Raw genomic sequence first — 56,428 nt, forward strand, 5'->3', positions numbered from 1 at the left:
CAATATTGCTCGTGCGCTCAGTTCTTCCGTTGATTTCCCGCATGCCGATTACGAATTGCTGCAACTGTCAGGAGCATGGACTCGTGAACGGGACATCGTTCGCAGACCGCTTGCTTCCGGCCTGCAAGGCATCGAGAGTCGTCGCGGCTCAAGCAGTCACCAGCAGAACCCGTTCATTGCACTGATGACACCGGGTACAGACGAGGATCAGGGTGAAGTCTACGGGTTCAGTCTTGTATATAGCGGCAGCTTTACTGCACAGGCAGAAGTGGACCAGTTCCACACCACTCGTGTATCGCTGGGAATCAATCCGTTTGAGTTCAGCTGGAAGCTGGATTCGCAGGAGTCATTCCAGACACCTGAGACGGTCATGGTTTATTCGGATGCAGGTCTGGATGGCATGTCCCAGTCGTATCATGAATTGTACCGGGAGAGACTGGCACGCGGACAATTCCGCAATGCAGAGCGTCCGGTTCTGGTCAACAACTGGGAAGCGACCTATTTCGGCTTCAATGCAGATAAAATTGAGCAGATCGCCCAGGCGGGGAAGAAGCTTGGCATTGAACTGTTCGTACTGGATGATGGATGGTTTGGACATCGAGACAGTGATAACTCCTCACTCGGTGACTGGATTGTGGACAAGAACAAACTGCCACAAGGCCTGGATGATTTGGCCAACCGGGTAACCAGTCTGGACATGCAGTTCGGATTATGGTTCGAGCCGGAGATGATTTCGCCAGACAGCGAATTGTACCGTGCTCATCCGGACTGGTGTCTGCATGTGCCGGATCGCCGCCGGACGGAAGGGCGCCAACAATTGGTACTCGATTACTCCCGTCAGGATGTGCGTGATGAGATTGTACGCATGCTAAGCGATGTGCTTGGATCTGCGCCGATCACTTATGTGAAATGGGACATGAACCGGAATATGACGGAGATAGGTTCTGCATTGCTGCCAGCAGACAGACAGCGCGAGACTGCGCATCGCTACATGCTCGGGCTGTATGATGTTATGGAACGAATCACTTCAGCGTTCCCGAACATCCTGTTCGAGAGCTGTTCAGGTGGTGGTGGCCGCTTCGATCCAGGCATGCTGTATTACATGCCACAGACGTGGACCAGCGATAATACGGACGCGATATCCCGTTTGCGTATTCAGTATGGTACAAGCCTGGTATATCCGGTAAGTTCAATGGGGTCACATATTTCAGCTGTACCTAATCACCAGGTCAATCGAATTACTTCTCTAGAAATTCGTGGACATGTCGCGATGTCGGGTAACTTTGGATACGAGTTGGATTTGACTCGTTTCACAGAGGAAGAGAATGCCATTGTAAAGGCGCAGGTTGAGCTGTACAAAGAAATTCGGGGAACCATCCAATACGGAACGTTCCGGCGCTTGCTAAGTCCGTTTGAGGGAAATGAAACGGCCTGGATGTTTATTGCACCAGATGGCAGAGAAGCTGTTGTATTCTACTTCCGTGTGCTGTCTGAACCGAATGCACCGCTCCAACGTCTGAAGCTGAAGGGCCTGGACCCTGATGCGGATTACCGCCTGAAAGGTGGCTCCGAGACGTTTACCGGGGATGCGCTGATGTATGGTGGGATCTCTGTAGGCCGTGCATCGGGAGACTATCTGAGTGAAATGTTCCGCTTCGAACGGGTATAATAAACTGGCGTGATTGCAGTGTTTATCAGGGGAGACCGGAAGACGTCGGGGAGACGTTTTTCGGTTTTTTTCTAATGGCTGAGAGGAAGATTTGATACGTAATCTCAATTGTAAGAACTTGTAACCTGGACGAATGCTGGAAATCTGAACGGGATTTTGTGATAATATAGGGGAGAGGAATCTGCATGATGCAGGTTCGATACTGTGATTACAGCAGCAAAGCTGCCCTGAACAAGCTTCAACTGAACGATTCAGGAAGGAAAGAGGGATTTATTTGTCTGAACAGGAAACGGTTCTGGAACCCAATGAAGAAACAATAAAGGCAGAACGCCATGAACGAATCATCAAACAGGTAGCCAAGGAACTGTCACTGTCCTTGAAGCAGGTCCGCACTACGTCGGAGCTTCTGGACGAAGGCAATACGATTCCATTTATCGCCCGCTACCGTAAAGAAATGACTGGAGAGCTGGATGAGAACCAGCTGCGGCTCATTGAAGAGCGCATCGTTTACTTGCGCAATCTGGAAGACCGCAAAGTGGAAGTCATCCGTATTATAGAGGAACAAGGCAAGCTGACCGGAGAACTGAAACAGTCTATCACGCAGGCAGTTAAGCTGCAGGAAGTAGAGGACTTGTACCGTCCGTTTCGTCAGAAGCGGAAAACCCGTGCCAGTGTAGCGAAGGAAAAAGGTCTTGAACCACTCGCTGTCTGGATCTGGGGTCAACCGAAGCAAGGCAATGTCATGGAGGAAGCTGCGCGTTATATCAATGCTGAACTTGGGGTAGAAGATGCAGAGGTCGCACTTCAGGGAGCCAAAGACATTTTGGCTGAGAATATTGCAGATGATGCTGCTATTCGTGCGTGGATTCGTCGTTATACGCTCGATCATGGCATGCTGACTTCGGAAGCGAAGGATGCTGAGCAGGAATCTGTATATGAGAACTACTATGATTATCGTGAATTAGCCAAAAAAATGCCTCCTCACCGTATTCTTGCCATTAACCGCGGTGAACGTGAAAACATTTTGAAAGTGGGCCTGGACGTGCAGCCTGAACCGGCTCACCGCCATATGGAAGGACAAATCATTAAGGGTGCATCTGCGGTACAGGACGTTTTGCGTGATGTCATTGAAGATGCTTACAAACGATTGATTGCCCCTTCAATTGAGCGTGAGGTTCGTGCAGAGCTGACCGAAAAAGGCGAAAACCAAGCGATTTCCGTATTCTCCGCTAATCTTCGTAATCTGCTGCTTCAGCCGCCGATTCATGGCAAACGTGTGCTTGGTGTCGATCCTGCCTATCGTACCGGTTGTAAACTGGCTGTGGTCGATGATACGGGCAAGCTGCTGGAAGTGGCTGTTACGTACCCAACGCCACCGCACAACAAGAAGCGTGAAGCTGCCGAGGTTTTCCATCGGATGATCAAGCAATATGACATCGGGTTGATTGTCATCGGCAATGGTACCGGATCCCGTGAAACAGAACAGTTTGTTGCCGAGATTATTCAGGAGAACGGGGACGAAAGTCTCGTGTATCTGATCGTCAATGAAGCTGGAGCGAGTGTATATTCTGCATCCAAGCTGGCCCAGGAAGAATTCCCGGATCTGGACGTTGCTGAACGGAGTGCTGCTTCGATTGCCCGCCGGGTGCAAGACCCGCTGGCTGAGCTGGTTAAGATTGACCCTAAAGCCATTGGTGTAGGCCAATACCAGCACGACGTATCCCAAAAAATATTGGAAGAAAGCTTGAAGGCTGTTGTGGAATCCGCAGTTAACCATGTGGGCGTGGATGTGAACACGGCTTCGCCTTCACTGCTGTCCTATGTGGCGGGTGTAAATGCCACCATTGCCAAAAATATTGTGAAATACCGCGAAGAGAACGGCCGGTTCACGAATCGTCGCCAGTTGCAGAAGGTGCCGCGTCTGGGTGCCAAAACCTATGAGCAATGCGTAGGCTTTATGCGGATTGGCGAAGGCGAGAACCCGCTGGATCGCACACCGATTCACCCTGAATCGTATAAGGTCGTAGACCAGCTCTTTAAGGAGCTTCAGGTTGCGCTGGACAAGCTGGGCAGCAAGGAACTGTCTGTTCTCCTGTCGGAGCAACAACCGGAACAGCTGGCTGTGAAGCTGGATGTGGGTGTGCCTACACTGCGTGACATTCTGGACAGCTTGCAGCGTCCGGGTCGTGACCCGCGTGAGGAAATGCCGCTACCGATCTTCCGCACAGATGTGCTCAAAATTGAGGATCTGGTGGAAGGCATGGAGCTGCAAGGTACGGTTCGTAATGTGATCGACTTTGGTGCTTTTGTTGATATCGGCATCAAGAGTGACGGGCTTGTCCACATCTCACAGCTGAGTAACGGTTACGTCAAACATCCGATGGATGTTGTATCTGTCGGAGATAATGTAACGGTTTGGGTGATGAACGTGGATACCAAAAAAGGCCGTGTCGGCCTCACGATGAAGAAACCTGCCTCTTCTAAGCAGTCTTCCTAATCCAGACACAATGATCGGAGAACAGCCTTCCCTGTTATGGGAGGGCTGTTTGTTGTCAGCTATAATAGTACTGTTGCCCGTACTGTATTCTTCGAAGGGATTTTATGAAAGAAGTGAGAGCTTGAAGTGGACGGAGAGAGTGGCGTCAGGTTCTTAGAGTTCGCTGTCCGCGCTGCGCGGGGTGCCACTTGTCGGTTTGTTTCGGTAAAAGAACCAGCATTCGTTCAGCAGCTTGATCTGTCTGCTATCCTTTTTGTGAAATGCACGCATCAGTTGATTGCAAAGCCATTGAGGCAAGGGTATCTCCTCCTCTTGCATAATTCATCTGTACGTTAGCATATGTGGCAATAGCCTGGACTGTGCGGATTAACCCGTCATGAACACGGAAAATTCAATATCTATATGGCTATATAAGGGGCAGGGCCCATGAATGTAAGGTTGAAAAATTGAAAAAAAGCGCAACCTCCACTTTTAGGAGATGCGCTTTTGGTTCCATCTTCATTAATAATAAGTCCAAAAGTAGATTAGAATGATTCCATCTCTTCTTCATACCATTGCTCTAATTGTGCCTGAAGCGCCCGGATTTCAGTGAGCAGAGAAATCAAAGGATATTCACTCTCTTTTAGTGCTGAGAAGCTTTGTTCAAGCGCATTGATATAATCAAGGCCTCCGATGATGGAGAGTTGCTCGTCCAGGAGATCAAGATTGTCACATTCGGCGATTGCCCAAGGCAGAACAGGTACATCTGCTGCGGTAAGTTTGTCAATTTCTTTGTGAAGGCGCAGGTTGAGCGCACTGAGTTGATAAGCGTAATCGGCAGGCATTTCCACAAACTGCAATTGTTGTTCCTGCTGCAGGATGACGTAGCGCATTGTAGGCATAACGAGTAATAATCTCCCCTCATACATTCTACTTGACAGTGTAGCTCACGAAACGGTTAAAATTCAAGTATTATGGCGGAAAAACAAATGGCCCAAGGGGTGTGAAAGGAGGACAAACTGATGGAAAATGAGGAGTTGCAGCAATGGATTGAGCAGGTATCACTGGATCATTTCGGGGTTCCGTTCACTCACGAGGCGCTGTTTAACCGTCGTCTGACCACAACGGGTGGGCGTTACATGCTCAAGAGTCATCGAATTGAGATTAACCCTCATCAGCTCGAAGCCTATGGGCGGGAAGAGGTTGAGAAAATTATCAAGCATGAACTGTGTCACTATCATCTGCATATTCGTGGACGCGGCTACAAACACCGTGATCCTGAATTCAAGGCCTTATTGCAGAAGGTGGGTGGTTCGCGATTCTGCCAGTCCCTTCCGGATGGAAAGGGCAGAAAGCCATTACCGTATCGCTATAAGTTGGTGTGCAAGAGCTGCGGCACGGAATATTTGCGTAAACGCAAAGTTGATCCGAAGAGGTATCGCTGTGGTCGATGTGCGGGCAAGTTGGGGATTCATACCATCTGAGGTGAACGAATTTGGCAGCACCACTCGTTACCACAGAGCCATGTGTACTGTGCTCTAGGTGACTATTAATAAGTGTATCAAAAGCTTATTAAGAAAGTCACCGAAGGCATGTTGACTTGGAATATTAATCATGATAAATTTAGGTTATTCAAGATTATTATTCCCTGATAGCTCAGTTGGTAGAGCACTCGACTGTTAATCGAGTTGTCACAGGTTCGAGCCCTGTTCGGGGAGCCATTCTTGGAGAGATACCCAAGTGGCTATAAGGGGACCCTCTGCTAAGGGGTTAGACTGCGTAAGCGGTGCGAGGGTTCGAATCCCTCTCTCTCCGTTCTGATTTACTTCTCTGTATAAGGGATGAGAACCCTAAAGGTTCGTCGGAGCATACGCTTCGTAAGCAATACATCGCAGTCTCGAATGAAGTGAGAGTATCCCTCTCTCTCCGTTCTGAATAAAACAAAACATAATCCCCCTCCTCAGTAACCTTTAACGGATACTGAGGAGGGGGATTTTTGTGTATCATTATTTTTCCAAGTACACAAGTACAGGAAAGAATGTTCTTTTTCCACCTATAATGAAATGCCCAGTACCTCATGAAGACCTTTCCTGCCAGCTTCCGTGACTTCCACCGAACGGCTACCTGTCTTCTGGCGAGTCCAGCCCAGTTCAGACAAGCGGCGTCCCAGTTCGTCTCCCAGTACTCCGGAGATATGGTGACGACGTTCACTCCAATCCAAACATTTGCGAGCAACAGCACGGCGTGATCCGGCTTTCCCTTCAAGCATAATGCCAAAAGAAGTGAACCATTGAATCCCTTTCTCTGTAATGTGGTAATCCTTGGCCTGCTCATCCTCAGGTTCTTCGAGATAACCTTTCCCCAATAAAGCTTCGCACAATGTTATCCCCAATTTTCCAGCCAGATGCCCATAACAGGTTCGAGCAAAGCTAAGATGCTGAAGCTGGTTGGACTGTTTGAGGGATCTCACTTGTACAGGTGCAGCGATACTACCCATCGTCTCAATCAGAAAAGCTACCTCTTTGCCTGCGAGACGATAGTATCGATGTCGTCCTTGCTGTTCAACGACGAGCAGCCCGCCTTCGACCAGCTTGGCGAGATGACTGCTTGCTGTTTGAGGAGTAACACCTGCCATGTATGCAAGTTCGCCGGCAGGAAGGGCACGACCATCCAACAAAGCTTCCAAAAAAACAGCACGACTGGGATCAGCAATTAATGATGCAATCACAGAAATATTCGGATATGTATTCATACTTCGATGATACCTTAACTATTGGTGTATTACAATTCAATCATGCATGAATTACAGTCCAAGAGATGGAAGGGATGGATTGCAGAATGGAGGAAGAAGTAATGTATACCAATGATAAAACGCAAGAAGAGTATAAACTGGAGAACCATAGGAACTTGAACAGAGAGCTGATGCAGCACGAGGTGATAACTCCAAGTATTTTGTACTATGGCACACCGGTAATGCTGCTGAGCACCTTAAATGAAGATGGAACGACAAACCTGTCTCCTCTTTCTTCATCATGGGCACTGGGTGACTGCCTGGTACTTGGAGTCGGTATTCAGGGCAAAGCCTTTGAGAACTTGAGTCGTCATCCCGAATGTGTGATTAATCTGCCGGATGCATCCATGTGGGAGCAGGTTGAGGGACTGGGGCGTTATACCGGAATATATCCCGTTCCGGGGGAGAAAAGGATGATGGGGTTTGAGTTTTGTGATGATAAATTTGCCGTCTCTGGGCTGACACCCCAAAGTTCAATTCGAGTCGAGCCGGATAAAATAGCGGAGTGTCCCCTCCAGATTGAAGCCGCGGTACAACACATTCGTATTCCCGAACATACACCATTCATGGCGATTGTGGAAGTAAAGGCGTTGAAGGTACATGTACATACCCGCCTGATATCAGGTTTGAACAAGATTAACCCGGAGAAGTGGAATCCTTTAATTTATAATTTCCGACATTATTATGGACTTGGAGAAAGGCATGGGGAGAGTTTTCGGGCAGAGAAGTGATGTATATGGTCTGTATAGCATAGACAACCAATAAGTGATCCAGAATATATGAAGTGGTGCCGGTTGGGGTGCCGCTTCTTTCTATCTATATTGAGGCTACATTGAGATTTCATGCGGGTAATCAAAACATTCGGTTATTTTATTAGGCAGGGATTGGGTAAATAGTAAAGAAAGATACATGTAAGCATATACATAAGAGAGGTGATGAACATGGAAATGGAATACTTAATGCGTGTACTCATAGCTGGCATATGCGGCGTGTTGATCGGATATGAGCGCAAGAACCGAATGAAGGAAGCGGGCATACGTACACACTTTGTAGTTGCAGTGGGTGCAGCATTGATGATGATTGTATCTAAGTATGGCTTTCAGGATCAGGCAGGGTGGGCAAATCTCTCGCTTGATCCCTCCAGGATTGCCGCACAGGTGGTCAGTGGGGTTGGCTTCATTGGAGCCGGGATGATCTTCACACAGCGCCACACGGTTCGGGGATTGACGACAGCGGCGGGAATTTGGGCGACCGCAGGGATGGGACTGGCTGTGGGTTCAGGATTGTATTGGACAGGGGCGGGGGTAACGCTGCTTATTGTTGTGGCCCAGATGCTGCTGCATCGGCCGACACGCTGGCTGGTGTCCGCGAGAACAGAGACGCTGACCATTCGTCTGCTAAAGGAAGGAGACACCCTCAAGAACGTTTTGGCTCTGCTGGGACAGGAGAAAATTTCGGTGGTCGGATTCAAAACCGAACAGCAAATAAGCACAGACTCCGGGGAGGAGACTGTACTTGAATTCACTCTGCAACTGCCTGGATCATATCGGGCCGAGCAATTAATTGTTTTATTACAGGATGTGCCTCATGTTCGATCTGTTGATATGAGGTGAGCCTTGGCTATTGCTAGGTCGCAATGACGAATCATCACGGCAATCCATTACTGACCGCTTTCAATGACAGTCTCCGGCCGGGAAACAGGCTTTCCTTCAAGAACACAATGAATGGCATGTGCGACACCATGCTCCACGTTGGTCAAAGAGATAGCCTGGGCAAGTGCCTTAATCTCTGGTTCAGCATTGCCCATGGCAATACCGAGTCCTGCCATTTTCAGCATGGATACATCGTTGAAGTTATCACCAATGGCTGCTGTATCTTCCATGGGGATGTTCAGATGAGCTGCCAGTTTGCTTAAGGCGTTGCCTTTGGATACATCAGGATGCTGCATTTCGAAGTTGTGTTCAGAGGACACCACCATGGCTACGTCGGAGCGAGAGGCAAAATATTCGCGTCCCTGCTGCAATTGAGTTGGATCCAATGAGAAGGCCATAATATTGTAAATGTAAGCTTCGGAAGGGATCTCCTGATGGGAGTTTACACGGTGATAGTCTTTCTTGTCATAGTGCTTCTTAACAGCTCGAATAAGGCGTTCAATATCCTCTCCGGGACTCGAACCCAGAATGCGGTCCATTTCAGCGAGCATCGCCTCATGGCTGCTTATAGGAGCGTAAATACCCTGTTGTGTGGAGGCCTCGTAGTAGCAATGATGATCTTCCAGCCACTGCATGACGGATGCGGCCGTTTCACGCTCAAGTGGAAGATGGAATAGGCGTTCACCGTTGGCATCATGGATGGTAGCTCCGTTGGAGCCAATAACTGGCGTGTTAATTCCACCTTCGCTGCTTATAGTTAATACGTCGGAATAGACCCGTCCTGTAGCAATCGTAATCTTCAGTCCTTCTTGTTGCGCCTTATGGATTGCAGCTGCGTTCTCCGGGCTGATCTGACTGTCTCTGTTCAATAGGGTTCCATCTAGATCGGTAGCAAATAATTTCATATGTTACAACTCCTTTTCAATTGTAGGTTCAGGAATGAGAATCTCGACTTGTTGTTCGGCTAGAAAAGTTCGCCATTCTTGGGAAGGCCATTGGTCTGTAATTAACATGTCAACGAATGACCAGTCCGCAAAACGATAACCATATCGCTTATCAAACTTGGAATGGTCAGCGAGTACAATGACCTGTTTTGCAGCCTGCATCATTTTGTGTTTGATCTTTCCTTCTTCTTCAGAGGCACTGAACCCATCCATCGTAATTCCTCCAATGCCGATAAAGGCTTTGTCTACATAATAATGGGAAAGAGTTTCAATCACTGAAGTTCCATAGACATAACGTTGCTCCTTATCGACTGTTCCGCCCAGCAAACGAATCTCGACAGCGGTATGATTGGAGAGAAGATCAGCTGAATAAATGGAATTGGTGATGACGGTACAGGACTTGCCATTTAGATTTTCGGCACAAGTCTGCACAGTAGTGGAAGAATCCAGAATAATGTGTTCGCCTTGGCGGACGATCGCGGCCGCTAGCTTGCCAATAGCTCTTTTTTCGTCGGAAATGTGGAGCAAACGATCTTTATAAGATCGGCGCTCATCTGGTGGAACGGGGAGAATTGCACCGCCGCGCGTTCGGATAATGGCATCCTGTTCTTCGAGCTTAATCAGATCCCTTCGTGCTGTGTCCCGGGAAACGTCAAAGAGGGATACAATATCATCAGCCGAAATGCGATTGTGTTTACGCAAATGTTCAATAATCAGCTGCATTCGTTCTTCCTGAAACAAACATGCCGCCTCCTTATACGTAGCTGACCGTGTATATAACTGATAGGTTAATTATAAGTACTAATAATGATATTTGCAATATTATAAGTGAATGTAAGTGTACTTAAGTTTTTTGATACTAATTTTACAAATTGCGATGATTACGGTGATAAATTTGTGAAAGACATTTTAGGCGTGTGCATGCTCTTGACCTCATGGAGAAAGAGGGGAGAGGAGTGCATACAAAAGTTTTTAAAAAAAAGTGTTGCACATTTAAGTTGGCCTATGATATACTCATTCTTGTCGCCAAGAAAGACAACTTGTTTACAAGGCCCGTTGGTCAAGGGGTTAAGACACCTCCCTTTCACGGAGGTAACAGGGGTTCGAATCCCCTACGGGTCATTATCTTCACCACCTCAGGGATGTACAATCCTGATGAGGAATCCTCAAAAAGTCATAGCTCCTAAGCAAAAGAGTTACGCATGGCACATCCGGTGAAGTTACAGCAAGAGCCATTAGCTCAGTTGGTAGAGCACCTGACTTTTAATCAGGGTGTCGAAGGTTCGAGCCCTTCATGGCTCACCATTTTTATAATTGAATATGCGGTCGTGGTGGAATGGCAGACACGCTATCTTGAGGGGGTAGTGGGTGTATACCCGTGGAGGTTCGAGTCCTCTCGACCGCATCACAGCAACAAACGTATAAGATAGACTCTCATGATTATTCATGGGAGTCTATCTTTGTGTTATGAGAAAATACCAGAACGTATTCCTGGGATTAAAAGGCTGAGGATTCAGGAAGGTTGTGGTATAATTTAGGTACATGTATTGATTATTACGGTTGGAAGGCGGTTCTGTATGCAGTCGATCTATGAGCGAATTGAACACCTGATTGCCAAACGAGGAATGACCAAGAAGGCTTTCTGCCAACAGCTGAAGATCAGCACGGGCAATCTGGGTGACTGGAAACGCGGTAAATCTATTCCGAGTACGAATAAACTAATTGAGATTGCTTCGTTTTTTGATGTGAGCCTTGACTGGCTCATGATTGGACGTCCATCCAAGGAGGCGATGGTACGGGAAAAACGGGAGGATTATTTTTTTGACGTGTTGCGGCAATTGAATTGCCAAGAAGGCGAATTATCGACTGTGGAACAGTCTTTTATCAGTGAATATATTGAATTTACCCGTTATCGCAAATCCAAGGAAAGCAGAGATTCAGGTGATTTTCGTTACAAGGGAGAAGATAAGCCCAAAGGAGACGAGCTGTTGTAGTGCAAGTTAGTGAAAGCTGCAACTTGACCGAATTACCTGGGTATATAAAAAACCTCTGAACACATCCGAAACCCGTCGGAGAGTTGTTCAGAGGTTTTTTTGAACTTGTTGCATTAGTCTGTTAGACGTATAGCTTTCACTTACGGAATATGAGGTTAGGTTTACCCAAAAGATCGGAGCGAAGGGCGTTCCAGATCTCAAGGCATTGCTCCTGAAGTTCCCAGGCAGCCATTCCAAGCAAACGAACACCGATCCCGCCTGAAGTGAGCAAGCTGGCCCCGGCAAGCATACGACCATCTGGGGGAAGAATTGACCGTACGGACTCCAATTGTGCTGCGCCCAATCCAGGGGCAATCATCCATAAAGCCGCAGTATGGGTGTAGTCTAACATTGCTGCGGATGATTTTGGATCGTCCGCTTCTGGTTCGAACCCGAAGCGATCCCATACGGCCAACTGCTTCCCTTGCCAGACTTCTGTCAGACTGCGATATCGCTTGAACTGAAAGGCCTCTCCCCGATGAATCCGTCCAGCGGACCAGATATCAGCATACGCAAGTATTGCTTGTTCACCCAACTCGAAGGTCGTGGTGAGTGAGGATGAGCTACCTTTAAACGGAATAACGCATTCAGGGAAGTACTCCAGCACCGCTCCTTGTTCCAGCCGAAAATGGTGGTTCACAGATGACGGAACAGTGGGTGTGGGATGAAGCCTCGTGGCTGATGTGCTGCTTAACATTAAGTGAGTGTTCTGCCCCAATTGCCATTCGGATCGATATTGATCACCGTTCAGCACGCCTGGAGAGACGTCTGAAGTGTATACACATAATTCATCTCCGCCACCCGGGGGTCGAAAGGATCGGCTGAACCGGAGAGGGGCGCTGTAATATCGATCGGTCATGACGGTGCGCCCACCTTGGAGGGCGAATGTGGCCCGAAGCTCGCTGCGGCGTATCACGGCATCTCCAGTACTGCGGTTCAGTCCATATTCAACTCCATGTACAGAGGGAGATGAACTAGTGGCTGTGAGTCGTTCCGTGCTCATGGGTGTGTGTATGCAGATGCGCAGCGGAAGCATCGTCATCCATATATTGATGTTCAAGCCAATGGACGATTTCGGATACCCCTTCACCGCTCATCAGGTTCGACATCACATAAGGCCGTCCCTCGCGTACCCGTTCGGTATCATCCTTCATTACTTGCAGACTTGCGCCAACATAAGGGGCGAGGTCCGTCTTATTAATCAGCAGCAGGTCAGAACGTGTAATGCCCGGACCACCTTTACGAGGCAGTTTTTCCCCTTGGGCTACATCAATAATGTAAATGAATACGTCCGCCAGTTCGGGACTGAATGCGGCAGAGAGGTTGTCGCCGCCGCTTTCGATAAAGATCAACTGTAGGTCCGGGAAGCGTTCAATCAACTCATCAACGGCTTCGAAATTCATTGAGGCATCCTCACGAATAGCGGTATGCGGGCATCCCCCTGTTTCTACACCGATAATACGTTCTGGTGCGAGTGCATTCTGACGCAGTAAAATCTCGGCATCTTCCTTTGTGTATATATCATTAGTAATAACGGCCAGGCTGTAGCGTGTACGAAGTGCCTTGGACAGCTTCTCCACTAGGGCTGTCTTTCCTGAACCTACTGGCCCACCGATTCCGATTCGCATCGGGCGACTCCGATCAAATACCTTACGTTCCCATTCCGCATGATGCGTATGATTAGCTCCTCCACACATAACAAATTCCTCCTTGGTTTTGAATTAATGTAATAGTTAGGACATGAACAGACGAGCTGGCAGGCTCTCGTGCCGCATAGCGTAGATTTCCTGGGCAATACCGAAGCTGTGCATATCTTCCGGGTCTTCGTCCCGAATTTGAGACCATTCAGAATTGATATCATTCAAAAGTTTTTGAATAAGCATCTGTGCTTCGGTTTGCCCGATGGGCAGAAGACGCAGAGCGCTATTAACATAAGCATTAACTGAGGTATACAAATGTCCAGTGACGGCTTCATCCAGACCAATTTCCAGCTGATAATTGATGTAGCCGTGAATCGTTGTGATGCCGCAAAAGGCTCCGTGTTCCTGTACGGCTTCGTCGATTAGGGGAAAGTCCATCCACGGGTAAAGTGATCTCGCAAGCTTAAGCAATCGCTTCCCCATCTTGTGGCCGCTTTCCCGCAGTTCCCTGGGGGTTCGCTGCGCGTGTACACGTTTATCGTAAAGGGCTAGAAGGGCGGCATCCTGTTGTTTAATGGCCTGGTAGACGCCTTTGATGGCAAGACCATCGAGCCGTACGAGGCTGGAATGGAGCTGGCCGCGAATGAACTGTTCGAGCTGGGGAGTAGTCCGTATTCTACCGTCATGAGTGTATGCCTCCAGACCGAACGAGTGGGAGAACCCGCCGATGGGCAGGGCCGAATCCAGCAGTTGAACATAACGGAGCAACTTCGTGCCGCTGTGCATCATTATGCGTGGCCTCCTTTGTCAAAACATGAAATAGCGTTGTGCCATCGGTAATTCGTCCGCGGGCTCACAGGTGAGAAGTTCACCATCGGCCCGTACCTCGTAGGTTTCGGGATCGACTTCAATGATGGGTGTAACGTCGTTATGAATCATGTCCTTTTTGCTCACCGAACGGCAGCCTTTGACAGGCTCCACGCGCTTGTTCAAACCTAGTGCATCCTTGATTCCTGCATCTGCTGCGGCTTGGGAGACAAAGGTGATCGACCCTTTGGTGAGTGCGCCACCGTAAGCGCCGAACATCGGTCTGCCGAATACGGGCTGCGGCGTAGGGATCGATGCGTTGGGGTCACCCATCTGAGCGAAGGTGATCATACCGCCCTTGATGACCATCTCGGGCTTTACCCCGAAATAGGCCGGATTCCAGACGATCAGGTCTGCGAGCTTGCCAACCTCCACGGAACCAACGAGATGGCCTATGCCGTGAGCGATAGCTGGATTGATCGTATATTTGGCGACATACCTTTTGATCCGATCGTTATCGGAGGGTGAGCCTGAGGTCAGTTCAAGCTTGCCTCGCTGCTTTTTCATCTTGTCAGCGGTCTGCCAGGTGCGAATAATGACTTCGCCAACCCGGCCCATCGCCTGTGAATCGGAACTGATGATGCTGAATACACCAAGATCATGCAAAATGTCTTCCGCCGCGATCGTTTCGGGACGAATCCGCGAATCAGCAAAGGCAACGTCTTCGGGGATCGAAGGGTCCAGATGGTGACAAACCATCAGCATATCGAGATGTTCTTCTACGGTATTGCGTGTGTAAGGACGTGTTGGGTTGGTTGAAGAGGGGATGACGTAAGACTCTCCGGCAGCACGGATAATATCTGGCGCGTGTCCGCCGCCAGCACCTTCCGTATGATAGGTGTGGATTGTGCGTCCGTTAATGGCCGCCAGTGTATTTTCGAGAAATCCGGTCTCGTTCAGCGTATCGGTATGAATGGCTACCTGAACATCATGTTCTCCGGCTGCGGTCAGACAGGCATCGATAGCACTTGGTGTTGTGCCCCAATCTTCGTGCAGTTTCAGTCCAATGACCCCGGCTTCAATCTGTTCAATTAATGGAGCGGTGCTGGAACTATTGCCTTTGCCGAGATAACCGATATTCATGGGGAATGCCTCTGCGGACTCCAGCATACGGTGGATATGCCAGGCTCCGGGTGTACAGGTGGTGGCTTTGGTGCCGGTTGCAGGTCCTGTACCACCACCGATCATGGTTGTTACACCTGAAGATAATGCCGTTTGAATCTGTTGTGGACAAATAAAATGAATATGGGTATCAATGCCTCCTGCGGTCACAATCATGCCTTCCCCGGCAATGATTTCGGTCGATGCGCCAATAACCAGCGCGGGATCGACTCCGTCCATCGTATCCGGGTTACCGGATTTTCCGATTGCGCAGATGTGGCCGTCGCGAATACCGATATCTGCTTTTACAATCCCCCAATGATCAATGATGACGGCGTTGGTAATGACGGTATCGGGTGTCCCATCACTGCGAAGGGCTGATGTGGACTGACCCATCCCGTCACGAATAACCTTGCCGCCGCCGAATTTGCTTTCATCTCCGTAAACTGCATAATCATGCTCAATCTCTGCCCATAGTTCCGTATCCGCCAGTCTGACAGCATCCCCGGTTGTAGGTCCGAACATGGACGCGTATTGTTCGCGGCTCATTCGTTTCATAGAGGTTCCCCTCCGTTCTGCACAGGGGGTGCGAATGTCTTCAGAAATGTTTCCAGTTTCTGTGGATCAGGTGGCTGATCGGCTGATCCTTCGGTTAGTCCGTTAAATCCATAAATCTGACGTTTGCCGCCAAATGTGGTAAGTTCGACCGGTTTTTCCTCACCGGGTTCAAAACGAACAGCGGTGCCTGCCGGAATATGCAGGCGGTGTCCGAAAGCGGAAGCGCGATCAAAGTCCAGCGCAGCATTGACTTCATAGAAGTGAACGTGAGAACCAACCTGAACCGGACGGTCGCCGCGGTTCAGTACAATCAGACGCACGGTTAAGCGATCGGGATGACAGATGATCTCATCATCCTGTTTTAAGCGATATTCACCTGGGATCATGGAGTTCTCCTGCCTTTCTCAGCGTATAGGTTCATGGACAGTGACCAGTTTTGTTCCGTCAGGAAAAGTGGCTTCCACCTGTACCTCAGGAATCATATCGGGTACACCTTCCATGCAGTCTTCGCGTGTCAGGATCGTGCCGCCGTATCTCATCAACTCTGCAACACTCATGCCATCGCGTGCACGTTCCATGAGCTCGGAGGTCAACAATGCGATAGCTTCGGGAACATTCAGTTTCAGTCCGCGTCCTCTGCGTTCGCGGGCAAGGTTAGCAGCCACGGTAATCAGGAGTTTTTCTTTTTCCTGCTCAGTCCAGTGCAAGGTAATCCGACCTTTCCCTTAGATAGTCTATGTCGTCATGGATCATGTTATATGTTAAATATACTCACACAGGGTGGACCCTTTGTCAATATGGTTCCAATTATATTAGCAGCATGCATGAAACGAGTATGCATAAAATAAAATTGTGTAAGCATTATTGACACGGTGAGTATAAGACTCCATAATTTGGATCAACGAACATTTCGGACATATATGACCTTAATGTTCGTCAATAGACTAAAAAAAGGGAGTGTAGGCTATTGAAGAAGAGGTCGGTCAAGTTATGGAGTGTTTTGCTCGGTGCAGTCATTGCGTTGACAGGATGTGTGGAGGGTGGAACGCCACCTGAGGCATCGGGTTCCGGTGGGGCGGGAGAGCCAGCTTCATCCGGAGATACGATTAAAGTAGGTGTTCTTCACTCCCTGAGTGGAACGATGGCAATCAGTGAAGTGTCGGTTAAGGATGCGGAGATGCTTGCCATTGAAGAGATCAATGCAGCGGGCGGAGTTCTGGGTAAACAGATCGAGCCTGTGGTCGAGGATGGCGCTTCCGATTGGCCTACATTTGCAGAGAAAGCTGGGAAGCTGCTGCAGCAGGATAAAGTAGCCGCTGTGTTTGGCGGATGGACCTCTGCGAGCAGGAAGGCGATGCTTCCGGTGTTTGAGCAGAACAAAGGTCTGTTGTTCTACCCGGTGCAATATGAGGGATTGGAATCATCACCCAACATTTTTTATACAGGAGCGACAACGAATCAGCAGATCGTTCCATCCGTAACCTGGTTGCTCGAGAACAGGGGCAAGAAGTTTTACCTGCTGGGTTCGGATTATGTTTTCCCGAAAACCGCCAATCAGGTTATTAAAGCTCAGCTTGCAGCTGAGGGCGGTGAAGTAGTGGGGGAGGAATATACACCGCTGGGACATACGGATTACAGTACAATTATCAGCAAAATCAAGGCTGCCAAGCCGGATATTGTATACAACACGCTGAACGGAGACAGCAATGTCGCCTTTTTCAAACAATTAAAGGATGCCGGGATCTCTTCGGAACAGTTGACAACTCTGTCAGTGAGTGTGGCGGAGGAAGAAATTCGGGGGATTGGTGCTGATGTATTGAAAGGGCATTTGGCCTCCTGGAACTATTATCAGACAACAGATACACCTGAAAATAAAACATTTGTAGAGAAATATAAAGAAAAATACGGAGCTGACCGGGTGACGGCCGATCCGATTGAAGCGGGATATGTGGCCGTTTATCTGTGGAAAGCAGCCGTGGAAAAAGCCGGATCAACCGATGTTGAAAAGGTGAAGGAGGCCGCCAAAGGTCTGGAATTCGATGCACCGGAAGGAAAAGTGACGGTGGATGGAGAGAACCAGCATATCTACAAAACGGTGCGGATTGGCGAAGTGCAGGAAGATGGACAGTTCAAGGAATTGTGGAACTCCGGCGCACCCGTCAAACCTGATCCATATCTGAAAACGTACGAGTGGGGCGCTTCCCTCAGTGCCAAATAGCGCAGGCTTTTCACGCCAAAATTGCTGAATAACAGATGAGGGTGAGACAACACACCCTCATACAACATTACGGTAAAGCGTTGATGTGAAACGTTGATGATGTCTTCTATAAAATTAGATGTTCACAGCATGGGAGGGAAAAGTGATGGATATGTTTGTCCTGCAAATGTTCAATGGGTTAAGCATCAGTTCCATCCTGTTGCTGATTACATTGGGACTCGCGGTTACATTTGGGTTGATGAATGTCATTAACATGGCGCATGGTGAATTGATCATGATCGGCGCTTACGCTACGTATGTGACGCAAAATCTGTTCATTTCGTATGCTCCGCAAGCGTGGTTCGATGTCTACTTTATTGTGGCTCTGCCTATCGCCTTTGGTGTGGCGGCTCTTATAGGCTGGTTGCTGGAAGTGGTGCTGATCAGGCATCTGTATGGGAGGCCGCTCGACAGTCTGCTTGCTACATGGGGTGTAGGCATGATGCTGCAACAATTGGCCCGAACGATATTTGGGGCACCGAATGTAGGGGTATCCAGTCCTGCTTGGCTCAACGGAGGTTTGGCCGTCGCGGACGGTATTGTGTTTCCGTATAAACGTCTTTTCATTATCGTGCTGGTTGTGATTGTGTTGCTCTGCATGTATTTATACATCTATCGGACTTCTTCCGGGAGACGGATGAGGGCCGTGATGCAGAATCGAAGCATGGCGGGCTGTCTTGGGATTTCCACCAGGCGAGTGGATGGCATGACCTTTGCGATTGGTTCAGGCATTGCCGGCATCGCTGGATGTGCGCTGACACTTATCGGCCCGATTGGTCCTTCGCTGGGCACGTATTATATCGTGGATGCATTCATGGTGGTTGTACTGGGCGGTGTGGGGAAACTGGTGGGAACTGTGTGTGGTGCACTCGGCATTGGCATGTTCAACACGTTATTTGAAACGTATACCTCAGCCTCCATCGGCAAGGTGCTGGTGTTTGTCTGTATTGTAGCTTTTCTGCAATGGAAGCCACGTGGGCTCGTTGCCATACGGACCCGGAGTCTCGATTAATGCGAAGAAGGGGGTTATATGATGTCGGCACTTCTCAAGACGGGTAGTCTGAAAATGAAGATCATCTGGGCGGTTGTCCTGATTATGATGTGTCTGGCTCCACTCATTTCCACGGAGTTCCGGCTTAGTTTGTTGGCGAAATTCCTGGCCCTGGCCATTCTGGCGATCGGTCTGGATCTGATCTGGGGATATGGAGGAGTGCTTAGTCTGGGGCATGGCGTTTTCTTCGGACTTGGTGGGTACGCCATGGCGATGTATCTGAAGCTGCAGGCGAGCGGTTCAACACTTCCTGACTTTATGGGATGGAGTGGTCTTAGCGGTCTGCCGTGGTTCTGGGAACCGTTCAGGTCATTCCCGATGGCACTATTGCTGGGCATTGCTCTTCCGGCATTGCTGGCCTTTGCCCTAGGGTGGTTCACGTTCCGTAACCGGATCACCGGTGTGTATTTTACAATTCTGACCCAAGCATTAGTCCTCATTACAGTAACGTTATTTGTGGGCAAACAGGAATGGACGGGAGGGACTAACGGTATAACGGGATATAACGCGATCTTTGGTTTTACCCTTCATTCGGCAGGGACAACGATTGCTCTTTACTATATAACGCTTGCTGTTCTGGTGATTGCTTATCTGCTGTGTCGCCGGGTTGTGAACAGCAGGTTCGGTCAGGTGCTTGAAGCTGCGCGGGATGGGGAGAATCGGGTTCGCTTTCTAGGCTATGACCCGGCAGGGTTCAAAACGCTGGCCTTTGCCCTTTCCGGAGCACTGGCGGGAATCGCTGGTATGTTATTTGTGCTCCAGGTAGGGATCATCTCGCCTTCCATGATGGGAATCGTGCCTTCAATTGAAATGGTGTTATGGGTTGCCTTGGGCGGTCGTGGAACGCTGATTGGTGCGGTAATCGGAGCGGTGGTGCTGAACGCAGCCAAAACGGGCATCAGTGAAGCTTATCCCGAAGGTTGGTTGTTTGTCATTGGTGGGCTCTTTGTAACCGTGGTCTTGTTCATGCCGAATGGGCTTGTTGGTGTATACCGTCATGTGGTGCGCTTGCTGAAACGGAGAGGAGAGGTTGTGCATGTTCCAGTCAGTCAGGAAAAACCAAAAGTCTACTGACGTTCCGGTAGTCCTGGTCGCCGACGACATTACGGTGGCATTTGGCGGTTTTGTTGCGGTCAAAGGCATGAATCTGAAGCTGCATGAACATGATCTGCATTTTCTAATCGGCCCCAATGGTGCGGGGAAAACAACGATGCTGGATGTGATTTGCGGCAAAACCAAGCCCTTGTCCGGTACAGTGAAGATGGCTGATGGCACGGATTTGACACGTCTGAAGGAGTACCAGATTGTTCGAAAAGGGATAGGGCGCAAGTTCCAGGCGCCATCCATCTTTGCTGGTCTGACCGTGCAGGAGAACCTGACGCTGGCTGCGGAGACCCGTCGTTCTCCTTTACAGGCTCTAGGTATTCAACGGTATTCAAAAATAAGTCCGGCCATGGAGCGGATTACGCTCCAGATTGGTCTGCAGGATCGTGTGGATGCGCGTGCGGGGGCACTATCACATGGGGAAAAGCAGTGGCTTGAGATTGGCATGCTGCTCCTGCAGGAACCCCGTGTATTGCTGCTGGATGAGCCGGCAGCGGGGATGACGGACGAAGAAACACATAAGACGGGCAGACTACTGCAGGAGATTGCGCGAGAAAGGTCTGTTGTGGTAGTGGAGCATGATATGGAATTCGTTCGCGAGTATGCAGCCAAAGTGACGGTGATGCATGAAGGCAAGCTTCTAAAGGAAGGTACGATGGCGGAAGTGCAGGAAGATCCAAGAGTGGCTGAAGTGTACCTGGGCAAAAGGAGGGATGACCATGTTGTCGCTGCAACGAATTGAGTCCGGTTATGGGGAAAGCAATGTGCTGCGCGGTGTGAATCTGGATGTCGAGCCTGGTCAGGTGGTATGCCTGATGGGGCGTAATGGTGTGGGGAAAACCACCTTAATGAAGACGTTGATGGGCCTTCTTAAAACGCGCAAAGGAAGTATTCAGTGGAAAGGTCAGGAATTATCCACCCACGATCCGGCCAAGCGGGCCAGGTCGGGGATTGGATATGTGCCACAGGGTCGAGAAATCTTCCCCCAGCTAACAGTGAAGGAAAATCTGCTACTGGGTCTGGAGACAAGTGCAGTGGGGGAAAAGACGTTCCCCGAAGATGTGCTGGCGATGTTTCCGGTGCTTGCCACGATGTATGGGCGGCAGGGTGGTGATCTGAGTGGCGGGCAGCAACAGCAGTTGGCATTTGCCCGCGCGCTGGCTTCACGGCCTGGACTATTGCTTCTGGATGAGCCGACAGAAGGCATTCAGCCTTCTATCGTAGAAGATATCCGGCAGGTCATTTTGAAAATTAAGGAAAAGGGTGAAATCTCCGTATTGCTGGTGGAACAAAGTATTGATTTTGTTCGCGGTGCTGCAGATTATATCTATGTAATGGACAAAGGGGCGATTGCACTGCAAGGAACACCGCGAGAGCTGGACATGTCGCAGTTTGAGCACCATCTGTCTGTGTAGTTAAGGATCTTGGTGTAGGGTGAGTTCAGGGACGCTTGTCCAGAATGTTGGAGTACTTTGGATAGAGTCTTCGGATGCAATCTGGGCAGATATCATGGGTAAATTCGGCATGAGTGTGCTTCTCCAAATAACTCTCAACAGAGTTCCAACTGTCCTGTTCATCCTTGATTTGTTTGCAGACAGCGCAGATGGGAAGTAGTCCACGCAAAGTACGCACTTCAGACAGGGCCTTCTTCAATTGGCGTTCTGTCTGTTTCTGTTCGGTAACATCCGTGTGTGCAATCAATGCGAGATCAGACAGCAGGGATGGGTCGGCCTGAATCAATGGGGTGAGTTCCAGTCGGAACCACCGCTGTTCGTTGTGGACAGTTTGGACGGAGATGTCGTATGTATAACTGTCTTTAAAAGGTGCGGTCATGCTTTTTAACTCCTGAACGATCTTTGTATTCTTTGCTTTCTCCTCGCATGATGCCCACTCCTCTACAAGATGTAGGTAATGGGGTGGTTTAGATGCTGTTCTGGAGGGACCTGTTATGCTTGGTTTGGGAAGCAGCCGCCCGAGTCCGTGTTGCCAAGCGGTGTTGCAGCTTCGGATGATCCAGTTGTGGTCAACGATGATAAGCTGGTGCTGTATGGACTGGAACGATAATCTCTCCAGATCGGATATTAAGTATCTCATGAAATGAGCTCCTCCTTGGCAGAAATTTTATCTTAAATCATCAGGTATTTCCAAAATGTCAGCGACCTGGTTCCTGAACCGGGTTGCTTTGCGTGTGCCGTGAATGAGATTGGACAGGCGGTATGGCGGAATGTCATACTGTTCACAAAATGTCTTTTGGTCGACCTGGAGTTCGGTTAGACGTCGTTTAATGGCCCATCCGAAAGGAGTCACAGGTTTCTTTCTGTTCAAAAGGGTTCACCCCTCGTTGGAATGTAGTGTTCAGCTGGTTATTCTCGGTGTAAAATATATAGATATGCGAGCTGTATGTTTCATTATATACGTATTTGCGTCATCTAACAATTAAAAAAGACGGAAATAAGTGTATTTTAATATGTTAAATGGCGTAAATGCGTTAAATAGACAAAATAATTGACATAAAAAACACGCCAACAATGGGGTTGCGGCGTGTTTTTTATATTTTTACAGTGTGAGGAGGCGAGTTAGGAAGGGAAAAGGGCTAGATTAGGCTCTATAGGCGTGAAGCCCTGCTCCAAGCATGTGAAAGCTTGGGAACGACGTTTTCATGGACATTGAGGTTGGTTGTACCAGTCCATCGGCAGCGGTGGCGCTGACGGTATGCCATTCATGCTCCAGATCTGCGGCCAGGCGAACCAGCAGGTCCTGGATTGTATCGGTATGAAGAGGAATCACTTTGGAGGCTTCGGTTATGCAGGCACTCATGGCTGAATGCAGATAACCAAGGACCGCCTCCTCGACAGGGATTTCGAGGTGGTGGTTAATCCAGGCGTGAACGGTGGAGAGGCAGCCGACGGATTCATACTTAGCCAGGGTTTGTTCGAGGTGGCTAAAATCAATCCAGGGGTGGAGTGCACGAGCCAGTTTAATCAGTCGTTTGCCCATTGTGGAGGCGTGTTCTCTAAGATTAACTGGTGTCCGCTGGACGTGGACGAGCTTGTCGATGAGTGCTGTACGCCATGCGTCATTATGATCTGCGGCGGTGTATATGCCTTTAATCGCCATGCCTTCCAGACGCGCGATGCTGGGGTGCAATTGGCAGCGCATGAATGATTCGAGATCTTCGGCGTTACGAATGGTACCTTCAGCGATATGGGCATCCATTCCGAAGGAATGAGTGAAGCCTCCAACCTGGATAGAGGAATCAAGCAGTTTGACGTAATCGAGCAGCTTATTCCCACGGTTCACAATCTTTCGCCTCCTACGTTCGTTAAATGTTATGTTAAATAACATTTATACTCCTTTTTAGTTCGCTTTATGTTTGTAAATCCGAATTATATGATATATATATTCACATAAATATCCGCTTTTTGTCAACATATTCTTGTTTTTTTAAATATTAAATCTATTTAATGTTATTTTATATAACTTCATTAGTTATGTTATGCTGAGGAGATGTAAAGGATGGCAATACAAATTAAGTAGAGTGATCAGCCTAATTGGATATACAAAGGAGATCAAATTTAATCATATGCACTTCGTAGGAGAAAATGACGAGATTATACGATTTATGGAAGGAAAAATGCAGTTAAAATGATTTTAATAAAAATACTTTACTTTTAAACATGAACCGGGTATAATCAATTCTGTTGCCGATTATTTACGACATGCGGTCGTGGTGGAATGGCAGACACGCTATCTTGAGGGGGTAGTGGGTGTATACCCGTGGAGGTTCGAGTCCTCTCGACCGCATCATAAGAATGATTAGGAAGAAGCTTCCCGTATGGGGAGCTTCTTTTTTTGTGTTTTTTTACAATCAAGATGAGTCCAGACAAAAAAAGGTCACCCGTTTCCCCTGAATGCATGCTCATTCTGTCTGCCGGGGTCGGATGGCCTTCACTTGTTATTTAAGCAATTCTTTGATGTCCGCTTCAATTTTATCAGGTGTTGTTTTGGGAGCATACCGTTTCAGAACACGTCCGTTCTGGTCCACAAGAAATTTGGTAAAGTTCCATTTGATGGCTTTGGAGCCGAGTACGCCCGGTGCTTCTTTGGTAAGGTGTTGGAATAGAGGGTGAGCGCTTGAACCATTCACATCGATTTTCTCGAACATCGGGAAGCTGACACCATAGTTCATCTGACAGAACTCGGCAATATCATCAGAGGAGCCTTTTTCCTGTGCAAACTGGTTGCTTGGAAAACCAAGAACTTCAAATGGGGAGTCTTTGAACTTGTCCTGAAGCTCTTGCAGACCTTTAAATTGAGGTGTGAGGCCGCATTGGCTTGCTGTATTCACGATAAGCAGTACTTTGTCACGATAGTTGGACATTTCAACTTCCTGACCGCGAAGGGTGTTTACTTTGTAGTCGTAGACTGACATGAAAATCGCCTCCATTTCATATTCTTCTTTCTTCTATTATATTGATTGCAATTAAATATTGCAAAATTAATATTGCTTTTTTAACTCAATTTGAACCTGTCGTGTATGATCTGTGACTGATTTAATGCCTAATTTTCGCTAAAGAGAGAATTAGAGAGCTTTGATGAGATGGGTAGAGAATAGAGTCGTTGTAAGCGCTATTATTGATGGGAAATGGCAAAAATCCGTCGATTCGGTGATCTGCGCAGACTTTACACCAATATGGCACGGGTGTATGATTCATATCGTAATTCCAATTTAAATTAAATTTTACATGAAAAACGAAACAAACGATAATATCGCTCTGATTAATGATTATAAAAGAACGATGTTTTAATCGCTGAGTTTCCATTCATTCATGGGTGGGAAACGGGGGAACCAACAGGATGAACTGTCCAGGACAGTAGGCATCCATGGGGTGAATTTTCCGGTGACAGCCGGAAATAGGGCGACTCTCGCGCCCGAATCCGTCAGCTAACCTCGTAAGCGTTAAAGGGAGAGGCAACAAGCCGTACGCTGGTTCATAGTGTCTTTTTGCTATGGATTATTGAAGAAGCGTCCGGGAGGCCTTGGTCCCCCACGCTTCTTTTTTGTTGTCTTTTCACGCCAAGGGAGGAACGAATGATGGATAAAGAGATGATCTTAGTGACTGCTCCAAATGAAGCAGGACGTAAATTTATCAAATTGCTGATGTACAAAAAAATGCCGTTTGCCGTTCTGACCAACAGTGCAGGGGAAGAGCGCAGGCTCCGGAGAATCGGTGTGGAGCATGTTATTCGCATGAACACGGCTGCAGCTCAGAAATGGTTTTTGCCGCAAGGCAGTGTCGGCAATGTTTTTATTTTTGAAAATAGCCTAAACCTGACCTGTCGATATTTGCAGATTTGCCGCTCCTGGACGTCCAAGTCCTTGTGTGTCATTACGGAACAAAGCCATCCCAAAGGGATCTATCGGGGAATGGGCGCAGACCGTATTGTATATTCCTTGAATGGGGAAGTTGGGTTTCTGCTTAATGGCTAGTGGTTAGTACTATTCCTGTGATTGATCCAGTGTCAGCTGCCTGTTATAATTGAAATCATAAATAAATGGAATCTTGAGGAGACTCATGCATGATGGTGGGTCTTCTTTTTTATGGTTTGGGAAATAGGGAAATTTCCTGTGGCTAACGAGGAGGAATAGGCGTGCCGGATGTACGTGGAATACAATGGTTGTTCTTTGATGTGGGGGATACGCTCGTGGACGAATGGGAGCCGGTAGATGATATTATCGGTCAATTCGTTCGTGAAGCTTGTGCGCTTGGTTATCAGGTGGAGATGCAGACGGTGCGAGATATATTTGCCGCCTCCTACCGAAATTACGAGCAATGGCCGATGAAATTGGCTATTCGTACCCTTATCAGCGACGAGGGGCACCGGGAACAGATACAGGAGAAGCTGAAGTTCCGCAAAGAGCTTGAGCGCCCCTTCGCGTCAGCCGACGCTGTTCTCCAGACGTTGTCGCAGCACTATAAGATTGGTATCATTGCCAATCAGAGCCCAGGGACGGAAAATCGGCTGGATAGCTACGGCTTGCGCAAGTATGTGGATGTGCTGGCCTGTTCGGCTGAAGAAGGAGTGTCCAAGCCTGATCCTGAATTGTATGCTGTAGCATTGAAACAGGCTGGATGTAAACCCGAGGAAGCGGTCATGATCGGCGACAGGATTGATAATGATATTATTCCGGCTAAGAAGCTGGGTATGCACACGATCCGGATTTTGCAGGGTTATGGCAGGTTCCAGCCGGAGCTTGCAGATGCAGAGCGTCCAGACTGGACTGTTGAATCGCTGGAGGAACTCCTTCCATTGTTAATGGTAACTCAAAGTTCAGATAACTAAATAAGAGCAGTATGTAAGATCTAATAGGTATGGATCAGGTGGCTGCTCAAACATATAAAAGGCTGATCATCTCAAGGTAGACGTTACTTGAGTTGATCAGCCTTTTTGAGTTAGACAAAATTCCGTGTAGTTCCGTTTAAACTAGAATAACAGAATGGTCTGGATAATCAGATACACATTCAGGACAACGATAACTCCAGCAATGATCCAGGAGATGATTTTGAGCCACAGCTTGTTGGCAAAAGCCCCCATGCTTTTTTTGTCACTCGTAAACATCACCAGTGGAATGACGGCAAAGGGTAGCTGTAAAGACAGCACAACCTGGCTCAGAATCAGCAGTTCCTCTGTTCCGTGCTCTCCGGCAATGGCTGTTACGATAACTGCCGGAATGATTGCAATCAGACGTGTAACCAGTCGACGAAGCCATGCTGGGATACGAATGTTCAGGAAGCCTTCCATTACAATCTGTCCGGACAACGTGCCGGTGAGTGTAGAGTTCTGGCCGGAAGCCAGCAGGGCTACACCGAAGAGGATGCTGGCGATGGTAGTACCCAGCAGAGGTGTCAACAGGTGGTAAGCATCCGTAATTTCCGCGACCTGAGTCATACCTGCACTATGGAACACGGCAGCAGACACAATCAGAATAGCAGCATTGATGAAAAGGGCCAGCGTTAAAGCAATGGTTGAATCCATGGTGGAATACCGGATCGCTTCTTTTTTACCCTGAGGTGTCTGTTCAATCTGACGTGTCTGCACGATGGAAGAGTGCAGATACAGATTATGGGGCATCACGGTAGCACCGATAATCCCGATAGCGATGTAGAGCATGGCTGGATTTTGCAAAATCTCGGCACTGGGTACAAAACCATGCATGACGCCGCCCATATCCGGTTTAGCGAGAAACAGGTCAATCCCGAAGCAGAGGGCGATGGTAGCCATCAGCACAATAACGAGCGATTCCAATGCGCGGAAGCCTTTATTTTGCAGCAAAAGAATGACGAGTACATCGACAGCAGTAATTATGACGCCGTATAACATGGGAATGTTGAACAGCAGCTTGAGCGCGATGGCCGAACCAATAACCTCGGCAAGGTCGGTGGCTGCAATCGCAAGCTCACACAAGATCCATAACACCATAACCACAGGCATACTGAACCGTTCGCGGCAGGCTTGCGCCAAATCCCGTCCTGTGACAATCCCGAGCTTGCCAGCGAGAGACTGTAATACTACAGCCATTAGATTTGAAATCAGAATAACGGACAATAACGTGTAACCGAATTGTGAACCACCGGCAATATCCGTTGCCCAGTTCCCAGGATCCATATATCCAACGGCAACGAGGTAACCCGGTCCAACAAAAGCAAGGAACTTTTTCCACCAAGCAGCGTTCTGAGGCACCTTCATGGAGCTGTGGGCTTCCCCGAGAGATGGGGCCATACCCGCAGCCAATGGTTCATTTGAAGGAGCGTTGAACGGATTTTTTTTACTCATAATATAATCACCCGACTTTGAAGTATTGATATTCTATATGAAGAGGAACGGTGTCATTCCTTTGATTACATTTGAAGAGTTAAATCAAAATCAAAAGCGTAATTAAACTACTTTTCATATGTCTAAACGTTTATGTTTATACTTACATTGTACTCCTTCAATTATTTTTGTCTAGTGCAACTTTTGTGTATGAGGACAAAATTTACCGAGGGATGAATTGTGCCTTAGTATATTACCCAACCTTAAATAAATTACCTGTATTCCTTTCCCAATGCATGAAAAAGATAAAGATGTAAAACCTGAATAAGGATCAACAACGTTTCAAAATGAGCCAGAAGTTTAAATTGAATTGTAGGCAGTAAAAAACTTAAAGGTGAAGGAGAGATTCTTAATGGAAGCTTTATATACAGCAACAGCGACAGTTAAAGGTGGACGTACAGGTTCGGTAGCTTCTTCGGATGGAGTGCTCAAGCATGATCTGAAAATGCCCAAAGAACTTGGAGGCTCTGGTGGTGAAGGAACCAATCCTGAGCAGCTCTTTGCAGCGGGGTATGGTGCATGTTATGAAAGTGCTCTTGCCAATGTGGCACGCAAAGCGGGCGTGAAATTGGAGAATGTGGTGGTCACCAGTAATGTATCCATCGGCAAAGATCCGGCAGATGATGGTTTCCAACTGTCTGTACGTTTGGATGTGAGTATGCCTGGCGTCGATCACAGTCAAGCAGAAGACCTTGCTCGTAAGGCACATGATTTCTGCCCTTATTCCAAAGCAACACGCGGCAATATTGATGTGGTACTTAATGTAGTTTAAGACCTGACTCGTAGGAGTAAAGGGAACATATAGAGCAGGGTATCTCAGGATACCTGATGTTCGAGTACAAGACCCTGCTGGCCTTCGGCAGGGTTTTGTTTTTATAATACAGTTGAGATGCAGGAGATTGCATGTTGAACAGCGTACTATTTTACATAATCTACTCTTGCTTGAAGTCATACATTCGAATAAGGGGGAACGACAATGAGTATTGAAGAGATGATAGAACGGCGATTTGTATGTACCAAGTGCAGGGGTACGGATTGTAACATTAAGGAAGTGTCCATGTCAGGAGCGGGACTTAGCAAAATGTTTGATATTCAGCATAATCATTATCTCTTCGTTGCCTGTTCTTCCTGTGGATATATTGAAGTATTCGATCCGGATGTGTTGAAAGGGAAAAAACAGGGTCAGGTGGGTACCATTCTTGATATTCTATTTGGTGGGTAAATGTGCGTGAGTTGACATCGAACTAAAATTTCTTTAATATGACTTAGTACTGAGAAGTGTCATTGCTTGAACCAAATTTGAATTGACAGGTGATATCCATGTCTTATAGACCGCGTATTGCAAAATTGGAAGTAGCTAGTAAAAATGAAAAAGACGGATTGTATGAATTTACAATGAAATTGGTAGATGGTACACAGTGCCGTGTATTCTACTCCCATTCCCCGGAATGGAAGATGACCAATATCAGCCGTCTGCAGAAAACGCCTTGTCCAGTATGCCGCAAAGATTTCATTTGCAAATGCATGGACCAGTGGGCTGGTGACCTGCACCAACAAATGATCGATGACCAATGGATGGAAAAGGCAATTGCCGAGTAATTGCCAAAACAGATACGAGCGTGGGCGTAGAGCCTGCGCTCTTTTTCTATTTTCCGTTACACTTAAATAAAATGTAAAAAAAGCGACCACGATGACTCAAAACGGGTAAGTTACTCTAATAGCACACATGAGGAGGCCGCGATTATGACAGCAAACCAAATGGATCAGCATCAGGGACACCCGATTGTGCTTGTGGACGGAGTCTGTCATTTCTGCCAAGGATTAACGAAGTGGATAATCAAGCGTGACCCTGAGGGGAAATTTCATTTTGCATCACTTCAATCGGATGTAGCGAAAAAATTGCTGGAGAAGGGCAATTTGTCCACGGACAGCATGGACACTTTTGTACTCATTGAGGATGGAAAATATTATACACGTTCAACCGCAGCGCTGCGTCTGGCCAAAGGTTTGAAATTCCCCTATCCATTATTGTACGTGTTGATTATTGTACCGAGATTTATTCGAAATGCCATATATAACATGGTAGCTCGCAATCGATATCGATGGTTCGGTAAAGATGAAGTGTGTATGCTGCCCACACCTGACATTAAGGATCGATTCCTTTAAAAGGCTAAAGTGTGACAGATTGTATCGGCAACGATTGATTAATAACGGAAATAATTGGGTAATGAGTACGGATCAATTCTATTTTGGGAGGCAAATAACTTGAAGAAGTGGACTACATTAATTATTGGGGCATTATTAGCAGTAAGCATGACAGCTTGCAGTAGCGATGCAGATAACAGTACAGCAACGCCGCCAGCTGGCAACGAAACGTCTAACGAGGGTAATACAACTGCGGAGCAGGAGACAAAGACCCCTACATTGGACGAGTTAATTGAGAAGACAAATGCAGCGACTAAAGACATGAAAAGTTTCACTACGGAAGCCAATATCGATCAAAAATTGAAACTGGTAGCTGGCGAGCAGTCCCAGGATCAACAGGTGAAAACATCGCTGAAGATGGATATCATTAAAGATCCAATGATGATCTATCAGGAGATGAAAATGGAAATGTCCGGACAGGAAGCACAAAATGTGAAGCAGTACATCACTTCGGATAAGATTTATTCACAGGTGGGAGATCAATGGGTCAAAATTCCTGATGAACAAACGAAACCACTGATTGAGCAAATGCAGGCAAGCATGAAACCTGAAGGTGAGCTGGATCAATTTAAAAAGATTGCCGAAGACACCAAAATTACGGAAGAAGGCGATAACTATGTCATTAACGCTGACGTATCCGGAGATAACGTGAAGGAACTGGCCAAAGCAGTCATGGAGCAAAACGGATCGGATGCCCAAACTCAGGCGATGCTTGATCAAATGAATATTACCAGCATGAAGATGAAATATATGATCAACAAAGAAACCTATCTGCCTGCAAGTACGGATGTCAATATGGTTATGGATATGGAGCAGGAGGGACAGAAAATCTCGATGGACATGAAAATGACCAGCACGTTCTCTAACCATAACGGTGTGAAAGAGATTAAGATCCCGCAAGAGGCATTGGATAGTGCGAAATAAGAAGGCAAGGATAGCGGGAGAGACTATCGAATGAGAAGTTAATCTGGTAAAGTTGCTTAAGATGTGTATCTTCTGAAGAAGGCACTTCTGATATGAATTTGTGTGAACCAACAGGTTCGGCGGATTCAATCAGGGGTGTTTTTCTTTTTTTGCATGCGTTTTGTGGTCAGCGTATTAACAAACGGGTGAGCAGTAGTGGCTTCCGCATGGGGAGTGATAAGCCTATAGCGTACCGGGCTACAAAGGACATTGTCTCGAAGGTGCACAGGACTGGGAATGAGTGAGTGAGGTCTCTTACGGAGTGAGTGTTCATGCGTCATAGGCTCTAGCAGATTGCCTCAAGAGATCGCATCACTTCCGTTAACCGAATCCATTCGTGTCCTTAAATATGACTGACAGAAGCTCTCTCCCTTGGTCATATAGGGTCCGGTTGTGGACCACAAGGGTGATATCCTGACTGAATCCTCATCCTTGACTTAGGAATCAAATCAAACGTCTTAACACACAGAAATGGTCAGAGATAGTCTCCATTGCCATGCTTGCGTCGTGCCATCCAATTCCTACACTGGAAACGGAGCAATCTTCATTACAGCTACCTCAGCTACTTGGTTGGAAGTAGGCTCATAGCTACACTGTTGTTTGCTTCTGCTGAACTTTTTCCCTTGGCGAAAGCTCTTGGATTTTCTACAATAGTCATGTAAGCGAATCGATTTAGGGTTGGTAGGAAGCTGGAGAAAGTCTATTTCAGGGAAGAAGGTTGGAGAAATGATTGAATATGCACATATACACCACGTGAGTCTGGCTGTACGTGATTTGGAGGTTGCGAAGAAATTCTATTCGGGTTTGCTCCGTATGCAGGAGATTGAACGTCCGCCGTTCAACTCCACAGGCACCTGGTATGCCCTTGGTAGTCAGCAGCTTCATCTATTACAGCATCCGCAGGGACATACGCTTCGTGAGGCTGGCATCGATACTACAGATGGACATTTTGCGATCTGGGTGAAGAGTTACAAGGAGACATTGGATTGGCTGGAACAGCAGGGAATTGAATATGAGGCAAGACCAGATAGTGTTGCCGGGTTCGCACAAATTTTTGTGCTTGATCCTGACCGCAATATTATTGAGTTTGATGCACCTTATCATTCTTAATTTGATTGGGTTTTTGAAATAGGAGGTAAAGAGATACTAGAAGAAAGAGTTTATTTTATAATTCTTAAATACCATTAATACTCTAAATTGAGGGTTATTTACAAAATGGTACTTATGAAAATAGCCTTCCATATACTGCATGTTCATGCGGGTATTGGATGGCTTTTTTTCGAGGAAGGGAATTAGAATAAAAAGTCTAATAAATATACTTTGCTAAAATACATTAGGATATATTAGATAAATTATCATAGGAAAGAGGGGATGCGTTACATCCCCTCTGATTACGTATGGGTTTATCGTACAGTGACTGTATAGAGTACAGTATCACCGTTAGGTAAATAACCGACTACTGTACAAACCCCAGGTGACAAACCAATTATTAATCCTTGTTGATTTAAATAAATGCCGCCATAGTCTCCACTAATCCAAAAGTTGGAGCCAGCAACTGTAATGCTCTCGCCAACTCTCAAACTAATAGGAACGGAAATCTGATCTGCAAGAGTTATTACATTGGACGTTTCTGCAGAAGTAGTACTAGGACTTGGTGTAGTAGTACTAGCTGCGAAAGATGTAGAACCAACAGTGAAGCACGCAACGACAGTTAATAGACCAGTAATAAGTTTCTTTTTCATCGTTATCATCCTCTCATATTTGGAATACAACTCTATTATATAGAAAATATATCCAATAGTAAACTATATTCGGAAAATAAAGTATTTTATTGGATGAATATTATGTGAACCAAGGATTAATTTTGAGATACTCAATTTTGTGAAACTGCTAATAATAATTTATTTTTTTCTCTGCAAATTGATAAAAATATTAAATATAGTGGTGTATCGTTACGAAAGGGATAAGCGATAGAATGTACAGTGACAAACATTGCGTAAACATGGAACTGATGCAACAAATGAGGTATGTTACCTGAATAACAACTATAAGGAGTAAGAGGATTAGTGGAGCAGAATAAATCCCTTGCTCCTCCAGAAATTGTATGCTATATTATCCATACATTCATAGCACGTGACGGAAGCACCGTCCATATACTGCATATTCTTGCGGTTATTGGACGGTGCTTTTTTGTGCTTTTTTTGCAGGGAGGGGAGAAGAATTGATTGTTCTTAAGGCAGTGCTGGCTTCCAAAGACAGAGAGTATATCAGCGCCTGGCTTGATTTTGTACAAGGCAGCTCGTCCGGCTCCGGTATACGATTTACCGCCTTTTCGCAATGTGAACCGTTCAGGGACTACATGAATGAACAGGGAGGCAGGGAACAGCCGGATCTGGTGGTTGCGGAGCCGGAGTTTCTAAACCATTGGCTGGGTAACGGTGGCGAAACCTCGGGTATTCCATGGCTGATGCTTAGTGAAGGAATGGATGAAGTCGATGAGGATAAACGATTGATGAAATATCAACCATTGCCTACACTGATGGACGCTGTTCTCAATGCTTGTCGGCAGCCGCGTCGGAAGAAGACTCATCGTCCAGGTCAGGAGACGCTTTCTATTGGAGTTGTATCAGCTTCCGGCGGGAGTGGCAAAACTGCCGTGGCGATGCATATGGCGAAGCAATTGGGGATTGCAGGATACGCTGTTCTGTATCTCAATCTGGAGACGCTGGATAGCTCGATGCCGTTTCTGGAAAAAGGTTTGTCTAGAAGTGGGCAGCGTATACCTGATGCAGAAACAGGACTGTCACGTCTGCTTTACGATTTGAAGGTGGGCAGGAAGGAATCGGTTAAACAGGGACAAGCACAGTCTTCCTCCAAAGGGGGGGACGGATATGTACTGCGTCACGAAGCGCTGAAGTCGGATGTGTTTTGGCCGTTATCGAATCGGAAGGAATTGCTGCAAATGTCCCGTGAGGATACGAAGAGCCTTATTCGGTATTTGGCGGACTGCGGGCAATATGATGTGCTCATTCTGGATGGGGACTCCGGTTGGGATGGACGCAGTGAGGGAATTTTCGATGCTTCCGATGCATTCGTGTGGCTGGTTGAGGATGACATCTCTTCCATGCACCGCTGGGGTCAATGGATGCAGCATATGGAGCGCACGAGGCCAGATCTGCATGAAAGTGTGTTGGACCGTGCCCACTTCATTGTCAACAAGTATCGGGACAGCGTCATCAATACCTTGCCAAGACCTGATCTGCATTTGGATGCTGTGCTGCCGTATATCCCTTCCTGGAAGCAGCTTAGTCAGGAGGAAGTGATGCTCAGCTCACCGATCTTTCAACGCGAAGTGAAGAGGTTATGCGCCATGATCGTACAGGATGGGGAAGAAGAACTAAAGCAGACAGGACGAATCCAGAAGGGTGATGTGTGGTCACTATGATGGATTCATCCAAGATGATACTGGACCGAGAAGAGCAGTTTCAGATCATGCGTCGCGAGGTCAGGGAAGGCCTGGATTTGACGTCCTCTGCGGGAGACGAAGAACTGTGGCAGGGAATTGAGCGTAAAGTGCTTTCTGACCCGAAACTGAATGATCTGACCTCCGGGGAGCGCCATACGCTTGTGCAGCGATTATTTGACTCCTTTCGAGGGCTGGATATTCTGCAACCATTAGTGGATCATCCTGAAATTACGGAGATTATGATCAACAGCCACCGGGAAATTTTCGTTGAGCAGGAAGGTGAAGTCAGACAGATCACGCTGGAGTTCGAGTCCAGGGAACGATTGGAAGACATTATCCAGATGATTGTATCCGGGGTGAACCGGATTGTGAATGAGTCTTCTCCAATCGTGGATGCGAGATTGAAAGACGGCTCGCGGGTCAATATCGTGCTGCCTCCGATTGCGTTGAAGGGTCCGACCATGACGATTCGGAAATTCCCGAGTGAACCGATGAAAATGTCCGATCTGATTGGTAAAGGTGCCCTGCATGAAGAAGCGGCAGAGTTGCTGCAACAGTTGGTACGCAGTAAATACAATATTTTTATCGGTGGCGGAACCGGGTCGGGGAAAACCACTTTCCTAAATGCATTATCTCAGTTTATCCCTGCGGATGAACGTATCATCACGATTGAGGACTCTGCTGAATTACAGATTGTCACGGTACCCAATCTGGTATCACTGGAGACACGTAATGCGAATACCGAGGGCAAGGGGCAAATATCCATTCGGGACTTGATCAAGTCATCCTTGCGGATGCGTCCAAATCGAATTGTCATTGGTGAGGTGCGGGGGGCAGAAGCGCTGGATATGTTGCAGGCTATGAACACTGGACATGATGGCTCGTTGTCTACGGGACACGCAAATACGATCTCCGATATGATCAGCAGATTGGAAACCATGGTGCTCAGCGGTGCGGATCTTCCCATCGCGGTTGTGCGCCAGCAGATCAGCTCGGCCATTGATATCTTTGTACATTTATCCCGGCTGCGCGACCGTTCACGTCGGGTGACCGAGATTAGCGAAGTGATTGGCATGCAGGACGGAGAAGTACTGCTCAATCCACTGTTTCGTTTCCGGGAAATTGAAGAAAAAGAAGGCAAGATTATTGGCGGACTCGTGCAAGTTGGAACGCTGAGACAAGTGGATAAAATTCAGATGGCAGGGCTAGGGGAATGGTTGAACGAGTACATAGAACGAAATAGTGATGAGGTAAAGGATTTGGGATCGGATAACAACGTAAATTAGATGATTCTATTGGTAGGTGATGAAGTTGGGTGAGGCCAGACAGGTGTTAACGGACTACACCGTATTTACGCTATCCCGGAGGCAGCGGATTGTTTGCATGCTGATTAGTGGTTTGTTGTTCTTTGGTGTCGGTATTCTGTTCTATCATCACTGGTTGGCCGGACTGATATTGGCAGCGGGATGTATATGGGTACCAAAACACTGGACAAAAGTACTGTTGGAACGTAGAAGAATGACTCTAAGTTTACATTTCAAGCAGGCATTATATGCCTTGTCCTCCGCGCTGGCTGCGGGAAAATCGGTAGAGAATGGATTTAAGGAATCAGTGGAGGATCTGCGCATGCTGAATCCTGAGGCGGATACAGATCTCATTCGTGAATTCACTATTTTGAGGACACGAATGGAATATGGTCAGCCCATTGAAGAGGCGCTGCAAGACTTCTCGGACCGGGCAAAAATTGAGGATATCACAAACTTTGCCGATGTGTTCATCACTTGTAAGCGAACGGGTGGAGATCTGGTCGAAGTGGTGAGGCGAACCTCTGCGGTTATTGGTGAGAAGCTGGATATTCAGCAGGACATCATGGTAGCGGTGGCACAGAAGAAGTTTGAATCCAAAGTGATGTTTGCCGCTCCATTTATTTTTCTGATTTTTCTGAACTTTACGGCCCAGGATTTTATGGAGCCGTTATACAGTGGGATGGGATATATGATTTCCAGCGGGGCATTGGTGTTACTCGCCTGCTGTTACTTGTGGATTACGCGCATTATGGATATCAAAGTATAAGGAGCTGACACGATGCTGCTTCCCGTTATTTTCGGAGGGGTGCTCGGAGCAGGGTGGCTGGTGCTTGATCAAACGCGAGGGCAGACCTACCGACATTTGCGCAAACTGGATATGGAAGGATTACGTCTGAAGAAGCTGCATGGTCCCTTTTTGTATTTACTGGACAAGTTCGAGGTGGGCCGTAGGTTGCCTGTGCTCATATTCCGCATGCAGCATGCCATTCAGAAAATGTATGGCTTACAGCACAGTGGAGAGAAAACGATGCTCTACTGTGCTGAAATGCTGACCTACTCATGGCTGATGTTGCTTGTAGGCTGCCTTTTGTCTCTCGTTGGGGATATGGGGCTTGGCGGTATGGTGGGTGGATTGGCACTGGGCGTTGCACTTCCCTTTGCGCTCTACCAAGATCTTAACACCAAAGTGCAGCGAAGAGATCAGGACATACTCATGGAGCTACCGGAGTTATTGAACCGAATTGTTCTGCTGGTTGGTGCGGGAGAAACGGTGCAGCGTGCCATTGTTCACTGTGTAGCCAGTCAGGGAGAACGAAATCATCCCCTCTATAATGAGCTACGAAAGATGGTTGGGGATTGGAACAACGGTTATTCGTTTCAACAATCCTTTGAACAGTTCAGTCGTCGCTGTGGTGTACAGGAAGTGACGATTTTTACAACAACAGTGCTGCTGAATTTCCGGCGAGGGGGAGGTGACTTTGTACTGGCGCTGCGGGATCTGTCCCAAGTGTTGTGGGAGAAACGCAAGGCCGTTAGTCGGGCTAAGGGAGAACAGGCTTCTTCCAAATTGGTGTTTCCGATGGTATTGATCTTTTTTTCGATTGTGGTGATGATCGGGGCACCTGCTTTTATGATGATGAATATGTAGGAGGAATTGGGATGCTGGAATTGATGAAAAGCAAAGTAATTGGATTTTGGAAGGAAGAGGATGGGCTTGGTACGCTGGAGCTCATTCTAATCATCGGCGTTATTATCATTATTGCATTAATATTCAAAGATCAAATTAAAACATTGGTAGAAAGACTGTTAACCAAAGTGAGCAATAAAAGTAATGAGTTTTTTGAGTGAAAAATTCAAAAAGGAAGAAGGGAGCTTCACTATTGAAGCCTCCCTGGTCTTTCCTATTGTGTTGTTTATTCTCGTGTTACTTTTATTTTTCTCCATGTACATGTATCAGAAGACATTTCTGAACCAACATGCGTATGCAGCTTCTGAACGTGCTGCCTACAGCTGGGACAATAGCCACAAACAGCCACATACAGGAGAAGTTGTTGCTGGGGAACATGACAACTTGTACTGGAGATTGACCGATGATCGATTGCTCGGAGCACTGTTTGGTTGGGCGGGAGCAGACAATGAGGTCATTGTTTCTGTACCCGCAGGGGAAGGCGGAAGTCTATCGGAAAAGAAACTTTCCCAAGCCGCACAAGGTATGCCCTCTGGCATGAACGGAACGATTGAATACCAGAACTCGCTGATCCAGCGAAAAGTTACAACCAAGCTGGATCAGGTGATTTCTTTACCACTGCCTTCTTTTTTATTTGACTCAGGTAACAGTGTACTTACACAAGGGACATCTGCAGTTGTAGAGCCTACTGAATTCATCCGAACGGTGGATCTGGTCCGTTATTATGCAGCCAAGTTTAAAGGCAAGGGCGGAGCCGCATCCAGTACTGCCGCTGAAGCAGGACAGGTTGTACAGCATTTTGGCAAAACCAAAAAATGAGGAGAGGAGGAGGAAACACTGTTCAGAAAAAAAGACGGTGAATCTGGAGCCGTAACCGTGTTCTTGATCTTGATTTTGGCTGGAATCTTTATGTTTGTTTCCATTTTCATTGATTATGCACGTATTGCTGCTTTCAAAGTACAGGCAGAACGAATGACGCATGCGGCGATGAGATCTGTGATGTCGGCCTTTGATACTTCCTTGCGGGAGTATGGTCTATTTGGATACGGTGACAGCAGTGGTGAGGCCATCATGGCGAAGGTGCTAAATGATAGTGTGAAGCCCTCGGCTGTGAAAGATGGTTTTCCAATTTTGGATATCCAATGGGATACGACTTCACTAAGCATGGAGCGTGAACTGGGCAGATACGATATCTTTAATCGCCAAATTCAGGAGGATATGAAATATCGTGCGCCGGTTGATTTTACCCTGGAAGTGGTCAATCGTTTTAAGCCGATGTCAGAAGAGATGAAAGAAGCTGCTCATACTGTGGATTTGCTCAAAAAATTGCAAAAACTGTATGACAAACGTGAGGAATTGCTGGACGAAGCAATAGCCAATCAGACGGAATCGGCCGATAAGCTGAAGAGTCTGCCCGCACTGATCATGAATCCACCTTCCTCTGCCATTTACGACGAGATGTTAAGAGAGACGCCAGAGACAGCTGCTGAAGTAGCAGCACGTTATGCAGATTATCTAAACAAAAAACAAATGGATGAGGGACTGCCATTCAACCAGCAACAGTACATGCTAGAGCTGGCTCGTTATCGAACAGGCGTAGGGAATGTGGCGACAGGCATAAGCATGATCATACAACCAGCATTGCAGGCTCACCAGACAAAATTGGAGGAAGCTCAAGCCAAGATTGAAGAAGCTCGCAAGATCAATGAGGAAATGAAGCGGGTCATCGCTGAGGGGGAGAACCGTTCACAGAATGCCAGTTATGAAAAAGTAGGCAACTCAACACTGCCTGGGACGAGCCCTCCGTCTACCGGATCGGGAAGTGAAGCCAAAAGTACACGCTCCCTTGCTTCTGAACTTGTAAGGGCCGACACATTATTCGATCAGTTAAATGCACGTGTACGCTCACAAAATTCGGATTTTACCAATGTCAGAAATGACAGCATGGAGCTTAATACGCAGCTTCGTTCGGTTACGGTAATGAGTGGTGTCTCCATTAAACCAGCGGTTAGACAGGCTAGTCAGGTCACGGAACGATACATGGACACTTACGTGAGAAGTGGGCCCTCCAATGTCATTCTTCAAAGCAAACAGCTGTTGGAGAGCGGTCGTGGGTCCGATGCCCAGCGTAAAGCGAATGACAAGGAATCCAAAGGGAAGCTGAAGGATGTTAAACGTATTTTGTCGCAGATTGAAAAGGGAAGCTCTGGCTCAACAGAAGCGTTCAAACAACTGGAGGAGTACTACAACGCCAACATCGCTTTTAACCAAGCAAGCCGTGAGGAAGCCAAGAAGGCAGAGATTGCTGGTGATCCGTATGATTCTGGTGGTGACGCGATGAACGGGATGGACAGTTTATTCAGTGGGATGTCGAATTTGCTGGATAGTCTTGGCGATGAGTTGTTTCAGAATGAGTATGCGCTCGCGTATTTCAACTCTATGGATTTTGGACAGCTGCTGGACTGGACTGAAGGTAGTGGAGATGCTGGTGAAATGTTCAAACTGGAAAATCAGGAACTGGAGTATATCGTCTATGGTTTTCATAATCCTTCGGGAAATATTGCTGCTGCATATGCGGAGATCTTTGGCATGCGTTTGGCGATTCGAACTGCAGAAGGATTAGTTGAGAACAGCAAGCTGGGTAATCCACTACTTGTATTATCTGCTGCGATTTTATACGGAATTACAAACGCTATAGCAGATATGGTGAAATTGGCTAAAGACGGCAGTGTGGAATTGTCCAAATATATCAAAGTCAAGCTTACATACAGGGACCATCTTCGTTTGTTCCTATTGATGCATAGCAACAACGAACGCAAAATGTCCAGAATGTTGGCTTTGATCCGATTGAATACCGGCGTGAATCCGGATGAGAAGCAGACATACGCTTCAGGAAACATGCGCAGCAGTATCAAATTATGGTTTTTACCGGGAGTCACAAGAAGTATAGGTGCTGTCATGGGTAGTGCAGACCAAGTAGAAGATGGGCGATTTTTCATAGATCGGAAGGCCGATTATTCCTATTGATTAATCCGGGTCGTTTCGGTGGAGGGATTATGGATAAGCAGCATCAGCAGGAAAAAGTTGTGGCGTCTTTGCACAATCGATTAACAAGAATACACAGACTGGAAAGATTGAAATCGCTGACTAAGCAGATACATTCTATCCAAAAGATGCATTCTCGGAAAAGGGAACAGGGCAGTATCGTTTTGGAAGCCTCACTGGTTTTGCCTGTATTTCTTTTCTTTGTCATGTTCCTCATTTACATCGTACAGATGACGTTGGTATCAACAGCATTGCAAAGCACGGCAGGAGAGGCAGTAAAGCAGTTATCAACGAAAATATATCCGGTCTCCCTTGTATTCAGCCCCTCTGATTCCGCAGGTGGTGGAGGCTCGGAGGGTGGATGGAAAATACCGGAGCTGTCACTGACGGAATGGGCCGAAGAATACGCCTCTTCGCTGCCAGAGCCGCTAAGTGATTGGGTACGTGCTGCCGCTGCCAGAGGTGAACAACCATTACAGGAGATCAAGACATCCGTTCTTGAGACAGTACTTGATCCGACCGTTAAACCGTTGCTTCAGCCTTTTATCAACAATTCTCTACTGGATGTAGAGCGTGTGCATGTTAATGGGATTTCCATACCTGATCTTAAAAATAAAACGAATCCTTATTTTCGGCTTGAATTGAGCTATGAATTGCCTGTTAAGGTCCCCTTTCTAGGGAAGTCTTTACGTATTCAAGCCGCTGCAGCAGAACGGGTATGGATTGGAGATACCGAAGAAGGCTCCAATAGTAGTGGGGGAGACGCAGATTCAGCTGGAGCAGCAACCGTACTATCCAAGCCGGAGCCAGCATACATAGGCAACAACGCGACAATTAAGGTCCAAGTGGAGCCCGGAGCTACAGCGAACTTGACGATATTTTACAAGTCCGGTGAAAGTTCAGCCAAGCATATCGGATGGGCGACTGCGGATGAAAACGGTGTGATTGAGTGGAATTGGTTTGTTGGTACACGTACAACGGAAGGCACATGGACATTTGTTGTAGAAACTGCGGATGGTGTCAAGACGGTGACCGAGTTTAATGTGGCTTCAAGAAAATAAGGAAGGAGATGATGGAGGTGGAGTGGTTTTACCTGGCCTGTGGTCTATATGTGATTGTAGCCTTTGTTACAGATGTTCGTTCGATGAAAATTCCAAATCGTTTAACTGTACCAGTGACTGCCGCGGGAGTGCTGGCCCATATCATCTGGGGAGGATGGGAGGGGTTTCTAATCTCAGCAGCTGGATTCGCGATTGGGTTCGGTGTCTTATTTCTAATGTATCTGATCGGCGCAGTGGGTGCGGGAGATGTTAAGTTGTTTGGAGGAATTGGAGTTTGGACAGGACTGGCCTTTGCCGTTCACGTTATTATTTACTCCGTTTTGTACGCAGGGGCAATTGGATTAGTCATTCTCTTGTTCCGCAGGGATTCAGCGAAGCGGATTCGTGGCATGGCAGGAAATCTTGCCGGTTTCTTCATGCTCGGTTCGCTTAAGCTGGTCAACCAGGAAAAGACACTGAAGTTTCCTTTTATGCTGGCCGTATTGCCCGGATTCATCAGCTCCTATATCTACATGAGTTAATAAAAATTTATAAGATGTGGTGGAGTTTGGATTATAGCTTATTAACGGAAAGAGAGGATTGGCATGTATGGATTAACGAGAGATTTCATTCGAAACGGCGGATCGTTTATGGTTCTGGAGAAAGCGGAAGGGTTGCTAATGGACGAACTAAGCCGTGTGCAGATGGGCATGTTATCTTCCAATCATATTCCCCGACTTCTTCCCGTTTATATTCGAGAGGTAGACCGAAATGTAACGTTACAATATGATATTTCAGGATATAAGATGTTACCTCAAATGTTGAAGTCTGGAAAAATCAAGCTGCGTGTATTATATGGTCTATTGTTTCAGCTGGCGGATACGTTTACGGAATGTGGACAATATATGTTGGATTCACGTAAATTACAGATCCAGGAAGAGTACATATTTATCAATGGCTCACTTGAAATAGGAGAGCTTGGCTTAGTATATATTCCAATTATTGATGCAGTTGAGGTAGATCCGACGCCTCAGCAATTCCGCGAACTGGTTATTAGGCTAATGGCCCATGTTCAGGAACTTCAGGGCGAAGGAATTCAGCGTGTCCTCCAACTATGCGACAGTGAACGATGGGATATCAGACAACTGCGTGAACTTTTGCTTGAATTATATGCAGATGAGCAGAGTGGTTCAAACCAGGCATCGTTTATGTCTTCACGTGGGTCATCCGGCGGCACAACTGACAGTCAATTTGGAATACCATCTGCAGTTCCAGAGCAGGGAAAGGATCTGTTTTCCAATAGAAGTGGCCAAAATCAGTATCGTCAGTTGGATCGAAATGGCGAAGCTTGGCAGCAGTTGGAATCAAATCATCAACCAAGGATATCTACAACGAAGGATGACAAGCCGCTTAACAAACCCTTTTCAGGGTTATCCGGCAGACGTTCACCAATGGAGTCCTCATTGCAATCAAAAGGTGTTACGAATCCGTCACAGCGCCAATCGTTTGATTCATTATCGGACGATGATATGGAAAAGGACGGGAAGGACGAGAAGCAGGATTCTTCCAAAACGACCTATATCCTTCTGGGCTGCATGATTGCCATGGCGCTGGTATGGAGATTCATCTATATGGAACAACCAGGGCAGACACAAATGATTCTATCTGCAGCATTAAGTGCTGGGTTGCTTGGGATCGCGGGTTGGGCATGGATGACCAAAGGAAAATTCGGAATTTCAACATCCAATTTGCTACGCAAAAAGATGCCGAATGAAGAATATGCTGATGGCGAATTACAAGAGGGCTCTTCCAATATGAGATCTGCTTTTTTTGGATTGGGAAGAGGCAAAGATAAGCAGAAAGAAAGCCAAGAAGAGATGTTTCAGGAGAGCTGGCGTTGGAATGCATCTGAAATGTCACCAGAAGGTAACAACACATATGCGCAAGGTTACACGAGTCAACAGAGCTCTGGTGATATGCAAAGTTCTGAATCAGAACGGAGGCACTCTTTTGAATCCAGGTCATCTGTAGCAGGAAATTCTCGCTTTCAAAATCTACATATACCATCCGAAGTATCTGATGAACCTTTTGTTCAGCCAGCTGTCGAATCCGTGGCTGCAACATCGGAACTTGTTCGTCATCATGCGGCGGCTGATGCAACAGTAAACTTGCAAAGTGTTGCCGGCGGAAGCCTTACAGGAGCAGGTTCGGTAGCACCTTCCTTTTACCTTGAACGCAGATCAGCAACAGGGGACAAAAATGAACGGATGGATATCCGTGGAGCCTCGTTTGTTATTGGCCGATCGGCGGACATGGTCCAGTGGGTAGATTCAGCAACCGGTGTGTCCCGTGCTCATGTGGAATTGAGCCGGAACAAATCGGGCTATGTCATTAAGGACTTGGGTTCTGTGAATGGAACCATTCTCAAAGGCGATGTTCTTGCTCCGTACAAAGAATATCCATTGGAAGATGGGGATACCTTTACGTTGGCTGAGTCTGTTTACACGTATCGATCAGTCGGATAAACCACGGTGTTTTAGATCTTCCAGTGCATCGGTTAATGTAGGGAAGGTGAACTGAAATCCGTGATTTAGAGCTTTTTGAGGGATAACCCGTTGTCCCTGAAGCAGCACGACAGAGAGTTCTCCGACCAGTGTTTTGATCAGAATTCCAGGTACGGGGAACCAGTGCGGACGATGATACACTTTGCCTACCGTTCGTCCGAATTCATCGTTGGTAACCGGGTTGGGCGAAGAGGCGTTCACCGGACCGGAGATTTCTTTATTCTGGATCGTGAAATCAATCAACCGCACAATATCCATAATATGAATCCAACTGGTCCACTGTTTGCCACTTCCCACCCTGCCCCCAACACCAAGCATATAAGGCAGTTTCATTAATGGAAAAGCCCCTTTTTTATGACCAAGCACGAGGCTAACGCGGATTTTCACGAGTCTCACATGTTTGATGGCATCAGCAGCAACTTCCCATTGTTGAGAAACACGGGATGGGAAATTCACCGATTTTTGTGGGCTGTTTTCATCAAATGTTTCTGTGGGAGAGGTGCCATAGATTGCCATGGCAGATGCTTGTACGACTACCTCCGGTTTGTGTTCCAGTGAATCTACCAATTTGGCTACGCGCGCTACAGTAGTCACTCTGGATTCAACAATCTCCAGTTTCGCCTTGGTTGTCCAACGTTGATTCAACGTTTCTCCGGCGAGATTCACCAAGGCATCCATTCCTTCCAGCAAATGAGGCTGTTCCTCTACCTGTTCCCATGAGATATAAGTAAGGTTTTGGCTTGGATTATGTAAATTCGGCGGTTTGCGTGTAATAACTTTCACATGATGGCCTGCCTGAAGCCAGTAATCAACGAGTGCTCCTCCGACAAAACCGGTACCTCCGCAAATCGCAATCTTCATCTTGGCGACCTCCTTGTTATTTTGACTATGCTGACATGTAATATTGGATCGACAAACAGCCCCGGGCGGTAAGCACTGCCTTGCTGGGAATGACTTACCTGACGGAGCATGTTTGCAAATATGTAAGCCTAATACATGTTCGGCTGAATTGCATGATCTATTTATTCATCAAATGTTTATAAGGCGAATAGTCAATTTGGTTTTTCTCCAGAAATTTCACCAAAAACTTATTATCCCGCTTCGGTGTGGCTATAATGTATCCTTTAATGCAATGATCTCTGGATACTTCAGTTGCATTATTTTCGTATGCAATTTTGCCGATTTCTGCTGCTATGGAATGTTTGGCGATATCTCGAAATGGGCCGGGAACAGGTTCTACAAGTTGGTCGAGAAAAGCTTTTGCTTCATCTGTCCATAGATGACGGCTGGTTTCAACCCAGTGATTCTGCCAATCAAGTTTCGATTTACCGTCTGCCTTCGGAAGCACTTTCAAAAACTTGCGCATCATAAAAAATCCGCCAACACACATACTTCCAAGCAAAAGAACGGTCCAAAATGCGATCGTGTTCATAAACCAATTGCTGGGGGAACTACTGGTCAACGTCAAAGCGTAGGAGCCGAAAATCATTGCGGAGTCACCTCGGTTTATTGATTTTCACGGAAAGACGGATTCCGCCCACCATGTTCCAAATTACAGCTGTAAAAAATAGCCTATATCCCGAATTATAGCGCATTTCTAGATTTATTTCGATAATCGCGTTAGAATAAGGGATAATTCAGAAAAAGGGGGATTAATGATGCTTAAAATCGGCTCCCATGTGTCCTTTTCGGACAAGGGATTATTGAGTGCAACGAAGGAAGCGTCCTCGTACGGTTCCAGTTCGTTTATGATATATACGGGTGCACCGCAAAATACCCGCCGCAAGCCTATTGAGTCCATGTTTATCGAGGAAGGCAAGCTTGCGATGCAAGAGGGCGGAATGGAAGATATCGTTGTCCATGCGCCATACATTATTAACCTCGGATCATACAAAGAAAACACGTATGAACTGGCCGTAAGTTTCCTTCAGGAAGAGATTCGTCGTACACATGCGATCGGTGTCAAAAATATCGTGCTGCATCCCGGCGCATTTACGGACAAGGACGCTCACTACGGCATCGGCCGTATTGCTGAAGGCTTAAATGAAGTTCTGGACGGTGTGAAAGAGACGGATGTGAACATCGCTCTGGAAACAATGGCTGGCAAAGGTACTGAAATGGGCCGCAGCTTCGAAGAAATTGCTCAGATTATCGAGAAGGTTACACACAATGAACGCCTTACTGTATGTATGGATACATGTCACATTCACGATGCGGGTTATGATATCGTGAATGACCTGGACGGTGTTCTTGAACAATTTGATCGTACGGTAGGGCTTGACCGCATTGCCGTAATGCATATTAATGATAGTAAGAACCCTGTGGGTGCGCACAAGGATCGTCATACACCGATTGGCTCCGGCTGGATTGGTTTTGAAGCAATTAACCGTATCGTGCATCACGAGGCTCTTCAGGGACGCCCATTTATTTTGGAAACGCCTTGGATTGGCAAAGAGGCCAAAACTCAGCGTCCTATGTATGAAGCAGAAATTGCATTGCTTCGCGGGGATGTTGCTGGTCGATTTGGTCCCGAATTCCTGACAGAAGTGGAACAACTGCATCATTTCTTCAAAGGAAAAGAGATTGAGTCCCGTTCATATGTTCTGGATATCTGGACGTTGCTCAAAAATGATGCCAAAGCGAAGAAAGCCGATCCACGTGAGCCGTTGGAGCGTCTGTATGACCTCGTGGCTGAAGCCGCATTGTTCCCGCACTTGAATGAAGAACAACTGAATCATCGTTTGATCGCCTGGCTTGCAGGCAAAGAAGTTTTTGTCACGGCCTAGTTGAAGGAGGAAGAATAACCCGATGGAGATTCACGCTAAACAAGTACGACCTGATGTCAAAAACCGCGCCGATCGGGCGCGGATGCTTATTTCCTGTCCGGATGGACCGGGAATTGTTGCCGCAGTATCCCATTTCTTGCACCAGCATGGTGCAAACATTGTACAGTCGGACCAATACACAATGGACCCGGCAGGCGGCATGTTTTTTATGCGGATCGAGTTCGATCTTCCACAATTATCGTTAAACCTGCCTAAGCTGGAGGCTGATTTTGAAGAAGTGGCAAACCGATTCAAAATGGATTGGAGTCTCTCTGCGGTTAGCCGTAAGAAGAAACTTGCTATCTTTGTATCCAAGGAGGATCACTGTCTGGTTGAGCTGTTGTGGCAATGGCAGGCTGGCGATCTGGATGCAGACATCGCACTTGTTGTGAGCAATCATCTGGATATGAAGGACTATGTAGAATCATTTGGCATTCCTTATCATCATATTCCGGTTACAGCAGATACGAAGAAAGAAGCGGAACAACGTCAGTTGGACGTTATTGGTAATGATATCGACGTAATTATTCTTGCGCGTTACATGCAGATCATTTCCCCGATGTTCATTGAGCATTACCGCAATCGTATTATTAACATTCATCACTCGTTTCTGCCTGCCTTTGTCGGCGGTAAACCGTATGCCCAAGCGTACAACAGAGGTGTCAAAATTATCGGTGCTACAGCTCACTATGTTACGGAAGAGCTGGATGGCGGACCGATCATTGAGCAGGATGTTCAGCGTGTAAGCCACGGGGATGATGTAACTGAGTTGAAACGTATTGGACGCACCATAGAGCGGGTAGTTCTTGCTCGTGCCGTTAAATGGCATGTTGAAGACCGTGTACTGGTTCATGAAAATAAAACCGTTGTGTTTTAAGCTAATGCTTTAATACTGCGCAAGGTTGATTCGGAAAGATACAGTTCAGTTCTATTCCGAAAAAAGAAAAGGCGATTCCCTATTCATGTCTAAACGGGGGATCGCCTTTTTGACTGTGTTTCCATACATGACCGCATATACCAACGGCCACGCCAAATAACACATGCCCTGCCAGCCAGTAAAGTATGGCTTTTATATCATATAGATCAGGCACACGGCTTGATAGCTGGGAGAGCGGGATATACAGCAGGGAAGAGAGAATGCCGATTATCAGGACGCCTTTGGCTATCGGATGACCTGAACGCTGAATCCACCATATGTAGAAGATACCAATGATTATGGAAACGATAAGATGCAGCCCAAATTCGATGTATTCAGGTAGTGTAGGCGGAAGCCATGGAACAAAATCAATGTTCAGCAGCAAGGTATAGACTTTTTCACCAGTGTAAGTCTGCATAGCCATTAAAAAGAATCCAAGCACCAGTCCGGACGTAAGACCTGTTAAAATCCCGGCTTTCCAGGGTAATATGTGCTTTAGCGAATTTGTTGACTTAGCCAAATGTTTCGGCATATGTGAATCCTCCTTTCCATATGAAGTACAGCCTGATGTACACAAAAGTCCGATTTTTCCAATCATGATCAAAGACCATTATATGCAAAATCAACTTCGATATCTAAAAAGAGTATGGTTTTCCGCTTAAAGGTTATACTTCATCCGATGGATTTGCGATGCTGGCTGAGCTAGAAGATATGCTGAAATGCTCAGTAGGACACTCTTTTTGCGCAACTGGAAACAAATCCCTCGTCATAAACAGCCGAATTTTCCCGATCTTCTAAAAGAAGGTTATGGAAAAGCTTCACGCCAAGTGATACAATACAAAAGTGAATAAGTCAAAATGAAACACTCAAGCGGATTCACTTATTGTGAAATTCGGTTTGCTTGTATGATGAGAGGGATTCGCTTGCGCAACCCGACTTATCTAAAGACATGAGGAGGACAAACCATGACTGACAAGAACGAAGCGATTCAAAAGGAAGAGAACAACACCATCGACAACCTGTCGATCACTACCGTACGTACACTGGCGATTGATGCAATCGAGAAGGCAAATTCCGGACACCCGGGAATGCCGATGGGCTCCGCTCCAATGGGGTACCAACTTTTTGCAAAAACGATGACACATAACCCGGACCACCCAACTTGGGTTAACCGGGACCGTTTTGTCCTGTCCGCAGGACATGGCTCCATGTTGCTTTACAGCTTGCTTCACCTGAGCGGGTATGACCTGCCTATGGAAGAATTGAAACAGTTCCGTCAATGGGGAAGCAAAACGCCGGGTCACCCGGAATTCGGACATACTGCAGGCGTTGACGCAACAACTGGACCACTGGGCCAAGGTATTGCAATGGCTGTAGGTATGGCTATGGCTGAAGCTCAACTGGGCGCAACATACAATAAAGACAAATTCAACGTAATCGACCACTACACATACGCAATCTGTGGTGACGGTGACTTGATGGAAGGCGTATCCCATGAATCAGCTTCCCTGGCTGGACGTTTGCACCTGGGCAAATTGATCATGTTATTCGACTCCAATGACATCACTTTGGACGGTAAATTGAACCTGTCTTCTTCTGAGAGCATCGCGAAGCGTTTTGAAGCTTACGGCTGGCAAGTGCTGCGCGTTGAAGATGGTAACGATCTGCCTGCAATCCAAAAAGCAATTGAGGAAGGTCAAGCAGATACGCTTCGCCCTACATTGATTGAAGTTAAAACTGTAATTGGTTACGGTAGCCCGAACAAACAAGGTAAAGGCGGCCACGGCGGTACTCACGGATCTCCACTGGGTGCAGACGAAGCCAAATTGACTAAAGAGTTTTACAAATGGGTTTACGAGGAAGATTTCCATGTTCCAACTGAAGTTCGCGAACACTTTGCACAAGTGAAAGATCGTGGTATCTCTGCAAACAAAGCATGGGACGAGAAATTTGCCGAGTACAAAAAAGCATTCCCTGAGCTGGCAGCTCAATTCGAAACGGCAATCAATGGCGACCTTCCAGAAGGTTGGGATCGCGATCTGCCTAAATATGCAGCAACAGACAAAGCTGTATCCACTCGTGTAGCATCAGGTAATGCACTGAACGGTTTGGCTCATAACGTGCCACAACTGACAGGTGGATCTGCTGACTTGGAAAGCTCCACAATGACTCACTTGAACAACCTGGAGAACTTCTCACCTGAAGATTATTCCGGTCGCAACATCTACTTCGGTATCCGTGAATTCGGTATGGCTGGAGCAATGAACGGTATGGCACTGCACAGTGGTGTGAAAGTATTCGGAGGTACATTCTTCGTATTTACAGACTATCTGCGTCCAGCTGTTCGTCTGGCTGCCCTGATGGGTCTGCCTGTAACGTACGTCCTGACTCACGACAGTATTGCTGTTGGTGAAGACGGTCCTACTCACGAACCAATCGAGCAATTGGCATCCCTGCGTATCATTCCTAACCTGACGGTTATTCGTCCAGCTGACGGTAATGAAACTTCTGCAGCATGGGCTTATGCGCTTGAGAACAAGAGCAACCCGGTTGCACTCGTACTCACTCGTCAAAACCTGCCGATTCTGGAAGGTACTGTTGAAGGTTCCCGTGAAAACGTGAAACGTGGTGCGTATGTTGTCTCTGATGCAAAAGAAGGCAAAGCTGTTGCCCAAATCATCGCTACAGGTTCCGAAGTGCAACTGGCTGTCAAAGCCCAAGCAGCACTTGCTGAACAAGGCATCCAAGTTCGCGTAATCAGCATGCCGAGCTGGGATCTGTTCGAGAAACAGGACAAAGCATACAAAGAATCCGTCCTGCTTCCGGATGTTAAAGCTCGTCTGGCGATTGAAATGGCTCACCCAATGGGTTGGGAAAAATATGTCGGCGATCAAGGAGACATTCTCGGAATCAGCACATTTGGTGCATCGGCGCCTGGCGACCGTGTTATCCAAGAGTATGGTTTCACTGTGGAAAACGTGGTTAGCCGCGTAAAAGCATTGCTGTAATAGCTTGAAAAATGCTGCAGGAGGGACAGTTAACTTCTGTCCTGCCGAGCAGCAAGTGAATTCCGGCAGAGAATGGGTGGGCGACCACCCTGATCTGTTTTGCCTTTTGTTTTCATTAACTTCAGGGGGAGCGGGTACGCATGTCACAGTTTGATCAAGTCAGTGTAGTGAAAGAGGCCAACATTTATTATGAGGGCCAGGTAACTAGCAGAACAGTTATTTTGGGGGATGGCAGCAAGGTGACTCTGGGCATTATGCTTCCAGGCAGTTATGAGTTCGGTACAGATTCCCGTGAGATTATGGAGATTCTGTCCGGCGATCTGAGAGTATTACTTCCCGGAGAAGAAGATTGGCAAGAGATTCAAGGTCAAGCTACGTTCCACGTGCCTGCCGAATCCAAATTTAAACTGGAGATACGCAGCGTTACCGACTACTGCTGCTCGTACCCGGCGGAATAATACAAGAAGGGTAACCAGAACCGCGACTCGCGGATTCGGTTAACCCTTTTTGCTTCTTAAACTCTAACGACAAAGTTCGGGCTGCAAGCTTGTCAGCCCTGTGGATTTGAAGTATCCTTAGGCTAAGTTGTTTTGAATGGAAAACGGAAAAAATACGCTACCGATATCAGGAGGTTTTATAGATCATGGCAAAAAAAGTGAAGTTTGACTACAGCACTGCCCTGCAATTCGTCAATCAGCATGAAGTGGACTATTTCGCTGAACCGATTCGTTTGGCTCACGAGCAGCTCCACAACGGAACGGGAACCGGATCGGACTATCTGGGCTGGATTGACTTGCCTACCGCTTATGACAAAGAAGAGTTCTCCCGTATTCAAAAAGCGGCTGCTAAAATCCAAAGCGATTCTGAAGTACTGATCGTCATCGGTATTGGTGGATCATACCTTGGTGCACGTGCAGCGATTGAGATGCTTACGCACTCTTTCTACAACAATCTGCCAAAAGACAAACGCAAAACGCCTGAAATCTACTTTGCAGGAAACAACATTAGCTCCACGTATGTAACTCATTTGCTGGATCTGGTTGAAGGCAAAGACTTCTCCGTTAACGTGATCTCCAAATCCGGTACAACAACAGAGCCGGCGATTGCTTTCCGTATCTTCCGTGCAGCACTGGAGAAAAAATACGGTAAAGAAGAAGCTCGCAAACGGATCTATGCTACAACAGATAAAGAGCGCGGCGCACTGAAAAAACTGGCGAATGAAGAAGGCTATGAATCCTTCATTATCCCGGATGATGTAGGTGGACGTTACTCCGTTCTGACGGCTGTAGGTTTGCTGCCAATCGCAGCAGCTGGCATCAGCATCGAAGAAATGATGCAAGGTGCGGCTGACGCTTCCAAAGAATACAGCAACCCGAACGTAGCTGAGAACGAAGCATATCAATATGCAGCTGTTCGTAACGCACTGTATCGCAAGGGTAAAGGAACAGAAATCCTCGTGAACTACGAGCCATCCCTGCACTTTGTATCCGAATGGTGGAAACAGCTTTACGGAGAGAGTGAAGGTAAGGACTACAAAGGGATTTATCCTGCATCCGTTGATTTCTCGACTGACTTGCACTCGATGGGTCAATTCATTCAAGAGGGTAGCCGGAACATCTTCGAAACGGTAATTCAGGTTGCTGAAGTATCGGAGCATATTTCGATCGAAGCGGATCCGGATGATCTGGATGGTCTGAATTTCCTTGAAGGTAAAACGATGGACTTTGTCAACAAAAAAGCGTTCCAAGGAACACTGCTTGCACACACAGATGGTCAAGTACCAAACTTGATTGTGAACATTCCAGATATGTCTCCATATTCTTTCGGATATCTGGTATACTTCTTTGAAAAAGCATGCGGCATTAGTGGTTACCTGCTGGGAGTCAATCCATTTGACCAACCAGGCGTGGAAGCTTACAAGAAAAATATGTTCGCTTTGCTGGGCAAACCAGGCTTTGAAGAAGAGAAAGCAGCGCTTGAAGCGAGACTTTCCGAATAATTCATCGGTCTGCTCATATAGTTAAATAAGGTAATGTAATTACATTCGGGGAGTCATTGCGAAGCAAGGGTTTCCCGAATGTTAAACCAAGGCAGTTCGTCCGCGTGCGCGCGGGGAACTGCTTTCTTGTAAAATGGATCAAATTGGTGGAAAGTTGGAGAGGGATGATTGAACGTTATCGCACGGTTCGAGGACCGGGCAATCTGGAAATTGTAATCAAAAAGTCGCGATTTATCGGTCATATTATGCCGGTCACGACGGAAGAAGAAGCAAACGCTTTTATCGATGAAATCAAGAAAAAACATTGGAATGCTACTCATAACTGCTCGGCATACATGATTGGTGAGCGGGATGAGATCCAGAAGCAATCCGATGATGGCGAACCAAGCGGAACCGCTGGCAAACCGATTCTTGAAGTCATCAAAAATCAGCAATTGAAAAATGTGGCTATCGTTGTTACACGTTACTTTGGGGGAATTATGCTTGGAGCAGGTGGGTTAATTCGCGCTTATACGGATGGAGCAGTTGCAGCCATTGAAGCCGGGGAAGCGATTACCAAAGTGCTCCATCGTGAAGTGTTTGTTGAACTGGATTATACATGGCTGGGTAAAGTGGAAAATGAATTAAGGAGCCGGGAAGTCCGTACAGGTGAAACTGGGTTCACCGATAAGGTTACGTTGACTTGTCTTCCGCCGGATAGTGAAACCGAGGCATTTGTGGCCTGGATCACAGATTTGACGCAAGGGCAATCCCGGATCACGGAGGGACAGCGGCTTTATTTTATTGAAGGGGAATAAAATATATGGCTAGAAGAGCAGTCGAACAGGAGTTGTCGAGGGAGCGGATACTGGAGGCGGCGAGGCATCTTTTTATTACCAAAGGATACCGTGCCATTTCGATGCGAAGCATCGGACAGCATCTGGGCTATAGTCATGGGTCGCTGTATTATCATTTTAAGGAAAAGGCGGAGCTGTTTTATGCCATCGTGGTTGAAGATTTCAATCATCTGGGGCATTTGCTGCTGCAAGCCATGGTCAGGCCAGTCATGGGCGGCGTGAGCAAGGTGGAACATATCATGATGGAGTTTATTCGTTTTGGTTTGGAGAATCCGTATCAGTACGAGATCATGTTCATGATTCGGGATGAGGAATTGCTATCGTATTGTCGTACGGAGCAAGGAAGATGCTTTGAATTGTTCGCCTCCATTATTCGGCAATACATGAATGAAGAGGGCTGTACGGAAGAGGATATTCAATGTGTACCACGTACGCTGTTTTTGTCCATGCACGGATTCATATCGTATTATATTCAGGACCGTTTAACCTTTGCAGAGATTGAATCGGCTGCGTTATCTCATGTCAAAGTACTCTGCCGTAATCTCCAACACCAGCCTGGCGTCCAATAAGGCGCTTTTGTCGCACTCCACACTTCAGGACGGTGAATTGTCATAACATTAATTCTTTATAACGTTGTCTCGCGAAAGTTTTGGCGCGAAGAAGACCATGACAGGCGGGTTACATCCCTAAAATAGGGTGGACCGCCTGTTTGTTTTTTTTCAATTGATGGCGAATCATTAGAAAATGGGGTTGAAATGGAGCTAACCTTCCATGATTTTAAGGAAATATTCCCGCTGACGAGGACCATCAAATTCGCAAAAATAGATGCCCTGCCATCTGCCAAGCAGTAATCTGCCCTCATGTATAATCACTGTTTGTGATGGTCCGGTTGTGATCGATTTCAAGTGAGAAGCCGTATTTCCCTCAGCATGCCGATATTCGGGATGTTCCCAAGGATACACTTCATTCAGACGAAGCAGTACGTCATGTTTGACATCCGGGTCTGCATTTTCATTAATTGCAATGCCTGCTGTCGTATGTGGACAATAAATCAATACCGTCCCATTCTGTACACCGCTATTGCGGACAGCCTGTTCCACCTCCCGCGTAATATCCTTCATTTCATCCCGTCGGGATGTCGATAAATTCTTCGTATATAACATACTACTCCACTCCTTTGCTCCACATTTTTGTCCTCTAGATTGTACCTTAACCATTCCATACCAAACAAACCACTTAGATAAAGGGAATCAAAGAAATCTGGGGATAACAGCGATCGGAAGGTTATTCTGGCCGCGTAGTGGCAAGTGTAATTTTTATAAAATCCATCTCATAGGTACACCGATATTATTCAACAAAAGCATTGACGATTAGCACTGCAAACTGGTAAAGTATCAGATAAGCAAAAACCAAGTAGACTAATGGGAATAATATTAAAGTAATAAAATCCAACTTAGGAAAATCGTTGTACCAAAGCAGGAAGACTGCCGACCGGACATAGAACCGGAGGCTGGGAGGGAATGCAGCAATGAATACCGTTCTTCGTCACAAGGGATGGACTTGGGGATTCCGCAGTACCGTATTGCTATATTTTATCGTACTCATTGTACTTCCAATTATCGGTGTGTACGTCAATTCCTTCTCTGAAGGATGGAGCAACTTTATCCAAAGTATTATGGACCCAATTGCATGGAAAGCCGTGCTGTTAACGATTCGGCTGGCTGTTATAGCTACGGTAATTAACGTCATTTTGGGAACCATGATTGCCTGGGTGCTGACACGTTATCGCTTTTTGGGGAGGTCGTTCCTTAACAGTCTGGTAGATCTTCCTTTTGCATTGCCAACAGCCGTTGGTGGTCTGATGATTATGCTGCTCCTGGGACCGATCAGTGCCATTGGCAAACTGGCGGAATCCATGGGATTTGAAATTGTATTTCACCAGCCTGCGATTGTGATCGCAATGACCTTTGTTACGTTTCCATTTGTCATCCGTGCGGTGCAGCCTCTGCTTGAAGAGATCGATCCTTCAGAGGAAGAGGCATCCTACACGATGGGAGCATCGAAGGCGCGCACATTCAGGCAGGTCATTCTTCCGTCCATGGCTCCGGGTATGATTAGTGGGGGAATGCTCGCATTCTCCAGAGCACTGGCCGAGTTCGGAGCTGTTGTGCTGGTGGCAGGCAATATTCCGGGAAGAACATTGACGGCTTCCGTATTTATTTACGGCGAGATCGAAAGTGACAATCCAACCGGTGCCGCGGCCGTATCCGTACTGCTTTTAACACTCTCCTTCCTAATCCTCTGGCTCATTAATCTGGTACAGATGCGGGGGAGAAGACGATGAGGCGGCTATTAATAGGACTGACGTTTGCGGTGTTCATTGTACTGCTGATCATCCCGCTTGGACGTATTTTTATTGGTGCATTTGAAGATGGGGCAGGAGGATTCCTGGATGGGCTGTTGCGCCCCGAAGCGCTGCATGCCTTGATGATGACAGGGCTTGTTGTGCTTGTTGTCACACTGTTAAATACATTGTTTGGTGTAATGAT

General features: G+C 47.0%; 61 protein-coding genes, 6 tRNA genes, 1 pseudogene and 1 riboswitch (2 of these 69 running past the window's edge). Of the genes and pseudogenes, 47 read left to right on the forward strand and 21 right to left on the reverse strand.

Annotated elements, in window-relative coordinates:
- Positions 1-1,669, forward strand: partial view of an alpha-galactosidase gene (locus DC345_RS03085; protein ID WP_113051861.1) — the 3' portion only. Its footprint begins 521 nt before the window's first position; the window shows 1,669 of its 2,190 coding nt (coding positions 522-2,190); the start codon falls outside the window, past its left edge; the stop codon is at positions 1,667-1,669.
- Between the two features lie 274 nt (positions 1,670-1,943).
- Positions 1,944-4,166 (forward strand): Tex family protein, encoded by a 2,223-nt coding sequence (locus tag DC345_RS03090; protein ID WP_113051862.1) that lies wholly within the window; start codon positions 1,944-1,946, stop codon positions 4,164-4,166.
- A 153-nt stretch (positions 4,167-4,319) separates the two neighbouring features.
- Here DC345_RS03090 and cmpA read toward each other — a convergent pair whose 3' ends face one another.
- Together cmpA and DC345_RS03100 are read right to left on the reverse strand one after the other, a co-directional pair.
- The gene (gene cmpA, locus DC345_RS03095) at positions 4,320-4,463 is read right to left on the reverse strand and encodes a cortex morphogenetic protein CmpA (protein WP_090808144.1); all 144 of its coding nucleotides are present in this window, start codon (positions 4,461-4,463) and stop codon (positions 4,320-4,322) included.
- A 227-nt stretch (positions 4,464-4,690) separates the two neighbouring features.
- Positions 4,691-5,047, reverse strand: a complete 357-nt coding sequence (locus DC345_RS03100; protein ID WP_113051863.1) for a hydrolase/acyltransferase — start codon at positions 5,045-5,047, stop codon at positions 4,691-4,693.
- A gap of 120 nt (positions 5,048-5,167) precedes the next feature.
- Between DC345_RS03100 and DC345_RS03105 the strand changes: the two genes are divergently transcribed.
- From DC345_RS03105 to DC345_RS03115, 3 genes are all read left to right on the forward strand, one after another.
- Positions 5,168-5,629 (forward strand): SprT family protein, encoded by a 462-nt coding sequence (locus DC345_RS03105; RefSeq protein ID WP_113051864.1) that lies wholly within the window; start codon positions 5,168-5,170, stop codon positions 5,627-5,629.
- A 161-nt stretch (positions 5,630-5,790) separates the two neighbouring features.
- Positions 5,791-5,866 (forward strand) — tRNA-Asn (locus DC345_RS03110).
- Positions 5,867-5,871: 5 nt separating this feature from the next.
- Positions 5,872-5,960, forward strand: a tRNA-Ser gene (locus tag DC345_RS03115).
- Positions 5,961-6,198: 238 nt separating this feature from the next.
- Here DC345_RS03115 and DC345_RS03120 read toward each other — a convergent pair.
- A complete protein-coding gene (locus tag DC345_RS03120) occupies positions 6,199-6,897 on the reverse strand; it encodes an ArsR/SmtB family transcription factor (protein WP_113051865.1) in 699 nt (232 codons plus the stop codon).
- Between the two features lie 170 nt (positions 6,898-7,067).
- Between DC345_RS03120 and DC345_RS03125 the strand changes: the two genes are divergently transcribed.
- Together DC345_RS03125 and DC345_RS03130 are read left to right on the forward strand one after the other, a co-directional pair.
- Positions 7,068-7,667 carry a flavin reductase family protein gene (locus DC345_RS03125; protein ID WP_113051926.1) on the forward strand — a complete coding sequence of 200 codons (600 nt, stop codon included), beginning with the start codon at positions 7,068-7,070 and terminating at the stop codon, positions 7,665-7,667.
- Between the two features lie 210 nt (positions 7,668-7,877).
- Complete coding sequence (locus tag DC345_RS03130) at positions 7,878-8,549, forward strand: MgtC/SapB family protein (RefSeq protein WP_113051866.1); 672 nt, start codon at positions 7,878-7,880, stop codon at positions 8,547-8,549.
- A gap of 47 nt (positions 8,550-8,596) precedes the next feature.
- Here DC345_RS03130 and DC345_RS03135 read toward each other — a convergent pair whose 3' ends face one another.
- Together DC345_RS03135 and DC345_RS03140 are read right to left on the reverse strand one after the other, a co-directional pair.
- On the reverse strand, positions 8,597-9,493 hold the full coding sequence (locus DC345_RS03135) for a Cof-type HAD-IIB family hydrolase (RefSeq protein WP_113051867.1): 897 nt from the start codon (positions 9,491-9,493) through the stop codon (positions 8,597-8,599).
- Positions 9,494-9,496: 3 nt separating this feature from the next.
- Positions 9,497-10,273 carry a DeoR/GlpR family DNA-binding transcription regulator gene (locus DC345_RS03140; protein WP_113051868.1) on the reverse strand — a complete coding sequence of 259 codons (777 nt, stop codon included), beginning with the start codon at positions 10,271-10,273 and terminating at the stop codon, positions 9,497-9,499.
- A 309-nt stretch (positions 10,274-10,582) separates the two neighbouring features.
- On the opposite strand from DC345_RS03140, the gene DC345_RS03145 reads away from it, so the two are divergent.
- The 4 genes from DC345_RS03145 (at position 10,583) to DC345_RS03160 (ending at position 11,526) form a co-directional block, all read left to right on the forward strand.
- Positions 10,583-10,654: transfer RNA gene (locus DC345_RS03145), tRNA-Glu, on the forward strand.
- Between the two features lie 107 nt (positions 10,655-10,761).
- Positions 10,762-10,837: transfer RNA gene (locus DC345_RS03150), tRNA-Lys, on the forward strand.
- A gap of 17 nt (positions 10,838-10,854) precedes the next feature.
- Positions 10,855-10,937 (forward strand) — tRNA-Leu (locus DC345_RS03155).
- A gap of 172 nt (positions 10,938-11,109) precedes the next feature.
- Positions 11,110-11,526 (forward strand): helix-turn-helix domain-containing protein, encoded by a 417-nt coding sequence (locus DC345_RS03160; RefSeq protein WP_113051869.1) that lies wholly within the window; start codon positions 11,110-11,112, stop codon positions 11,524-11,526.
- Between the two features lie 136 nt (positions 11,527-11,662).
- Here DC345_RS03160 and DC345_RS03165 read toward each other — a convergent pair whose 3' ends face one another.
- The 3 genes from DC345_RS03165 to DC345_RS03175 are packed head-to-tail and all read right to left on the reverse strand — an operon-like array spanning position 11,663 to position 13,880.
- Positions 11,663-12,568 (reverse strand): urease accessory protein UreD, encoded by a 906-nt coding sequence (locus DC345_RS03165; RefSeq protein WP_181586464.1) that lies wholly within the window; start codon positions 12,566-12,568, stop codon positions 11,663-11,665.
- Entirely contained in the window at positions 12,540-13,262 is a 723-nt protein-coding gene (gene ureG, locus DC345_RS03170; protein ID WP_053781689.1) for an urease accessory protein UreG, read from the reverse strand. Before ureG ends, DC345_RS03165 begins: the two co-directional genes overlap by 29 nt.
- Positions 13,263-13,298: 36 nt before the next feature.
- The gene (locus DC345_RS03175) at positions 13,299-13,880 is read right to left on the reverse strand and encodes an urease accessory protein UreF (RefSeq protein WP_258530538.1); all 582 of its coding nucleotides are present in this window, start codon (positions 13,878-13,880) and stop codon (positions 13,299-13,301) included.
- Between DC345_RS03175 and DC345_RS32070 the strand changes: the two genes are divergently transcribed.
- Positions 13,773-14,045 carry a hypothetical protein gene (locus tag DC345_RS32070; RefSeq protein WP_258530543.1) on the forward strand — a complete coding sequence of 91 codons (273 nt, stop codon included), beginning with the start codon at positions 13,773-13,775 and terminating at the stop codon, positions 14,043-14,045. The two genes, DC345_RS03175 and DC345_RS32070, sit on opposite strands and share 108 nt — an antisense overlap.
- Here DC345_RS32070 and ureC read toward each other — a convergent pair.
- From ureC to DC345_RS03190, 3 genes are read right to left on the reverse strand one after another with little or no spacing between them, the layout of a single operon-like run.
- The gene (ureC, locus tag DC345_RS03180; RefSeq protein WP_113051872.1) at positions 14,013-15,731 is read right to left on the reverse strand and encodes an urease subunit alpha; all 1,719 of its coding nucleotides are present in this window, start codon (positions 15,729-15,731) and stop codon (positions 14,013-14,015) included. The two genes, DC345_RS32070 and ureC, sit on opposite strands and share 33 nt — an antisense overlap.
- On the reverse strand, positions 15,728-16,117 hold the full coding sequence (locus DC345_RS03185) for an urease subunit beta (protein WP_113051873.1): 390 nt from the start codon (positions 16,115-16,117) through the stop codon (positions 15,728-15,730). The genes ureC and DC345_RS03185 overlap by 4 nt, the downstream gene beginning before the upstream one ends.
- An 18-nt stretch (positions 16,118-16,135) precedes the next feature.
- Positions 16,136-16,438, reverse strand: coding sequence for an urease subunit gamma (locus DC345_RS03190; protein WP_076291707.1), 303 nt, complete (start codon positions 16,436-16,438; stop codon positions 16,136-16,138).
- A 260-nt stretch (positions 16,439-16,698) separates the two neighbouring features.
- Between DC345_RS03190 and urtA the strand changes: the two genes are divergently transcribed.
- The 5 genes from urtA (at position 16,699) to urtE (ending at position 21,558) form a co-directional block, all read left to right on the forward strand.
- Positions 16,699-17,949 carry an urea ABC transporter substrate-binding protein gene (urtA, locus tag DC345_RS03195; RefSeq protein WP_113051874.1) on the forward strand — a complete coding sequence of 417 codons (1,251 nt, stop codon included), beginning with the start codon at positions 16,699-16,701 and terminating at the stop codon, positions 17,947-17,949.
- Positions 17,950-18,094: 145 nt separating this feature from the next.
- Positions 18,095-19,000, forward strand: a complete 906-nt coding sequence (gene urtB, locus DC345_RS03200; protein ID WP_113051875.1) for an urea ABC transporter permease subunit UrtB — start codon at positions 18,095-18,097, stop codon at positions 18,998-19,000.
- Between the two features lie 18 nt (positions 19,001-19,018).
- Positions 19,019-20,113, forward strand: a complete 1,095-nt coding sequence (gene urtC / locus DC345_RS03205; RefSeq protein ID WP_113051876.1) for an urea ABC transporter permease subunit UrtC — start codon at positions 19,019-19,021, stop codon at positions 20,111-20,113.
- Positions 20,076-20,885: an urea ABC transporter ATP-binding protein UrtD gene (urtD, locus tag DC345_RS03210; RefSeq protein ID WP_113051877.1), complete on the forward strand. Its 810-nt coding sequence runs from the start codon at positions 20,076-20,078 to the stop codon at positions 20,883-20,885. Before urtC ends, urtD begins: the two co-directional genes overlap by 38 nt.
- Positions 20,863-21,558, forward strand: a complete 696-nt coding sequence (urtE, locus tag DC345_RS03215; protein WP_113051878.1) for an urea ABC transporter ATP-binding subunit UrtE — start codon at positions 20,863-20,865, stop codon at positions 21,556-21,558. The genes urtD and urtE overlap by 23 nt, the downstream gene beginning before the upstream one ends.
- A gap of 25 nt (positions 21,559-21,583) precedes the next feature.
- Here urtE and DC345_RS31435 read toward each other — a convergent pair whose 3' ends face one another.
- Positions 21,584-21,976 (reverse strand): hypothetical protein, encoded by a 393-nt coding sequence (locus DC345_RS31435; RefSeq protein ID WP_146752099.1) that lies wholly within the window; start codon positions 21,974-21,976, stop codon positions 21,584-21,586.
- Positions 21,977-22,054: 78 nt separating this feature from the next.
- On the opposite strand from DC345_RS31435, the gene DC345_RS31610 reads away from it, so the two are divergent.
- Complete coding sequence (locus DC345_RS31610; RefSeq protein ID WP_181586465.1) at positions 22,055-22,207, forward strand: hypothetical protein; 153 nt, start codon at positions 22,055-22,057, stop codon at positions 22,205-22,207.
- A 57-nt stretch (positions 22,208-22,264) separates the two neighbouring features.
- Here DC345_RS31610 and DC345_RS03225 read toward each other — a convergent pair whose 3' ends face one another.
- Positions 22,265-22,468 carry an XRE family transcriptional regulator gene (locus DC345_RS03225; RefSeq protein WP_113051880.1) on the reverse strand — a complete coding sequence of 68 codons (204 nt, stop codon included), beginning with the start codon at positions 22,466-22,468 and terminating at the stop codon, positions 22,265-22,267.
- A gap of 273 nt (positions 22,469-22,741) precedes the next feature.
- Positions 22,742-23,443 carry an urease accessory protein UreF gene (locus DC345_RS03230; RefSeq protein WP_181586466.1) on the reverse strand — a complete coding sequence of 234 codons (702 nt, stop codon included), beginning with the start codon at positions 23,441-23,443 and terminating at the stop codon, positions 22,742-22,744.
- A 421-nt stretch (positions 23,444-23,864) separates the two neighbouring features.
- On the opposite strand from DC345_RS03230, the gene DC345_RS03235 reads away from it, so the two are divergent.
- Positions 23,865-23,947: transfer RNA gene (locus tag DC345_RS03235), tRNA-Leu, on the forward strand.
- A 107-nt stretch (positions 23,948-24,054) separates the two neighbouring features.
- Positions 24,055-24,123: pseudogene (locus tag DC345_RS32405) on the forward strand (hypothetical protein); the annotation flags it as partial.
- On the opposite strand, the gene DC345_RS03240 reads toward DC345_RS32405, so the two are convergent.
- On the reverse strand, positions 24,099-24,575 hold the full coding sequence (locus DC345_RS03240; protein ID WP_024629320.1) for a glutathione peroxidase: 477 nt from the start codon (positions 24,573-24,575) through the stop codon (positions 24,099-24,101). The pseudogene DC345_RS32405 and the gene DC345_RS03240 overlap by 25 nt on opposite strands.
- 367 nt (positions 24,576-24,942) lie before the next feature.
- Positions 24,943-25,118: riboswitch (cyclic di-AMP (ydaO/yuaA leader) on the forward strand.
- A gap of 120 nt (positions 25,119-25,238) precedes the next feature.
- Between DC345_RS03240 and DC345_RS03245 the strand changes: the two genes are divergently transcribed.
- Positions 25,239-25,634, forward strand: a complete 396-nt coding sequence (locus DC345_RS03245) for an HAD family hydrolase (RefSeq protein ID WP_024629322.1) — start codon at positions 25,239-25,241, stop codon at positions 25,632-25,634.
- Positions 25,635-25,795: 161 nt separating this feature from the next.
- Complete coding sequence (locus DC345_RS03250; protein WP_181586467.1) at positions 25,796-26,488, forward strand: HAD family hydrolase; 693 nt, start codon at positions 25,796-25,798, stop codon at positions 26,486-26,488.
- 141 nt (positions 26,489-26,629) lie between these two features.
- Here the strand turns inward: DC345_RS03250 and DC345_RS03255 are convergent, their stop codons facing one another.
- The gene (locus DC345_RS03255) at positions 26,630-27,925 is read right to left on the reverse strand and encodes an Nramp family divalent metal transporter (RefSeq protein ID WP_113051927.1); all 1,296 of its coding nucleotides are present in this window, start codon (positions 27,923-27,925) and stop codon (positions 26,630-26,632) included.
- Between the two features lie 445 nt (positions 27,926-28,370).
- On the opposite strand from DC345_RS03255, the gene DC345_RS03260 reads away from it, so the two are divergent.
- The 6 genes from DC345_RS03260 (at position 28,371) to DC345_RS03285 (ending at position 32,296) form a co-directional block, all read left to right on the forward strand.
- A complete protein-coding gene (locus tag DC345_RS03260; RefSeq protein WP_063564421.1) occupies positions 28,371-28,790 on the forward strand; it encodes an organic hydroperoxide resistance protein in 420 nt (139 codons plus the stop codon).
- Between the two features lie 204 nt (positions 28,791-28,994).
- On the forward strand, positions 28,995-29,240 hold the full coding sequence (locus DC345_RS03265) for a zinc ribbon domain-containing protein (protein WP_113051883.1): 246 nt from the start codon (positions 28,995-28,997) through the stop codon (positions 29,238-29,240).
- A gap of 98 nt (positions 29,241-29,338) precedes the next feature.
- On the forward strand, positions 29,339-29,617 hold the full coding sequence (locus DC345_RS03270) for a hypothetical protein (protein WP_113051884.1): 279 nt from the start codon (positions 29,339-29,341) through the stop codon (positions 29,615-29,617).
- A 144-nt stretch (positions 29,618-29,761) separates the two neighbouring features.
- On the forward strand, positions 29,762-30,184 hold the full coding sequence (locus DC345_RS03275) for a thiol-disulfide oxidoreductase DCC family protein (protein WP_113051885.1): 423 nt from the start codon (positions 29,762-29,764) through the stop codon (positions 30,182-30,184).
- A gap of 99 nt (positions 30,185-30,283) precedes the next feature.
- Positions 30,284-31,147 carry a DUF6612 family protein gene (locus DC345_RS03280; RefSeq protein ID WP_113051886.1) on the forward strand — a complete coding sequence of 288 codons (864 nt, stop codon included), beginning with the start codon at positions 30,284-30,286 and terminating at the stop codon, positions 31,145-31,147.
- A gap of 765 nt (positions 31,148-31,912) precedes the next feature.
- Positions 31,913-32,296, forward strand: coding sequence for a VOC family protein (locus tag DC345_RS03285; RefSeq protein ID WP_113051887.1), 384 nt, complete (start codon positions 31,913-31,915; stop codon positions 32,294-32,296).
- 293 nt (positions 32,297-32,589) lie between these two features.
- Here the strand turns inward: DC345_RS03285 and DC345_RS31440 are convergent, their stop codons facing one another.
- Positions 32,590-32,928 carry a BLB8/JUQZ-1 family protein gene (locus DC345_RS31440; protein ID WP_146752100.1) on the reverse strand — a complete coding sequence of 113 codons (339 nt, stop codon included), beginning with the start codon at positions 32,926-32,928 and terminating at the stop codon, positions 32,590-32,592.
- Positions 32,929-33,407: 479 nt separating this feature from the next.
- Here DC345_RS31440 and DC345_RS03290 point away from each other — a divergent pair, with 479 nt between their 5' ends.
- From DC345_RS03290 to DC345_RS03335, 10 genes are all read left to right on the forward strand, one after another.
- On the forward strand, positions 33,408-34,631 hold the full coding sequence (locus DC345_RS03290; RefSeq protein ID WP_113051888.1) for a nucleotide-binding protein: 1,224 nt from the start codon (positions 33,408-33,410) through the stop codon (positions 34,629-34,631).
- Positions 34,631-35,938 carry a TadA family conjugal transfer-associated ATPase gene (locus DC345_RS03295; RefSeq protein WP_397333621.1) on the forward strand — a complete coding sequence of 436 codons (1,308 nt, stop codon included), beginning with the start codon at positions 34,631-34,633 and terminating at the stop codon, positions 35,936-35,938. Before DC345_RS03290 ends, DC345_RS03295 begins: the two co-directional genes overlap by 1 nt.
- Positions 35,939-35,957: 19 nt before the next feature.
- Positions 35,958-36,725: a type II secretion system F family protein gene (locus DC345_RS03300; protein ID WP_113051890.1), complete on the forward strand. Its 768-nt coding sequence runs from the start codon at positions 35,958-35,960 to the stop codon at positions 36,723-36,725.
- A gap of 12 nt (positions 36,726-36,737) precedes the next feature.
- Positions 36,738-37,607, forward strand: a complete 870-nt coding sequence (locus DC345_RS03305) for a type II secretion system F family protein (RefSeq protein WP_113051891.1) — start codon at positions 36,738-36,740, stop codon at positions 37,605-37,607.
- An 11-nt stretch (positions 37,608-37,618) separates the two neighbouring features.
- Positions 37,619-37,807, forward strand: a complete 189-nt coding sequence (locus DC345_RS03310) for a Flp1 family type IVb pilin (protein WP_113051892.1) — start codon at positions 37,619-37,621, stop codon at positions 37,805-37,807.
- Positions 37,791-38,465 (forward strand): TadE/TadG family type IV pilus assembly protein, encoded by a 675-nt coding sequence (locus tag DC345_RS03315; RefSeq protein WP_113051893.1) that lies wholly within the window; start codon positions 37,791-37,793, stop codon positions 38,463-38,465. Before DC345_RS03310 ends, DC345_RS03315 begins: the two co-directional genes overlap by 17 nt.
- A gap of 57 nt (positions 38,466-38,522) precedes the next feature.
- Entirely contained in the window at positions 38,523-40,673 is a 2,151-nt protein-coding gene (locus tag DC345_RS03320) for a hypothetical protein (RefSeq protein ID WP_113051894.1), read from the forward strand.
- Between the two features lie 146 nt (positions 40,674-40,819).
- Complete coding sequence (locus DC345_RS03325; RefSeq protein ID WP_220095232.1) at positions 40,820-41,752, forward strand: TadE/TadG family type IV pilus assembly protein; 933 nt, start codon at positions 40,820-40,822, stop codon at positions 41,750-41,752.
- A gap of 11 nt (positions 41,753-41,763) precedes the next feature.
- A complete protein-coding gene (locus DC345_RS03330) occupies positions 41,764-42,273 on the forward strand; it encodes an A24 family peptidase (RefSeq protein ID WP_113051896.1) in 510 nt (169 codons plus the stop codon).
- 63 nt (positions 42,274-42,336) lie between these two features.
- Complete coding sequence (locus tag DC345_RS03335) at positions 42,337-44,256, forward strand: DUF6382 domain-containing protein (RefSeq protein ID WP_113051897.1); 1,920 nt, start codon at positions 42,337-42,339, stop codon at positions 44,254-44,256.
- Here the strand turns inward: DC345_RS03335 and DC345_RS03340 are convergent.
- Together DC345_RS03340 and DC345_RS03345 are read right to left on the reverse strand one after the other, a co-directional pair.
- Entirely contained in the window at positions 44,245-45,156 is a 912-nt protein-coding gene (locus DC345_RS03340) for a TIGR01777 family oxidoreductase (RefSeq protein ID WP_113051898.1), read from the reverse strand. The genes DC345_RS03335 and DC345_RS03340 overlap by 12 nt on opposite strands.
- 157 nt (positions 45,157-45,313) lie before the next feature.
- Positions 45,314-45,784 (reverse strand): DUF2621 domain-containing protein, encoded by a 471-nt coding sequence (locus DC345_RS03345; protein WP_113051899.1) that lies wholly within the window; start codon positions 45,782-45,784, stop codon positions 45,314-45,316.
- Between the two features lie 169 nt (positions 45,785-45,953).
- Here DC345_RS03345 and DC345_RS03350 point away from each other — a divergent pair, with 169 nt between their 5' ends.
- Both DC345_RS03350 and purU read left to right on the forward strand, forming a co-directional pair.
- A complete protein-coding gene (locus DC345_RS03350; RefSeq protein ID WP_113051900.1) occupies positions 45,954-47,081 on the forward strand; it encodes a deoxyribonuclease IV in 1,128 nt (375 codons plus the stop codon).
- A 22-nt stretch (positions 47,082-47,103) separates the two neighbouring features.
- A complete protein-coding gene (gene purU, locus DC345_RS03355; RefSeq protein WP_063564406.1) occupies positions 47,104-47,997 on the forward strand; it encodes a formyltetrahydrofolate deformylase in 894 nt (297 codons plus the stop codon).
- Between the two features lie 79 nt (positions 47,998-48,076).
- Here purU and DC345_RS03360 read toward each other — a convergent pair whose 3' ends face one another.
- The gene (locus tag DC345_RS03360) at positions 48,077-48,568 is read right to left on the reverse strand and encodes a hypothetical protein (RefSeq protein WP_113051901.1); all 492 of its coding nucleotides are present in this window, start codon (positions 48,566-48,568) and stop codon (positions 48,077-48,079) included.
- Between the two features lie 433 nt (positions 48,569-49,001).
- Between DC345_RS03360 and tkt the strand changes: the two genes are divergently transcribed.
- The 5 genes from tkt to DC345_RS03385 all read left to right on the forward strand — a co-directional run bounded on the left by tkt (position 49,002) and on the right by DC345_RS03385 (position 54,448).
- Positions 49,002-51,044, forward strand: coding sequence for a transketolase (gene tkt, locus DC345_RS03365; RefSeq protein ID WP_113051902.1), 2,043 nt, complete (start codon positions 49,002-49,004; stop codon positions 51,042-51,044).
- A gap of 140 nt (positions 51,045-51,184) precedes the next feature.
- Complete coding sequence (gene ppnP / locus DC345_RS03370; RefSeq protein WP_053781719.1) at positions 51,185-51,502, forward strand: pyrimidine/purine nucleoside phosphorylase; 318 nt, start codon at positions 51,185-51,187, stop codon at positions 51,500-51,502.
- Between the two features lie 185 nt (positions 51,503-51,687).
- The gene (locus tag DC345_RS03375; RefSeq protein ID WP_076291734.1) at positions 51,688-53,043 is read left to right on the forward strand and encodes a glucose-6-phosphate isomerase; all 1,356 of its coding nucleotides are present in this window, start codon (positions 51,688-51,690) and stop codon (positions 53,041-53,043) included.
- A 164-nt stretch (positions 53,044-53,207) separates the two neighbouring features.
- A complete protein-coding gene (locus tag DC345_RS03380; protein ID WP_072734274.1) occupies positions 53,208-53,840 on the forward strand; it encodes a YigZ family protein in 633 nt (210 codons plus the stop codon).
- A gap of 5 nt (positions 53,841-53,845) precedes the next feature.
- Complete coding sequence (locus DC345_RS03385; protein ID WP_063564400.1) at positions 53,846-54,448, forward strand: TetR/AcrR family transcriptional regulator; 603 nt, start codon at positions 53,846-53,848, stop codon at positions 54,446-54,448.
- Between the two features lie 192 nt (positions 54,449-54,640).
- Here DC345_RS03385 and DC345_RS03390 read toward each other — a convergent pair whose 3' ends face one another.
- Positions 54,641-55,042 (reverse strand): secondary thiamine-phosphate synthase enzyme YjbQ, encoded by a 402-nt coding sequence (locus DC345_RS03390; protein WP_113051903.1) that lies wholly within the window; start codon positions 55,040-55,042, stop codon positions 54,641-54,643.
- A gap of 365 nt (positions 55,043-55,407) precedes the next feature.
- On the opposite strand from DC345_RS03390, the gene cysT reads away from it, so the two are divergent.
- Positions 55,408-56,223 (forward strand): sulfate ABC transporter permease subunit CysT, encoded by an 816-nt coding sequence (cysT, locus tag DC345_RS03395; RefSeq protein WP_113051904.1) that lies wholly within the window; start codon positions 55,408-55,410, stop codon positions 56,221-56,223.
- Positions 56,220-56,428 carry the beginning of a sulfate ABC transporter permease subunit gene (locus DC345_RS03400; protein WP_064639962.1) on the forward strand. Its footprint extends 589 nt past the window's final position, so 209 of the gene's 798 nt are visible here — the first part of the coding sequence; its start codon is at positions 56,220-56,222; the stop codon falls past the right edge of the window. Before cysT ends, DC345_RS03400 begins: the two co-directional genes overlap by 4 nt.

Origin of the sequence: Paenibacillus taichungensis, assembly GCF_003287275.1 — a bacterium.
GTDB classification, from domain to species: Bacteria; Bacillota; Bacilli; order Paenibacillales; family Paenibacillaceae; genus Paenibacillus; species Paenibacillus taichungensis_A.

Excerpts from the sequence above, each read along its gene's own strand:
- DC345_RS03350 (WP_113051900.1), top strand. The coding sequence starts at position 45,954 with ATGCTTAAAATCGGCTCCCATGTGTCCTTTTCGGACAAGGGATTATTG.
- DC345_RS03165 (WP_181586464.1), bottom strand. The coding sequence starts at position 12,568 with ATGAGCACGGAACGACTCACAGCCACTAGTTCATCTCCCTCTGTACAT.
- DC345_RS03335 (WP_113051897.1), top strand. The coding sequence starts at position 42,337 with ATGTATGGATTAACGAGAGATTTCATTCGAAACGGCGGATCGTTTATG.
- urtE (WP_113051878.1), top strand. The coding sequence starts at position 20,863 with ATGTTGTCGCTGCAACGAATTGAGTCCGGTTATGGGGAAAGCAATGTG.
- DC345_RS03185 (WP_113051873.1), bottom strand. The coding sequence starts at position 16,117 with ATGATCCCAGGTGAATATCGCTTAAAACAGGATGATGAGATCATCTGT.
- DC345_RS31610 (WP_181586465.1), top strand. The coding sequence starts at position 22,055 with ATGGGGTGGTTTAGATGCTGTTCTGGAGGGACCTGTTATGCTTGGTTT.
- urtC (WP_113051876.1), top strand. The coding sequence starts at position 19,019 with ATGATGTCGGCACTTCTCAAGACGGGTAGTCTGAAAATGAAGATCATC.
- DC345_RS03105 (WP_113051864.1), top strand. The coding sequence starts at position 5,168 with ATGGAAAATGAGGAGTTGCAGCAATGGATTGAGCAGGTATCACTGGAT.
- DC345_RS03245 (WP_024629322.1), top strand. The coding sequence starts at position 25,239 with ATGGATAAAGAGATGATCTTAGTGACTGCTCCAAATGAAGCAGGACGT.
- purU (WP_063564406.1), top strand. The coding sequence starts at position 47,104 with ATGGAGATTCACGCTAAACAAGTACGACCTGATGTCAAAAACCGCGCC.
- ureG (WP_053781689.1), bottom strand. The coding sequence starts at position 13,262 with ATGTGTGGAGGAGCTAATCATACGCATCATGCGGAATGGGAACGTAAG.
- DC345_RS03390 (WP_113051903.1), bottom strand. The coding sequence starts at position 55,042 with ATGTTATATACGAAGAATTTATCGACATCCCGACGGGATGAAATGAAG.
- DC345_RS03100 (WP_113051863.1), bottom strand. The coding sequence starts at position 5,047 with ATGCCTACAATGCGCTACGTCATCCTGCAGCAGGAACAACAATTGCAG.
- DC345_RS03345 (WP_113051899.1), bottom strand. The coding sequence starts at position 45,784 with ATGATTTTCGGCTCCTACGCTTTGACGTTGACCAGTAGTTCCCCCAGC.
- tkt (WP_113051902.1), top strand. The coding sequence starts at position 49,002 with ATGACTGACAAGAACGAAGCGATTCAAAAGGAAGAGAACAACACCATC.
- DC345_RS03295 (WP_397333621.1), top strand. The coding sequence starts at position 34,631 with ATGGATTCATCCAAGATGATACTGGACCGAGAAGAGCAGTTTCAGATC.
- DC345_RS03130 (WP_113051866.1), top strand. The coding sequence starts at position 7,878 with ATGGAAATGGAATACTTAATGCGTGTACTCATAGCTGGCATATGCGGC.
- DC345_RS03340 (WP_113051898.1), bottom strand. The coding sequence starts at position 45,156 with ATGAAGATTGCGATTTGCGGAGGTACCGGTTTTGTCGGAGGAGCACTC.
- DC345_RS03135 (WP_113051867.1), bottom strand. The coding sequence starts at position 9,493 with ATGAAATTATTTGCTACCGATCTAGATGGAACCCTATTGAACAGAGAC.
- DC345_RS03315 (WP_113051893.1), top strand. The coding sequence starts at position 37,791 with ATGAGTTTTTTGAGTGAAAAATTCAAAAAGGAAGAAGGGAGCTTCACT.
- DC345_RS03160 (WP_113051869.1), top strand. The coding sequence starts at position 11,110 with ATGCAGTCGATCTATGAGCGAATTGAACACCTGATTGCCAAACGAGGA.
- DC345_RS03325 (WP_220095232.1), top strand. The coding sequence starts at position 40,820 with ATGCATTCTCGGAAAAGGGAACAGGGCAGTATCGTTTTGGAAGCCTCA.
- DC345_RS03360 (WP_113051901.1), bottom strand. The coding sequence starts at position 48,568 with ATGCCGAAACATTTGGCTAAGTCAACAAATTCGCTAAAGCACATATTA.
- DC345_RS03310 (WP_113051892.1), top strand. The coding sequence starts at position 37,619 with ATGCTGGAATTGATGAAAAGCAAAGTAATTGGATTTTGGAAGGAAGAG.
- DC345_RS03265 (WP_113051883.1), top strand. The coding sequence starts at position 28,995 with ATGAGTATTGAAGAGATGATAGAACGGCGATTTGTATGTACCAAGTGC.
- DC345_RS03260 (WP_063564421.1), top strand. The coding sequence starts at position 28,371 with ATGGAAGCTTTATATACAGCAACAGCGACAGTTAAAGGTGGACGTACA.
- DC345_RS03120 (WP_113051865.1), bottom strand. The coding sequence starts at position 6,897 with ATGAATACATATCCGAATATTTCTGTGATTGCATCATTAATTGCTGAT.
- ppnP (WP_053781719.1), top strand. The coding sequence starts at position 51,185 with ATGTCACAGTTTGATCAAGTCAGTGTAGTGAAAGAGGCCAACATTTAT.
- DC345_RS03275 (WP_113051885.1), top strand. The coding sequence starts at position 29,762 with ATGACAGCAAACCAAATGGATCAGCATCAGGGACACCCGATTGTGCTT.
- DC345_RS31440 (WP_146752100.1), bottom strand. The coding sequence starts at position 32,928 with ATGAAAAAGAAACTTATTACTGGTCTATTAACTGTCGTTGCGTGCTTC.
- DC345_RS03380 (WP_072734274.1), top strand. The coding sequence starts at position 53,208 with ATGATTGAACGTTATCGCACGGTTCGAGGACCGGGCAATCTGGAAATT.
- DC345_RS03300 (WP_113051890.1), top strand. The coding sequence starts at position 35,958 with ATGAAGTTGGGTGAGGCCAGACAGGTGTTAACGGACTACACCGTATTT.
- DC345_RS03330 (WP_113051896.1), top strand. The coding sequence starts at position 41,764 with ATGGAGGTGGAGTGGTTTTACCTGGCCTGTGGTCTATATGTGATTGTA.
- DC345_RS03240 (WP_024629320.1), bottom strand. The coding sequence starts at position 24,575 with ATGTCAGTCTACGACTACAAAGTAAACACCCTTCGCGGTCAGGAAGTT.
- DC345_RS03375 (WP_076291734.1), top strand. The coding sequence starts at position 51,688 with ATGGCAAAAAAAGTGAAGTTTGACTACAGCACTGCCCTGCAATTCGTC.
- DC345_RS03125 (WP_113051926.1), top strand. The coding sequence starts at position 7,068 with ATGCAGCACGAGGTGATAACTCCAAGTATTTTGTACTATGGCACACCG.
- cysT (WP_113051904.1), top strand. The coding sequence starts at position 55,408 with ATGAATACCGTTCTTCGTCACAAGGGATGGACTTGGGGATTCCGCAGT.
- DC345_RS03270 (WP_113051884.1), top strand. The coding sequence starts at position 29,339 with ATGTCTTATAGACCGCGTATTGCAAAATTGGAAGTAGCTAGTAAAAAT.
- DC345_RS31435 (WP_146752099.1), bottom strand. The coding sequence starts at position 21,976 with ATGACCGCACCTTTTAAAGACAGTTATACATACGACATCTCCGTCCAA.
- DC345_RS03255 (WP_113051927.1), bottom strand. The coding sequence starts at position 27,925 with ATGGCCCCATCTCTCGGGGAAGCCCACAGCTCCATGAAGGTGCCTCAG.
- ureC (WP_113051872.1), bottom strand. The coding sequence starts at position 15,731 with ATGAAACGAATGAGCCGCGAACAATACGCGTCCATGTTCGGACCTACA.
- DC345_RS03305 (WP_113051891.1), top strand. The coding sequence starts at position 36,738 with ATGCTGCTTCCCGTTATTTTCGGAGGGGTGCTCGGAGCAGGGTGGCTG.
- DC345_RS03385 (WP_063564400.1), top strand. The coding sequence starts at position 53,846 with ATGGCTAGAAGAGCAGTCGAACAGGAGTTGTCGAGGGAGCGGATACTG.
- urtB (WP_113051875.1), top strand. The coding sequence starts at position 18,095 with ATGGATATGTTTGTCCTGCAAATGTTCAATGGGTTAAGCATCAGTTCC.
- urtD (WP_113051877.1), top strand. The coding sequence starts at position 20,076 with ATGTTCCAGTCAGTCAGGAAAAACCAAAAGTCTACTGACGTTCCGGTA.
- DC345_RS03285 (WP_113051887.1), top strand. The coding sequence starts at position 31,913 with ATGATTGAATATGCACATATACACCACGTGAGTCTGGCTGTACGTGAT.